The organism is Burkholderia sp. BCC1638, assembly GCF_902833195.1.
Classification (GTDB): Bacteria; Pseudomonadota; Gammaproteobacteria; order Burkholderiales; family Burkholderiaceae; genus Burkholderia; species Burkholderia diffusa.
In genome coordinates, this window is record NZ_CADFEC010000025.1 from 1 (window position 1) to 57671 (window position 57671).

At 65.1% G+C, this 57671-nt stretch carries 54 protein-coding genes and 1 pseudogene (1 of these 55 running past the window's edge); 24 read left to right on the top strand and 31 right to left on the bottom strand.

The window, feature by feature from the left end; translation table 11 throughout:
* Positions 1-216: hypothetical protein (locus tag HWX22_RS31805; protein WP_208456628.1), on the top strand; the 216-nt coding region annotated here is incomplete at its 5' end.
* 37 nt (positions 217-253) lie between these two features.
* Positions 254-1774 carry a TniQ family protein gene (locus tag HWX22_RS24055; protein ID WP_175916543.1) on the top strand — a complete coding sequence of 507 codons (1521 nt, stop codon included), beginning with the start codon at positions 254-256 and terminating at the stop codon, positions 1772-1774.
* 53 nt (positions 1775-1827) lie between these two features.
* Here HWX22_RS24055 and HWX22_RS24060 read toward each other — a convergent pair whose 3' ends face one another.
* The 10 genes from HWX22_RS24060 to HWX22_RS24105 all read right to left on the bottom strand — a co-directional run bounded on the left by HWX22_RS24060 (position 1828) and on the right by HWX22_RS24105 (position 10153).
* Positions 1828-2352 carry a 3'-5' exoribonuclease gene (locus tag HWX22_RS24060; RefSeq protein WP_175916544.1) on the bottom strand — a complete coding sequence of 175 codons (525 nt, stop codon included), beginning with the start codon at positions 2350-2352 and terminating at the stop codon, positions 1828-1830.
* A gap of 679 nt (positions 2353-3031) precedes the next feature.
* Positions 3032-4072: a YncE family protein gene (locus HWX22_RS24065; RefSeq protein WP_175916545.1), complete on the bottom strand. Its 1041-nt coding sequence runs from the start codon at positions 4070-4072 to the stop codon at positions 3032-3034.
* 232 nt (positions 4073-4304) lie between these two features.
* Complete coding sequence (locus HWX22_RS24070; protein ID WP_175908120.1) at positions 4305-5561, bottom strand: MFS transporter; 1257 nt, start codon at positions 5559-5561, stop codon at positions 4305-4307.
* Positions 5548-5976: a chromate resistance protein ChrB domain-containing protein gene (locus tag HWX22_RS24075; RefSeq protein WP_175908118.1), complete on the bottom strand. Its 429-nt coding sequence runs from the start codon at positions 5974-5976 to the stop codon at positions 5548-5550. Before HWX22_RS24075 ends, HWX22_RS24070 begins: the two co-directional genes overlap by 14 nt.
* 57 nt (positions 5977-6033) lie before the next feature.
* Positions 6034-6348, bottom strand: coding sequence for a hypothetical protein (locus tag HWX22_RS24080; protein ID WP_175908116.1), 315 nt, complete (start codon positions 6346-6348; stop codon positions 6034-6036).
* Positions 6349-6386: 38 nt separating this feature from the next.
* Positions 6387-6977, bottom strand: a complete 591-nt coding sequence (locus HWX22_RS24085; RefSeq protein ID WP_175908114.1) for a Fe-Mn family superoxide dismutase — start codon at positions 6975-6977, stop codon at positions 6387-6389.
* Positions 6978-7019: 42 nt separating this feature from the next.
* A complete protein-coding gene (locus HWX22_RS24090) occupies positions 7020-7166 on the bottom strand; it encodes a hypothetical protein (protein WP_175908112.1) in 147 nt (48 codons plus the stop codon).
* Between the two features lie 53 nt (positions 7167-7219).
* Positions 7220-7954 (bottom strand): superoxide dismutase, encoded by a 735-nt coding sequence (locus HWX22_RS24095; RefSeq protein ID WP_175908110.1) that lies wholly within the window; start codon positions 7952-7954, stop codon positions 7220-7222.
* Between the two features lie 37 nt (positions 7955-7991).
* Positions 7992-9176, bottom strand: coding sequence for a chromate transporter (locus tag HWX22_RS24100; protein WP_175908107.1), 1185 nt, complete (start codon positions 9174-9176; stop codon positions 7992-7994).
* Complete coding sequence (locus tag HWX22_RS24105) at positions 9173-10153, bottom strand: chromate resistance protein ChrB domain-containing protein (RefSeq protein ID WP_175908105.1); 981 nt, start codon at positions 10151-10153, stop codon at positions 9173-9175. The genes HWX22_RS24100 and HWX22_RS24105 overlap by 4 nt, the downstream gene beginning before the upstream one ends.
* Positions 10154-11066: 913 nt before the next feature.
* Here HWX22_RS24105 and HWX22_RS24110 point away from each other — a divergent pair.
* The 6 genes from HWX22_RS24110 to HWX22_RS24135 all read left to right on the top strand — a co-directional run bounded on the left by HWX22_RS24110 (position 11067) and on the right by HWX22_RS24135 (position 15973).
* On the top strand, positions 11067-11804 hold the full coding sequence (locus tag HWX22_RS24110) for a DUF4198 domain-containing protein (RefSeq protein WP_208456488.1): 738 nt from the start codon (positions 11067-11069) through the stop codon (positions 11802-11804).
* Between the two features lie 9 nt (positions 11805-11813).
* Positions 11814-12191 carry a hypothetical protein gene (locus HWX22_RS24115; RefSeq protein ID WP_175916546.1) on the top strand — a complete coding sequence of 126 codons (378 nt, stop codon included), beginning with the start codon at positions 11814-11816 and terminating at the stop codon, positions 12189-12191.
* A 70-nt stretch (positions 12192-12261) separates the two neighbouring features.
* Entirely contained in the window at positions 12262-12942 is a 681-nt protein-coding gene (locus HWX22_RS24120) for a HupE/UreJ family protein (protein WP_175908141.1), read from the top strand.
* Position 12943: 1 nt separating this feature from the next.
* A complete protein-coding gene (locus HWX22_RS24125; RefSeq protein ID WP_175908098.1) occupies positions 12944-13519 on the top strand; it encodes a hypothetical protein in 576 nt (191 codons plus the stop codon).
* Positions 13520-13602: 83 nt separating this feature from the next.
* Positions 13603-14811, top strand: coding sequence for a DUF1624 domain-containing protein (locus tag HWX22_RS24130; protein ID WP_175908096.1), 1209 nt, complete (start codon positions 13603-13605; stop codon positions 14809-14811).
* A gap of 31 nt (positions 14812-14842) precedes the next feature.
* Positions 14843-15973 carry a porin gene (locus HWX22_RS24135; RefSeq protein WP_175908139.1) on the top strand — a complete coding sequence of 377 codons (1131 nt, stop codon included), beginning with the start codon at positions 14843-14845 and terminating at the stop codon, positions 15971-15973.
* Positions 15974-16044: 71 nt separating this feature from the next.
* On the opposite strand, the gene HWX22_RS24140 is transcribed toward HWX22_RS24135, so the two are convergent.
* Together HWX22_RS24140 and HWX22_RS24145 are read right to left on the bottom strand one after the other, a co-directional pair.
* Positions 16045-17385, bottom strand: coding sequence for an MFS transporter (locus tag HWX22_RS24140; protein WP_175908094.1), 1341 nt, complete (start codon positions 17383-17385; stop codon positions 16045-16047).
* Between the two features lie 70 nt (positions 17386-17455).
* Positions 17456-18397: an SAM-dependent methyltransferase gene (locus tag HWX22_RS24145; protein ID WP_175908091.1), complete on the bottom strand. Its 942-nt coding sequence runs from the start codon at positions 18395-18397 to the stop codon at positions 17456-17458.
* 197 nt (positions 18398-18594) lie between these two features.
* Between HWX22_RS24145 and HWX22_RS24150 the strand changes: the two genes are divergently transcribed.
* The 3 genes and pseudogenes from HWX22_RS24150 to HWX22_RS24160 all read left to right on the top strand — a co-directional run bounded on the left by HWX22_RS24150 (position 18595) and on the right by HWX22_RS24160 (position 19492).
* Positions 18595-18861, top strand: coding sequence for a metal-sensing transcriptional repressor (locus HWX22_RS24150; RefSeq protein ID WP_175908088.1), 267 nt, complete (start codon positions 18595-18597; stop codon positions 18859-18861).
* Between the two features lie 9 nt (positions 18862-18870).
* Positions 18871-19155, top strand: a pseudogene (locus HWX22_RS24155) (nickel/cobalt efflux protein RcnA); the annotation flags it as partial.
* Between the two features lie 49 nt (positions 19156-19204).
* Positions 19205-19492, top strand: a complete 288-nt coding sequence (locus HWX22_RS24160; protein ID WP_111016273.1) for a PAAR domain-containing protein — start codon at positions 19205-19207, stop codon at positions 19490-19492.
* Between the two features lie 432 nt (positions 19493-19924).
* On the opposite strand, the gene chrA is transcribed toward HWX22_RS24160, so the two are convergent.
* Entirely contained in the window at positions 19925-21136 is a 1212-nt protein-coding gene (chrA, locus tag HWX22_RS24165; RefSeq protein ID WP_175916547.1) for a chromate efflux transporter, read from the bottom strand.
* A gap of 100 nt (positions 21137-21236) precedes the next feature.
* A complete protein-coding gene (locus tag HWX22_RS24170; RefSeq protein WP_175916569.1) occupies positions 21237-21944 on the bottom strand; it encodes a Crp/Fnr family transcriptional regulator in 708 nt (235 codons plus the stop codon).
* An 81-nt stretch (positions 21945-22025) separates the two neighbouring features.
* Here HWX22_RS24170 and HWX22_RS24175 point away from each other — a divergent pair, with 81 nt between their 5' ends.
* Both HWX22_RS24175 and HWX22_RS24180 read left to right on the top strand, forming a co-directional pair.
* Positions 22026-22550: an Mpo1-like protein gene (locus HWX22_RS24175; protein ID WP_059820858.1), complete on the top strand. Its 525-nt coding sequence runs from the start codon at positions 22026-22028 to the stop codon at positions 22548-22550.
* Positions 22551-22723: 173 nt separating this feature from the next.
* Positions 22724-23338 carry a methyltransferase domain-containing protein gene (locus HWX22_RS24180; protein WP_059690566.1) on the top strand — a complete coding sequence of 205 codons (615 nt, stop codon included), beginning with the start codon at positions 22724-22726 and terminating at the stop codon, positions 23336-23338.
* 15 nt (positions 23339-23353) lie between these two features.
* Here HWX22_RS24180 and HWX22_RS24185 read toward each other — a convergent pair whose 3' ends face one another.
* Positions 23354-24628: an EAL domain-containing protein gene (locus HWX22_RS24185; RefSeq protein ID WP_059527773.1), complete on the bottom strand. Its 1275-nt coding sequence runs from the start codon at positions 24626-24628 to the stop codon at positions 23354-23356.
* Positions 24629-24811: 183 nt separating this feature from the next.
* On the bottom strand, positions 24812-26251 hold the full coding sequence (gene mdtD, locus HWX22_RS24190; protein ID WP_175908078.1) for a multidrug transporter subunit MdtD: 1440 nt from the start codon (positions 26249-26251) through the stop codon (positions 24812-24814).
* A 201-nt stretch (positions 26252-26452) separates the two neighbouring features.
* On the opposite strand from mdtD, the gene HWX22_RS24195 reads away from it, so the two are divergent.
* A complete protein-coding gene (locus HWX22_RS24195) occupies positions 26453-26779 on the top strand; it encodes a DUF2917 domain-containing protein (RefSeq protein ID WP_059527766.1) in 327 nt (108 codons plus the stop codon).
* Here the strand turns inward: HWX22_RS24195 and HWX22_RS24200 are convergent.
* On the bottom strand, positions 26752-27984 hold the full coding sequence (locus HWX22_RS24200; protein ID WP_175916548.1) for a citrate/2-methylcitrate synthase: 1233 nt from the start codon (positions 27982-27984) through the stop codon (positions 26752-26754). The genes HWX22_RS24195 and HWX22_RS24200 overlap by 28 nt on opposite strands.
* A 139-nt stretch (positions 27985-28123) precedes the next feature.
* On the opposite strand from HWX22_RS24200, the gene HWX22_RS24205 reads away from it, so the two are divergent.
* Complete coding sequence (locus HWX22_RS24205; protein ID WP_175916549.1) at positions 28124-29512, top strand: CoA transferase; 1389 nt, start codon at positions 28124-28126, stop codon at positions 29510-29512.
* Between the two features lie 21 nt (positions 29513-29533).
* Here the strand turns inward: HWX22_RS24205 and HWX22_RS24210 are convergent, their stop codons facing one another.
* Entirely contained in the window at positions 29534-30280 is a 747-nt protein-coding gene (locus tag HWX22_RS24210) for a GntR family transcriptional regulator (protein ID WP_059528318.1), read from the bottom strand.
* 168 nt (positions 30281-30448) lie between these two features.
* Here HWX22_RS24210 and HWX22_RS24215 point away from each other — a divergent pair, with 168 nt between their 5' ends.
* Positions 30449-31294 carry an aldo/keto reductase gene (locus tag HWX22_RS24215; protein WP_175908071.1) on the top strand — a complete coding sequence of 282 codons (846 nt, stop codon included), beginning with the start codon at positions 30449-30451 and terminating at the stop codon, positions 31292-31294.
* Positions 31295-31320: 26 nt separating this feature from the next.
* Here HWX22_RS24215 and HWX22_RS32050 read toward each other — a convergent pair whose 3' ends face one another.
* From HWX22_RS32050 to HWX22_RS24245, 6 genes are all read right to left on the bottom strand, one after another.
* Positions 31321-32829 carry a hypothetical protein gene (locus HWX22_RS32050; RefSeq protein WP_244135276.1) on the bottom strand — a complete coding sequence of 503 codons (1509 nt, stop codon included), beginning with the start codon at positions 32827-32829 and terminating at the stop codon, positions 31321-31323.
* Positions 32830-33119: 290 nt separating this feature from the next.
* Entirely contained in the window at positions 33120-34130 is a 1011-nt protein-coding gene (locus HWX22_RS24225; protein ID WP_175916551.1) for a HoxN/HupN/NixA family nickel/cobalt transporter, read from the bottom strand.
* Between the two features lie 184 nt (positions 34131-34314).
* The gene (fusA, locus tag HWX22_RS24230) at positions 34315-36426 is read right to left on the bottom strand and encodes an elongation factor G (RefSeq protein ID WP_175908065.1); all 2112 of its coding nucleotides are present in this window, start codon (positions 36424-36426) and stop codon (positions 34315-34317) included.
* Positions 36427-36653: 227 nt separating this feature from the next.
* Positions 36654-37154 (bottom strand): DUF192 domain-containing protein, encoded by a 501-nt coding sequence (locus HWX22_RS24235; RefSeq protein WP_175916552.1) that lies wholly within the window; start codon positions 37152-37154, stop codon positions 36654-36656.
* Between the two features lie 160 nt (positions 37155-37314).
* Complete coding sequence (locus HWX22_RS24240; RefSeq protein WP_072444916.1) at positions 37315-37533, bottom strand: hypothetical protein; 219 nt, start codon at positions 37531-37533, stop codon at positions 37315-37317.
* Positions 37534-37814: 281 nt separating this feature from the next.
* A complete protein-coding gene (locus tag HWX22_RS24245) occupies positions 37815-38393 on the bottom strand; it encodes a pseudouridine synthase (RefSeq protein WP_059527744.1) in 579 nt (192 codons plus the stop codon).
* Between the two features lie 273 nt (positions 38394-38666).
* On the opposite strand from HWX22_RS24245, the gene icd reads away from it, so the two are divergent.
* Together icd and HWX22_RS24255 are read left to right on the top strand one after the other, a co-directional pair.
* Positions 38667-39923: an NADP-dependent isocitrate dehydrogenase gene (icd, locus tag HWX22_RS24250; RefSeq protein WP_044845581.1), complete on the top strand. Its 1257-nt coding sequence runs from the start codon at positions 38667-38669 to the stop codon at positions 39921-39923.
* Between the two features lie 280 nt (positions 39924-40203).
* Positions 40204-42432 carry an NADP-dependent isocitrate dehydrogenase gene (locus HWX22_RS24255; protein ID WP_175916553.1) on the top strand — a complete coding sequence of 743 codons (2229 nt, stop codon included), beginning with the start codon at positions 40204-40206 and terminating at the stop codon, positions 42430-42432.
* 129 nt (positions 42433-42561) lie between these two features.
* On the opposite strand, the gene HWX22_RS24260 is transcribed toward HWX22_RS24255, so the two are convergent.
* Positions 42562-42786, bottom strand: coding sequence for a hypothetical protein (locus HWX22_RS24260; protein WP_006490888.1), 225 nt, complete (start codon positions 42784-42786; stop codon positions 42562-42564).
* 675 nt (positions 42787-43461) lie between these two features.
* Between HWX22_RS24260 and HWX22_RS24265 the strand changes: the two genes are divergently transcribed.
* Complete coding sequence (locus tag HWX22_RS24265; protein WP_175916554.1) at positions 43462-45069, top strand: multicopper oxidase family protein; 1608 nt, start codon at positions 43462-43464, stop codon at positions 45067-45069.
* Positions 45070-45248: 179 nt separating this feature from the next.
* Here the strand turns inward: HWX22_RS24265 and HWX22_RS24270 are convergent, their stop codons facing one another.
* Positions 45249-45452, bottom strand: a complete 204-nt coding sequence (locus HWX22_RS24270) for a cold-shock protein (protein ID WP_004196460.1) — start codon at positions 45450-45452, stop codon at positions 45249-45251.
* Between the two features lie 549 nt (positions 45453-46001).
* Between HWX22_RS24270 and clpS the strand changes: the two genes are divergently transcribed.
* The 4 genes from clpS to HWX22_RS24290 all read left to right on the top strand — a co-directional run bounded on the left by clpS (position 46002) and on the right by HWX22_RS24290 (position 51008).
* On the top strand, positions 46002-46316 hold the full coding sequence (clpS, locus tag HWX22_RS24275) for an ATP-dependent Clp protease adapter ClpS (RefSeq protein WP_006398529.1): 315 nt from the start codon (positions 46002-46004) through the stop codon (positions 46314-46316).
* Positions 46313-48613, top strand: a complete 2301-nt coding sequence (gene clpA / locus HWX22_RS24280) for an ATP-dependent Clp protease ATP-binding subunit ClpA (protein WP_059527738.1) — start codon at positions 46313-46315, stop codon at positions 48611-48613. The genes clpS and clpA overlap by 4 nt, the downstream gene beginning before the upstream one ends.
* Before the next feature lie 103 nt (positions 48614-48716).
* The gene (locus HWX22_RS24285; RefSeq protein WP_175916555.1) at positions 48717-50096 is read left to right on the top strand and encodes an amino acid permease; all 1380 of its coding nucleotides are present in this window, start codon (positions 48717-48719) and stop codon (positions 50094-50096) included.
* A gap of 141 nt (positions 50097-50237) precedes the next feature.
* Entirely contained in the window at positions 50238-51008 is a 771-nt protein-coding gene (locus HWX22_RS24290; RefSeq protein ID WP_175916556.1) for a hypothetical protein, read from the top strand.
* Between the two features lie 54 nt (positions 51009-51062).
* On the opposite strand, the gene dut is transcribed toward HWX22_RS24290, so the two are convergent.
* The 5 genes from dut to HWX22_RS24315 all read right to left on the bottom strand — a co-directional run bounded on the left by dut (position 51063) and on the right by HWX22_RS24315 (position 57279).
* A complete protein-coding gene (gene dut / locus HWX22_RS24295; RefSeq protein ID WP_175916557.1) occupies positions 51063-51509 on the bottom strand; it encodes a dUTP diphosphatase in 447 nt (148 codons plus the stop codon).
* A 55-nt stretch (positions 51510-51564) separates the two neighbouring features.
* On the bottom strand, positions 51565-52776 hold the full coding sequence (gene coaBC, locus HWX22_RS24300) for a bifunctional phosphopantothenoylcysteine decarboxylase/phosphopantothenate--cysteine ligase CoaBC (RefSeq protein WP_059820926.1): 1212 nt from the start codon (positions 52774-52776) through the stop codon (positions 51565-51567).
* A 67-nt stretch (positions 52777-52843) separates the two neighbouring features.
* Positions 52844-53344, bottom strand: coding sequence for a signal peptidase II (gene lspA / locus HWX22_RS24305; RefSeq protein WP_059527727.1), 501 nt, complete (start codon positions 53342-53344; stop codon positions 52844-52846).
* A gap of 2 nt (positions 53345-53346) precedes the next feature.
* Positions 53347-56184: an isoleucine--tRNA ligase gene (gene ileS / locus HWX22_RS24310; RefSeq protein ID WP_175916558.1), complete on the bottom strand. Its 2838-nt coding sequence runs from the start codon at positions 56182-56184 to the stop codon at positions 53347-53349.
* Positions 56185-56286: 102 nt separating this feature from the next.
* Positions 56287-57279: a bifunctional riboflavin kinase/FAD synthetase gene (locus HWX22_RS24315; RefSeq protein WP_059527721.1), complete on the bottom strand. Its 993-nt coding sequence runs from the start codon at positions 57277-57279 to the stop codon at positions 56287-56289.
* A gap of 123 nt (positions 57280-57402) precedes the next feature.
* On the opposite strand from HWX22_RS24315, the gene purN reads away from it, so the two are divergent.
* Positions 57403-57671, top strand: the 5' end (the start) of a protein-coding gene (purN, locus tag HWX22_RS24320; RefSeq protein WP_059527718.1) for a phosphoribosylglycinamide formyltransferase. Its footprint extends 394 nt past the window's final position; 269 of the gene's 663 nt are visible here — the first part of the coding sequence; the start codon lies at positions 57403-57405; its stop codon lies off the right edge, out of view.

The window sequence follows — 57671 nt, forward strand, 5'->3', positions numbered from 1 at the left end:
AATATGCCCACCGTGATCACCTTTGTATCCCCTGCTCAAAGATTGAGCAGGGCATTCAATCACGTGGGTCAAAATTCGATGAAAATTTTCAGCTCTAGTGGGTCAGTTCTGTGCGGACATCAACACGCCGAGGAGCAGCGCGCGATTGCCGAATTGCTGGCTCAGCTTGTCGTCGCCCGGAATGCGTCGCGACGAAGGAGGAAAAGTGAAGCATAGCGCGGTCTGCATCCCTGCCAGCCCACGAGGCGCGACATTGTTCTCAATTGTTGTCGCGGCACACAGGATCTCGGGTAACGGTCTGAAGAAAGCGACGCTTAGGCAGTTGTTTGGTCGCGCCGACGCAAACATTGTTAGTAGCTTCTCCGCGAGTGCAATTCTTGCCGAGGAAATGGGGCTCGTCGAAGACGGTTCCGATTTGCTTTGGCATGCAGGACTATTTGGCTTTTATTCATCTGCAATGTCCAAGGTGCGAGCCGAAGGCTGGCTCTCGGCTTTGCGATGTAAAGCCTCCGGCCGCCACCGTCCGCAGCAGTTCATCACAGGTATGGCGCAGCAAAAGTTAGTCAAAAGAGCCATGTATTGCTGCCCACGGTGCGTGAGCGATGACGAAGAGAAATACGGTTTAGCCTGGTGGCACACAATTCATCAAATCCCGGGCGTCCACCATTGCCCTATCCATCGCGTACCGCTACTCGGCGCTTGTCTTGGCTGCGGACGCAGTCAAGGATCAGAACACGAATGGAATCTTCCTGCGTCTAGCTGCCCTCACTGTGGAGCCTCCGCATTTTCTACTTCGACGGCGGCAGGATCACATGGTTATGAGCGTCACCTTTCGCTCGTCCAGCAGGTATGCTTGGGGCAGGGCGAATTCCTCCGGCCGCAAGCGAGGAGCAAGCTGTTCAAGATGGCGTTCGGCGGGCGAGGTCGTCCGGACGTCCAATTGATTATCCGAAGAATGCTCGAGATGTGGGGGTGTACGACTCTGTCCGAATTGTCCTCGGTATTAGGCTCGAAGATCACGCCGCAATTCGTAGATAAGGCGATTCGCGGCGCGGATGCGGGCGTCAACCCGAGTGCTCATCTCGCTCTTGTATCCGTTGCGCAGTCAACTTTGCGGTCTCGATCACGAAAGAGTAGGGATCCGCTTGGACCGAATGACGAACTGTCTCGGACCCGATATCCGCCTACACTCACGCGCCTCCAGGCTGCACTGGACAGCGTTGGATTGCCAACGGGAATAGCCGCGCATCTCGGTAGCGGCTTCAGTCTTACAAAGATTGGCGCAATTGAGGCCATCCCTTATCCTCGACTGAGGCGGCAAGTAGGGCGTGTGCTTGAGAGAAACATTGACGAGCTCTGTTGCTTTGACGATGGCTCAGTCGACCAAACAAGCAAGCGAATGCTGGAGACATTGGCGGAGAAGCTCCGTGGACCGCTTCGCCGCAGCAACCGATTCATTCCGCAGGCTAGCGTTCGCGGATTTGAGGAGCTTAGAACTCTGAACCGCGCCAAGGTTGATCGCTACCTCCAGCAGGGCATCCGCACACGTAAACAGTTGCACTACAAGAATTCTGATCTGGGTGACTGGTGCCGCAAGTTTGATACAGAGTGGTTCGAGTCGGTGTTACCGATAGTTCCGCAATCGGAAAGAAGGGGTGTAGGACGACGAAAAGGCGGTCGAAATTCGAAAGTTCGGGACGCTATCGGGCACACGGCGTGCGCGGATCGTCTGGATGGAGAGGCGCTGACAATAGAAGCTTCCGAGCAACGTTAAATGGTGTATCCGTCTGGTCGGCTAAGCTCGCAGTGGATCGCAGAGTAGACGATTCAAAAGGAGTCGCGGTGTCGGTTTTGATGGCCGCCGACTGCAACTTTGCGAGCGTCCATCCAAGCCAGCCAGCCTCGACGATATGCGCGTGCATCGACAAGAGCGTGATGTATTCGGTTGTCTTTCCGATAGCAATTGGATACTGCCTGGTCGTAGACTGTCGTGTCGATTAGCGGCCGCAAGTCGTAATACGTACTGGCCAGATTGGTCGGAAGCGGAGTGCCCAACAATTCCAGCAGGAAAGCGAAGTCTGTGCTGGAATCGCATGCAATCTGAACAGTTCTCGGAGCGGTGAGAAACCATTCGCGCAGGCGGCTTCTTCCTTGCTCGAACGTGATAGGTGTGCCTTCGAGCAAAGGCAGCACTTCTCTTCTCACGAAAGCCGTGCAATCATCGACTTTCCATGTGTCCGCGAGTTCCATATACAATTCTCGGCGACCGTCTTCCGAGACAATTCCCAGGCTGACTAGTCGGGGAGTTTGTTGCTTGAGACCGGTGTACTCGGTATCGAGGAACAGTAGCATGACAGATGGCCTCCGCACGCCAGCGCTGGTAGTGTCCCGTCATCCGGGGACGGTTCGCGAAGGCTTCATGAGGAAGAGAGTATGGGACGCACGTGAAGTTGCTTTGGCTGCCCGATTTTACCCGTGGCACCATGCCCCAATGCAATATTCGGCTTCGCCATGAACCGACAGTCGACGGCCGATCAAATATTGTCGACAATTGCGTAAAATCTCTTGACGAGACTGCCAATCTCGATTGATCCAATCGCTTCCTTTCGCGTCAGATGACCACGGATTTTACGCCGTCGAACTCCGATAAACTGGTGATGGACGATCATCAATGATGGTTAGCACTACAAGAGCGAGGAAACCAGAGATGACCTACATGATCCGGCGCTAGGAGGCCCGTGCATGAGCCTAGATCGCATCCAATTGCTTCGGAATGTAGGCCTCCCCTTGATTTCAGTGCTTTTTACCGGGCTGGCCTGACCTAGGCGCGACAAGGGCTACCGGTCCGCCCCTCAAATAATATCCAGTAAAATCAAATGCTTTCTGTCTGGTGTTTCACCATCGCGTAGTCGCAAGGCCGCAAGCCCGGCGATTCGTTACGGGACATCGACACCCTGATGGTTGAAGTCGGTGCCCGTGCCCTGGTGTTTTGGATCGTGAGCACCGTTGGTAGCGTCCGTGAGCCACCGCCTTATTTGGGTTCCGCCACACGCAGCACCGGACGGCCGCCAACGTCCTTCAGTGGGAAGTACGACCGATGTGTGGCCAAATCGACTGCCACGACATGCGCATTCGGCCCGAGCCGACCCTCGCCGATCTTGTCACCCGTACCCGCCTTGAATCGAAATAATGAAACGACGCCATCCTCGCCTGCCACGTAGAGCGTTGATAGCGTCGGGTCAAATGCCAACACGTCAGGATCACCACCGACAGCGAACGACTGGATGACCTGCTTCGAGCGCATATCGAAGACGAGCAACTTATCGTTGCCTTCGCACGCGATAAAGGCGAGACGCTCGCGCGGATCGATCAACAAGCCGTGATTGCCTTTGGCGCCCGGCAAATCGAAGCGGCCAACGACTCGGTCCGTCGCCGGATCGATTTCAACGAGCTGACGCCGCGTCTGGACGTTCACGAAGATGTGTCGGGACGCCGGGTCGTATTGCGTGTTGCCGGCCTCGCCGTCGAGCGGGGTCGTCGCGACGCGCTGGTTGCTCTGGACATCGATGACCGTTTCCGTTTTCCCGTATTCATCGGAAACGTACAGCTTGTGCATGGCGGGCGCGTAGGCCATCCCGTCCGGGTAATGTCCTCCGGGCATGCGCGCAACGATTTTCAGCGTCGCCGCGTCGATCGCGACGATCTCATCCGTACCAGTTGCGGATGCGTACACGCGTGACAGCTCCGGAACGGCAAGGACGCCGTGCACCGACGAGACATCCGCAATCCGCGCGGCCACGCGTGACGCTTGCGTATCGAACACAATCACTTCGCCATCGCCGAGATGGGCGATAAATAGGAGGTTGCGGCCTTTATCCAGGCTCGCATAGTCGAGCCGCGTCGCGCGCCCGGGCAGTGGAATGTCCGCGACATGCTTCAACGGCAGGCTGCCGAGGGAGAGATCGTCCGCCGCGGCGTCGACCCTTTGGACAACAATGCCCGTCACCACCAGCGCGATAGACATTGCGACAAGCACGAGAAGGCGGAAACGCCCGTTTCGGATGTGTTTCATGGTTTCATCCAGCGACAACTGCCACCGCCGCACCCGCTGCGAGCCGAGTGCAGCGGCGACGCGATGTCGCAATCGTCAGTGACCAACGGCCGCCTAGGTACCTGGATGAGTTTGCTTGGACGTGACATGGGTCATGCCTCCATTGACACTAGGTAAGTGAAAAGTGCGCATTCTTGTCATGCGGTGATGCTTCGCTTCGTGTTGGCTTCCTTGCGGCGGATCGTGGATCCCGCTATGGCTTGCCCCCTTCGTCGAGTTTGATGTGGCGGAAAGCGGCAAGCAACGAAAGGTCATAGGCGATCTTCAGCGCGCCGCATGCGACCAGCGGCGCGCCGAGCCAACCAAGGCTGAACAGGCCGCCCGCCAGCGTCGGCGCGACCGCGGCCGCGAGGCTGCGGGGCGCGGACGTGAAGCTGGCCGCAGCCGCGCGCTCCGCGGGCGTAACCACTGCCATCACATAAGCGGTTCGCGTCGGCACGTCCATTTGCGACAGGGCGCTTCGCATCAGCAGCAGCGTCAATGTCAGCGGCAGTGAGGGTGCGAAGGCCGCGCCGATCAGGCAGACGCTCGACGGGATATGCGTGAACACCATCGTGTTCAGCAGGCCGATCCTGTGCGACAGCGGCGCGGCCGCTAGTTGGGAGCCGGCCGACAGCAATCCCGCCCAGAAGAAGAACTGGCCGGCAGCAGCGATCGAGAGTCCGAAACGCTGCATCAGCCACAGTGACAACAGCGAATTGACGACGAGGCCGCCGGCGAACGCGTCAACGCTGAACAGCATCGCGAGCCGGACGACAATGGGCCGTGACGGTCCGAGCGGCGGCGCCGGCCTGGACGCGTGCGCTTCCGGGCGCGGCAATCTTCGATACAACATGCAGACGGCGGCGCCAGTGATTGCATAGACGACAAACATGCCGCGCATCGCATCCGGCGCCGGAATACCGGTGCGCGCGGTAATCCACAGCGGCAGACCCGCCACCAGGGAACCGCATGCGGCCGATACGGCGCCGACCAGACTGTAACGCGCGAACAGCGCGGTGCGCGCATCGCCGGAGGCGGCTTCCGCCAGGCGTGATTGCTCGAGCGGCAGAAACAGGCTGACGTCGCCCGAACTCGGATTGAGCGTGCCGACGAAGGCGATGACGAGCAGCGGCCACAATGCGGACAGACTCGCGAAGCCGATGCCCGTTGCCGCCATCAGTCCCGCCGCGAGCGTCAGCATCCGCCGGTGCGTGAAGCGGCTGGTCAGCATGCCGACCGCAATCGTCGCGATCGCGGAGCCCATCAGCGTCGTGGTGCTGATCAAGCCGACGTGCAGTTGCGAAAACCCGAGCGAGAGCAGATAGGCAGGCAGCAGCACGGCAATGAATCCGTCGCAGAAGCCGCGCATGCCGCGGCTCGCCAGGATCAGCCATGCGGAATTGTCAACGCCGGCCGGCAGCAGCCGGCCGGCGAGCGCGGCTGCGAAGCGGCTGCTAGGGACGTGCATCGCGCCGGCACCAAGCGTAGAGCGCGTCGTACATCACCATGCCATGACGCAACTGTTCGTGATCGTCCTGGAAGTCGTCGGACAGTCCCACCGAAATTGCATACAGACCGCTTGCTTCCGGCGCGAGATCGAGCCGCCCCGTGTCGGCGCCCCGCACGATGCCGGCAAGCTTGAGCAACGCAGGATCGCGTAGCGCGTATTTCGCGAGAAATGCGTCGAAGCTGCACGACTCGCCGTGATGCCCGAGTTCCACGTTCGGCACGTCGTAGGGCGTCGCGCCGGTTTCCGCCGCGATCCGCAACACGTCTGCGCCGCGCACGTAGAGAAACTCGGGGGTCTTGTCGATGAATCGGGCAATCAGCCACGGGCAGGCGATTCGATCGATCTTCGGCCGTTCACGCGTGATCCATTTCATGAAGCACCTCCTGCTGTCGGTGTGGAAGCGGGTTGTCGTTGAGTTTCGGAGCGGGACTCAATCGATGTATGTGTCCGTTGCGGTGCTGACGATCCGTCCACTGGGATCGATGAGCAACTGCTCCTTCTGGCGCCACGAGCCAAGCGTGACCCCGAAGCTGACGGTGTTCCCGTTCGTTTTTCGTACGATGTCGCTCACGCTCCGCCCCATGGCCCGCTGAACGATGGCGGCTATCACGGGACCGGGCAATTGCGACATATCGGCGACCGCTTCACTCGCCCCACCGACAGGACGATCGTCACATGCCCTGAGCAGCACGCCTATGGACAAGACGAGTGTCGCTATGCCCATCAACCGGTCGGAATTCGCCATGTCGCGCTCCAGAGGGTCGGTCAGACTACGGCGTCGGTTCAGACGTTCAGCGCATGGAAGCGTGCCTCCGCGCTGCGCCAGTTCACGTTCTGCATGAATGCGTCGACATAGGCGCCGGCCTTGGCGCCGAAATCGATGTGATACGCGTGCTCGTACATGTCGAGTGCGAGAAGCGGTACACCGTCGGCGAGCGTGTGTGCGTGGTCCGATGCCCACTGGTTCGTCAGTCGTCCGAGTCGCGGCGACCAGGTCAACAGCACCCACCCGGAGCCGCCACCGAGCGCCTTGCCCATCGACACGAATTCGGCACGCCACCGATCGACGCTGCCGAAGTCGCGTTCTATCGCGCGGCCCAGCGCACCGCCGAGCGAATCTCCAGTTCCGAGGGAGTCGAAATAGATCTCGTGCAGGATCATCGAGTTCGCGGCAACGAGCTCCTCGCGCTTCAGACCGTTCAGCACGAACACGGGCGCGCTCGCCGGGTCGATCGCGGCCAACTGGTCGGTGATCGCGTTCAGACGTTTGACGGCGCCGCCATAGTTGTTTTCGTAATGGCTGACAATGAGCTTTTCCGACAGGCCTGCCAACTGGGCAGGATTGCAAGCGAGGGGTTTCATTTCGAAGGTCATGTGCGTCTCCTGGAGGAAAGGAACAGCCTTGTTGGCGCGTTCTCAACGCGTGACGTTCTTGAGTTTTCGCGCAAGCCAGTAGTCGATCGACCATCGGCCGCTGCCGGTATTCAGCAGCACGCCGAGCTCGAGTCGCATTGGCACGACCCATTGCGCCCGATTCGTGTTGACCGTGGAGAGCATTCGCATGATGATGCCTCGCGCCTGTCGTCAATCAGCTACCCTCTGCGCGCAGCAGCCGTTTACGTCGCTTTCCGCGCCGGCATGGCCGCCTGGAGTCTCAGCGCAGCGTTGTCCCAGTTGATGATGCTGAAAAGCTGGTTGACGTATTCGCTGCGCCGATTCTGGTATCTCAGGTAGTAGGCGTGCTCGAACACGTCGAGGACGAGGATCGGCTGGATGCCCCAGGCGGTCAGCTTCTGGTGGTTCTCGCACTGAAGGATCATCAGCCGGCCCGTGACAGGGTGGTAGCCGACGATGCCCCAACCGGACGCCTCGATGGCGACCGTCGCCGCGACCAGTTGCGCCTTGAACTTCGCGTAGGAGCCAAAATTCCGGTCGATCGCCTTCGCCAGTTCGCCCTTCGGTTCACCACCTTTGCCTGACACGCTTGTCCAGTAGACGGTATGCAGAATGTGGCTGGATAGCTGAAAGGCGAGCTCTTTCTCGTAGTGCTTCACCAGCGCGAAGTCGTTCGAGTCTCGCGCCTTCGCCAGCGCCTCTTCCGCCTTGTTGGCGGCGGCCGCAGCGGGCTTGTGGTGAAAGTTGTAGTGCAGCTCGACCGTGCGGGCGTCGATGACCGGTTCCAGCGCACCGTACGCAAACGGCAAGGGCGCTGCCGCATATTTGCCGTCCGCGTCGGTCAGCTTGTCGACGTAGCCGGGATTCTCGGCAGCATGCGCGGATCGCGCCTGGGCAAGTAGAACGCCTGCGCCAACCGCAGCGCTGTTGTGCAGGAAGGTGCGACGTGTTTCCATGGATCTTCTCCTCGCAAGTGTGCGCACGTGTGCGACGTCAGATGCCGTGCGAATGGATGAGCGGATAAACAGCGAGGCCGATGAGGGCTGCAGCAATGACGATGATCGGCTCTTGCAGCTTCTTGAAACGCCACAGCAGCAAGACCGTAGCGAGCGCAAGCAGAACCGTCGGCCAGTCGACGATCGAACGCCGTGCGATGACGATCACCGAGCCGGTAATCGCGCCGACGGCCGCGGCAGTGATGCCGTCGACGAATGCCTTGACGGCGGGCAACTTGCCATACTTCTTGAAGTACGGCGCGGGCAGCACCGTGAAGAGATAGCAGGGCAGGAATGTGCCGAGCGCGGCCACGCAAGCGCCGGCGAATCCCGCCACGAGATAGCCGATGAAGCCGACGGTGATCACGACGGGACCCGGCGTGATCATCGCGACCGCGACTGCGTCGACGAACTGCTTGTCGTTGAGCCAGTGGTGCTCGGTGACGACACCGCCATAGAGGAACGGCACGATCGCAAGGCCCGAGCCGAACACGAAGGCGCCCGCCTTGGTGAAGAACAGGCCGATCTGGCCGAGTAGCGGCCAGTCGAAACCGCTGAGGATGCCGCTCACCGCCGGGGCTGGTGCAGCGACAAGCGCATTCAGTCCGGTTTTGTTGAGCCATTTCGGCGGAGCGCACCAGAACCAGTTGATGAGTCCGCCTGCAATGAAGAGCCATGCGATTTCGGATTCGGTCACCACGGTGACCCCTGCGACCGTCAGATAGATCGCCCACAGCAGCCGGTTTTTGCCGATGGTCTTCGTGGTGAGCTTGTACGCGCTCATCGCGATGATGCCAACCACGGCGGCGCCCACGCCATAGAAGGCCGCCTGCATCCAGGACAGTCCGCCGAAGTGCGCGTAGGCCCAGCCGAGAGCGGCCACCATCAGGAACGACGGCAATACGAACGCGATGCCGGCCAGCGTTGCACCCACGATGTGATAGTGGACATAGCCCATGTAGATGCCGAGCTGCGCGGCGAGCGGGCCGGGCATCATCTGGGCCAGCGCGAGCCCTTCGCGGTAATCCGACTCGCTGATCCACCCACGCCGTTCAACCAGATCACGGTGCATGTAACCGACCAGCGCGACGGGGCCGCCAAACCCGAGCGTGCCGAGCCGCAGCATGTACAGGATCAATTGCCCGAGGGTATAGCCCTGCGCGGTTGCTGTTGTGTTGTTCATGAACGCCCCTCTGCATTGCCATTCTTTGCGGTCGACGCGAAGTGCGCGTACAGCGCATCGAGAACCGCGCCCATCTGCTCCAGCAATTGATCGTCGTTTTCTGCGCGTTGACGCGTGCCGGCCATCACCGCCTCGAAACCGACCGCTTCGGGCGCGGCCGGGCCGCCCACGTCGAGCGCATGCACGATCTCGCCGAGCCTCATCAGCGCCGGGTCCTTGTCGAGCTCGAAACTCGCGAGCAATACCTCGAACGTCACGCGCTCGCCGACGTGCGTGAACGCGGCGCCGTCGAAATCGAAGCCGAGTACGTCAGGCGGGCAATCCGCCGGCGACTCGAGCCAGATGAAGCGGGCTCGCGGGTCGATGAAGCGGCGGATCAGCCATGCGCTGGCCACGCGATCGACCCACATGCGCTGCCGCGTCGCCCAGGTGCGGCCTTGGTACTCGCCGATCGCCAGCGGGCGAATGGCGCGATCCGCGGCATGCGGCTCGCCCGGCGACAGCACGGTGTCGACCAGTGCGACGAAATCCTGCAGCGCGACTTCGGCGCGGGTGGCCGAATCGCCCGGGAAGTAGTCGATCGCCCGAACGGCGTCGAAATCCTTGCGCATGCGGCGCAGCAGGCGCGTCAGTTCCGTGGCCGACTGCCCCGCAAGTGTCTTGCGCGCGTCGGCAAGCGTCTTCGTGAACGTCGCGTAATCGTCGGCCCGGTCGAACAGCGCCCGGAATTCCTCCTCCTGGGACGCAGTCAGGCTAGGCGCGCGCAACAGGTGGGCTGCGCCCCCGCTCTCGGCAATTGCGTCCGCGAGCTCGCGCAGCGTCTCTTCATGCTCTTCGGTGTAGGGCAGCAAGTAAACGCCGTCGCGCAGCACCGCACAACCCTTTGCCTTGAGCGCGCGCCAGAACCGCATGCGAGCTGTCGCGTTTTCCGTCGGAAGGGTCAGAACAAGGATTGACCAAGTAGATATCGTGTTCATGTAGTATATGCTACTCATGTGTAATAATTTCTACAAGTTAACTTTTTGACGCGCTTGTCGCAGCGATGCTGCGACCAAGGCTCGAATAACTGGGTTGGTTGAAAAAGCCGAGAACGGGCCGTATCCAACAAGACGACAACTGCGACCGGCTCTCCACATCTCGAGGCACGTCGCGCCCCGAGAAGGAGGGCATTCCCTTGCCAAAAGACCTTGCTCATGCTTGAGTGCCCTGCACGCCCTTAGCGACGATCATCATCGCCCGTCCACGCACCCCAGACCACATTGCGAGCGGTACGCACAGCCCCCCGCTATTCATCACTGTCACCAGCTTCAGGTATTCGGTTATCGCCGAAGTGATATTCGTATTCCCAATGCCGAGGCGATCACCGGCGTGCAACTCATGAGAAATTTCTCGTTGTTCGAAGGAAACGTCCTATAGGAATATATTTTGTTATGGCTGTCGTACCGCGATTCGGTTTGCCGCTCATTGGTGCTTGGCGCCCAGCTCCAGTGCGAGCAGCGATGAGTCGCGAGTGAAGTCAGTGCACGTAGCACGAATTGCTGTTTCAGCCATATAAAACCGCACGACCGCATCGTCTTGGCGCCGCAATTGATTCCTTTCAGGTTTCGGCTATTGCTTTAATCCATTCGACGTCTGCGAGCAAGCGAACCGCAAGGCTAGCGACAGTCAGACCGGCGCGATCGACTCTTCAACGACGTCTACCATCCAGAACCGCCGTTTCATCATAGATGTACTGTCTTGCCGACTTCAGAATCGGTATCCCTCGCACCTGAACGTACGGATCACGGCATGTTTTTCAGGTGATTTCATGGATCATTTGATATGGACTGCATAGCAATGAACTCGAAAAGGAAAGCAACTCGCATCCGCTCGCTGGCAATCAGTATCGGCTTGGCTGTCGCAACAGGTGGGGCTTTTGCCCATCAGATCTGGTTCGAACCGACTGCCGGCAATGCATTCAAGCTCTACTACGGCGAGTACGACAAGAACATGCTCGAAGTGACGCCAGGCGGCATGGACCGTTTCCGCGCGCTCAAGGGCAAGCTGGTCACCAAGGACGGCGAGAAGCCGCTCGACATGACCTTGCATCGCGACTTCTTCGATGTCGCGCAGAAAGTCGGCAAGGACGACACGCTGATCGCGGTCGATCAGAAGTATCCGATCTTCAAGTTGCACGACGAAGGCGCTGTGGTCGACACCTACTGGACAGTTGCGACGCGCTGGGTCGGCGATCTGCGCCCGCGTGCGCCTGAACTGGATCTCGACATCGTGCCGACCGGCGTGGTCGACGGTGGTCGCGCACAGTTCCAGGTGTTCTATCAGAAAGAGCCGCTCACCAACAAGCCGGTGACGATGTCGTCGGCGTCGGGCTGGGATTACCTCGGCACGACCGACGGCGAGGGCAAGGTGTCGTTCCCGCTGCCATGGAAAGGCATCTATGTGGTGGGCGTCGAGTTTCGCGACCGCACGCCCGGCGAGCGGATCAACACGGAAAACGTGACCGAGAAGTACGCGATCAAAAGTTTCAGCTCGACGCTGGCATTCAACCAGTCGAGCGGTGCGACGCCGTTGCCGCGCCCGCCGTCGACGCTGCCCGCGTCCGAAATCGCGCGCCTGAACAAGAAATAAGGGGACGACATGAATGCACTCTTCAAGACGGCCGCCTGGCTCGGCTGCATGTTGCTTGCGACCCACGCGTGGGCACATGGCGTGCCGATGCCCCAGCACGGCGGCCTGGTCGACGATGCGGGGCTCGTGGCAGTCGAGATGGTTTCCGGCAACGGCACCGTGGACCTGTATCTGACTGATGACGATGCCCCCGTGGACGCACACAACGTGAAAGGCGTACTAACCGTGACGAATCCAGACGGCAAGCAGGAAGCGTCGATCGCGTCCGTATCGGGCAACCAGTTGCACGCGAAAGGTGTGACGGTCAAGCCCGGCGCCAAGGTCACCACGCTGCTCACGATGGCGGACGGCACGACCAAGGTCAGCGCCCGATTCAAAGTCAAATAGACGCCGGGAGGACGACGTGACGAGCACGACACTCGATGCAACTGCGCGACGCGATACATGCGTCGCATGGATGAAATGGTTCGTCGTCGCCGGCCTCGCGTGCGCGGCGGTTCTTGCACGCGCGCACGGCGTCTCCGACGACGACAAGGCATTCATTGAGGGCAGCGCCGGCATCAATCTGGTTCCGTACATCTATCTCGGCGCGAAGCACATGGTCACTGGTTACGACCATCTGCTGTTTCTGGTCGGCGTGATCTTTTTCCTGTACCGCCTGAAGGACGTCGGCCAGTACGTGACGCTGTTCGCGATCGGACACAGCACGACGCTACTCGTGGGCGTGATCGCGAACATCCATGCGAATCCGTATCTGGTGGACGCGATCATCGGTCTGTCTGTCGCCTACAAGGCGCTCGACAACCTGGGCGCATTTCGCGCGGTACTCGGGTTTCAGCCGAACACGAAAGCGGCGGTGCTGATCTTCGGCTTTTGTCACGGCTTCGGTCTGGCGACCAAGCTGCAGGAACTCGCACTGTCGCAGGACGGCCGGGTGCCGAACATCATCGCGTTCAACGTTGGTGTCGAGACCGGCCAACTGCTCGCGCTGAGCCTGATCCTGCTCGCAATGAATGCGTGGCGGCGTTCGCCGTCGTTCACCCGCACGGCAGTCGCCGCGAATACGGCACTGATGACCGCTGGATTCGTGCTGACCGGTTTCCAGTTGATGCAGTTCCTCCTTCCCAGTGGGGTATGACATGAGCAGCATCGAAGTATCGAATCAGACTCTCGCGAAAGCGACCGTGACGGCGCTCGTGACGGCAGCCGCCATTCTTACGCTCTTCGTGCTGCCCGCCGAGCGCGGCGTCGATGTGACCGGAGTCGGCGGGTTGCTCGGTCTGACGAAAATGGCCGGCACCAGCGCTAGGTCACCCGTGCCGGAGTCGACGATCGCCGCCGACGAGTTTCCCGTCCCCAACCGGCAGACGATCAGCAAGACGACGGCTTACCGGAGCGACGACATGGAGCTCGTGTTGCCGCCCAACGCCGGTGCGGAGATCAAAGCGCAGATGGTTAAAGGCGATCACTTCGTGTTTCGCTGGGAGGCCGTCGGCGGCCCGGTGAACGTCGATATGCACGGCGAGCGTCCGAATGCCGGCAAGGCATTCACCAGCTACTGGAAAGCAGCCGATCAGACGGGTGCGCAAGGGGCATTCACGGCGCCGTTCGACGGCACGCACGGATGGTACTGGCGCAATCGGGGTGATCAGGACGTCGTCATCAAGGTGCATGCAGACGGCTTCTACACGCGCCTGTTCCGTCCGCACGGCTGATCTCGCGGCAAGCTTTGCCGTTCGCCCGTCCCGGCGAGCGTTTCCCAACCGATGTCCGACCTTGTCCTTTGTGCGAGGCACACATGAATATCTTATCCGGATTTTCCACGCGCGGCGACACGATCGCCACGCAATCCGCCGCCGTACCGACTGTGCAGACACGAACACGCCTTCTCGCGATCGACGCACTGCGTGGCTTCGTGATGCTGTGCATGCTCGTCGACCACGTCCGCGAGACGTTTTTCCTGCATCGGCAGGTAACGGACCCGATGGATGCGTTGACCATCTCGCCCGATCTGTTCCTGACGCGCATGGTCAGCGAAATTTGTGCACCGGTGTTCATTCTGCTTACCGGGCTGTCCGCCTATCTGTACGGGCAATCTCACAGCCCGCGCGAAACTTCCACGTTCCTGCTCAAGCGCGGATTGTTCCTCGTGTTTCTCGAACTGACGTTCGTCTGTTTCGCGTGGACTGCCGAATTCCCGCCGAAGACGCTCTGGCTCCAGGTGATCTGGTGCATCGGGATCTGCATGATGGCGCTCGCGGTGCTGCTTCATCTGCCGCGACCGTGGCAGATCGTGATCGGCGCAGCGATCGTGTTCGGTCATAACCTGACCGACGGCATCGTGCTCGGCCCTGATTCGCCATTGTTCGTGCCGTGGTCGATCCTGCACCAGCGCGTCTTCATCGACCTCGGCGGGATCACACGGGCGCGGACAACTTATCCGGTGCTGCCCTGGATCGGCGTGATCCTGCTCGGCTACGCGATGGGGCCATGGTTCGCCAAGACCGTCGACACGAAAACACGTACCGATCGCCTGATGAAATGGGGCGTTGGCCTGATCGCCGCGTTCTTCGTGATCCGCTACCTGAACTTTTACGGCGATAAGCCCTGGGTGCACACGGGCGATACCGTGCGCACGCTGATGAGCTTCTTCAGCGCGCGCAAGTATCCGCCGTCGCTGATGTTCCTGCTGCCCACCCTCGGTCTGGGCCTCGTATTGCTCGCGTGGTTCGAGAAAATCCAGGACACGCGCGCGATGCCGATGCTTGCGACGCTGGGCGGTGCACCGATGTTCTTTTACCTGCTGCACCTGTACGTGCTGAAGGCGCTTTATCTGATCGCGTTTGCCGTCTGGGGCGCGAATCAGGGCAAGTACTACGGCTTCGACCATCTGTCGGGCATCTGGCTGTGGTGGCTGCTGCTTGTCGTTCCGCTCTACATCCCTGTTCGCTGGTTCGCGCGCCTCAAGCAGCGTCGTCGCGACATCTGGTGGCTGAAATATCTTTGAGGAACCTGTCGCGATGAAAATTCTTTTGCACATGAGCAGGCGCCTGCCGCCGAGCATCGCAACGATCGCGGCGCTGAGCGGTGCCGCGCACGCGCAAAGCACGGTCACGCTGTACGGGATCGTCGACAACGGCATCGTCTATACGCACAACAGCGGCGGAAAGTCGACACAGGTCGGTCTGAACAGCGGCAGCCTGTCCGGCTCGCGCTGGGGGTTGAAGGGCGCCGAGGATCTGGGCGGCGGCCTCAAGGCGATCTTTCAGGTCGAGAACGGGGTCAACCTGAATACCGGCAAGATGAATCAGGGTGGACGGCTGTTCGGGCGCCAGAGTTACGTCGGGCTCAAGTCGGGCACGTTCGGCACGCTGACCGCGGGCCGCGTGTACGACCCGCTGACGGATCTCGTTCAGCCGATCCAGGGTGACGGCTATCTCGGCCAGACGTTCACGTCGCCGGGCGACGTCGACAACGCCGATAGCAGCGCGCGCTTCAACAATGCTGTGAAATGGACGAGCCCGGCGCGAGCCGGTTTCACCGGCTCGCTGATGTACGGGTTCGGCGGAGTCGCCGGGTCGGTCGCTTCGGGGCAGTCCTACAGTGCGGCGCTAGCGTTCAGCGCGGCAAGCGCGACCGTCGCGGGTGGCTATCTGCATATCGACCGGGGCAATCCGTCCGTGTCGAGCCGAGGCACGTCGTCGGCCGATACACTGTTCAACAGCTCGGTGAACGCGGCGTACGCGTCGGCGAAGTCGATCGACATCTACCGGATCGCCGCGCAGTACGTGATCTCGACCGTCACGGTCGGCGCCTATTACAGCGATTCGCGTTACGCCTCCGATGCGATCTCGACGTTCAATCGCACCGAGGTGTACCGGAATGCGTCGGTGTTCGGCGTGTGGATGCCGGCCCCGACCGTGCAGACGGAAATCAGCTACAACTACCTGAAATCGTCGGGCGATTCGTCGGCCCGCTATCATCAGGTCAGTCTGGGTGCGGATTATCTGCTCAGCAAGCGTACGGACATCTACGCGATTCTCGGCTACACGCATGCGGCAGGTCGGAACGGAGCGGGCGAAGCACAGGCAGTGATCGGCGCGACCGACATCGACGCGGGACGCGCATCTCAGGTTCGCGTTAATCTGGGGATTCGCCACCGCTTCTGAAGATCGGCACCCGGAGTCGAGAGGTTCGATCCGGGATGCCTAACGATATGGCGGCTTGTCCGCACCAGGGATTATGTCCGCCGGCCCGGCCATTTCGAATGCTTGTCGTCGATCGTGAACGGATGCTGATGCGTATTGGGCCCGGTTTGCTCGCCCTCGGCGAAATGCGCGTCGTCTTCCGCTGCCGCGTGTTCATGCTCAACGACGTCGGGATCCACGCGAGGCCATACCCACCAGGCCAGCGCGACCCCAAGCACCGTCATCAGCCCGAGGACGCCGAAGGTCGAGGGCATGCCTGCCCTGGCGCCGAGAAACCCTGCCACGGGATAGGCGATCAGCCAGCACGCGTGCGACAGCGAGAATTGCGCGGCGAAGACTGCCGGACGATCCGCCGCGGAGGCCGAACGGCGGAGCAGGCGGCCGCTCGGCGTCAGCGTCATCGAATAGCCGAGACCGATCACGAACCAGGTCACGAGAAACGCGTGCCACTCATAGTGGCCGCCGAGTGTCGAGATGACCATGCCGGCGCCGAGCGCGATGGCCATGATGGACGACCCGAGCAGCATCGCCGGCCGGTCAGGGCGCCGGTCCAGGAGCTTGGGCAGGATCAGGGCCATCAGCATCGAGCCGAAGCCGAATGCGGCGAGCGCGAACGGAACATCCGAACTCGGGCGCCCAAGCTTGCCCTCGACATAGACAACCGAGTTCACGATGACCATCGAGCTTGCCGCCGCAGCCGCCAGATTCAAGCCGAGCAGGCCAAGCAGCCGCGGTGTGCGCAGGTAGATCGAAATGCCGCGGAAGGTCTTTGCATAGATGCTGCCGACCACCTGCACCGCGCGCGACTGGGGCAGCCGGACCGACACCACGAGCGCGGCCGAGCAGAGGAAGCCGATTACGGTGCCGCCGAACAGCCAGTGAAACCCGATGACGGTGAGCAGGGCCGCCGCCAGCATCGGGCTGACGAGGCTTTCCATGTCGTACGCGAGGCGCGAAAGCGACAGCGCGCGCGTGTAGTCTTTCTCATCCGGCAGCACGTCCGGGATGGTGGCCTGAAACGTCGGCGTGAAGGCGGCGGACGCCGATTGCAGCAGGAAGATCAGCACATAGATCTGCCATGCCTGCGTGACGAACGGCAGCGACAGTGCGACGAACGCACGCACGAGATCCATCGCGACGAGGAACGCGCGTCGCGGCAGGCGGTTGGCGAATGCACCGACGACCGGTGCGATCAGAACGTACGCGACCATCTTGATCGCGAGGGCCGTGCCGAGAACACTGCCCGCGTTCGCGCCAGCGAGGTTATAGGCGAGCAGCCCGAGCGCCACGGTCGCGAGCCCCGTACCGACGAGCGCGATGACCTGAGCCAGGAACAGGTGTCGATAGGTTCGATTGGATAAGACGTCCAGCACGTTGAACTCCAGAAGATTTCGTTCCGAGATTGCGGGTGGCCCGCACAAACCCGCGCGGCGGGCGATCCGGTCACGCGGCCGCAGCGGGCCGGCGCGTGAACAGCAGCACGTCGCAGCCGAGTTCGGGCGGCAGTAACAACCGTGCGAGATCCGGCCGCCGCTCCAGCGCGAAACGGGTCTGCTGTTCGTAGTCGTGCCAGTTACCGCTCGCCGCGCGATGGACGCTGACGATCGCCAGATAGATGTCGACGTCGTCGCTCCGTAGGATCTCGCGCTCGAAGTCGTTGCCGGCCGGCGGCCACGAGCAGATCACGACGGCCGACGGGTATTCGTGCAGAGCCATATGCGCGTCCATCCGGATCACGGAATCCGGGTACGTGATCCGGTGTGCCCAGCTATGGTCGTCGGTGGCCGTTGCGCGCACGCCGGCCTCCCGCAGAAACCGCGTCAGGGTTCCATCTCCCGCGCCGACCTCGAGGCAGCCGCGTCCCCCGATGATTTCCTTCAATTGGCGGACGAACTGCTTCGAATAGAAGCAGTAGATTCCCTTGGGCTCGACGAGCGGCATCAGATAGCGCTTTTGCCAGACTAGTGGCCAGAGGAGCCGGAACCAGGTCATTGAAACCGGCTTCCGCTCGAGGCCGCGCCGGAACAGCAGGCGCTGCGTGAGCCAACCGTTGAACAGGTTGAATCGGATCTTGCCCGACGTACGGCCAGTGGCAAGCGCTGTCGCATAGCGCTGGAGGGCAACGCGCGCCATCTGCTGGCGAACCGCGGCGCGAGCGAGCGCCTGCTTCTCCTTGCGGCCGGGGGTACCGCGTACGCGGCGCCTGGCCGACGGCGCCTCCGCGTTCAGCAGGCGATGCAGGCGGCTCGGGTCGCGCGTCTGCAGCGCGCCTTCCAGTTCGCGTTCCATGCTGTCCCATTCGGCGGGAAAGGCCGAGTGCAGTTCGCTGGCCGAAGGGCGGCGCTGCGGCCACGCGAGTACCTTCACCGGATCGTCGAGAGTCATCCTTGGGTAACCGAGCGGGTTTGACTATTCAATGACGCAACCGGCGGCGGTTAGGTATGGGCCTGCCGGATAACGCGGCGACAGTGTATCATCCTATCCAGGGGGATAGGTATGTAGCCAGCGTGGTGACCCGACCTCGTGAACAACTCGTTCCCTCCCGAATTTCGATCCAACATGCATCCGACAGGGGGGACCTTATGACGATCCACGAATCGCATCCAGACATCATCAAGCGGCTGAAACGTGCCGAAGGGCACCTGAAAAGCGTGATCGCCATGCTCGAAGAAGGCCGTCCGTGCATTGACGTCGCTCAGCAGCTTCAGGCGGTCGAGAGTGCGGTTGGGAATGCAAAGCAGGTACTCGTTCACGATCACATCGATCACTGCATCAATCACGCCATTCACGAAGGCGGTTCGGCGGACGCCGCGCTGACCGAGTTGAAGGCAATTACCAAATACCTGTAAGAGTCCGCCATGACGGAATTTTCTACACTTCTTCAGCAAGGTGCGTCCAACGCCTGGCTGTTCATCCCCAGTGCGATCCTGTTGGGCGCCTTGCACGGCCTCGAGCCGGGCCATTCGAAAACGATGATGGCCGCCTTCATCGTCGCGATCCGCGGGACGGTCGGGCAGGCAGTGCTGCTCGGGTTGTCCGCGACGATTTCACATACAGCCGTCGTGTGGGCTGTCGCGCTGGCCGGGATGTACTTCGGACGCAACTGGAACGCGGAGACCAGCGAACCGTATTTTCAGGTGGCTGAACAGCTTCCACTATCGTGGTGCCGCGAAGTAAGGAGGAGGTGGAGGAATGCCGCGCTATGACATTGTGAAGGGCGATCTGACAACCGTTGGCGGAGTGGTGCAGGGTGGGGATGGGGCTGACCTGATAAACGGTCGCGAGCAAGCCTACGAAGATGATCCCGTCTTTTGTCCAGTCTGCAAAACCGTCGGGAAAATCGCGTGCGATGGCCCGCGGATTTCCACCACCGGTCCCGATGGCCGGCAGGCAGCGCTCAGTGACGATCTTTGCATCTGTCTTTGTTCTCCGCCACCACGTCTGGTCGCCTCGCAGACGACGTCGTGTAGCGACACTTAACGAACGGCTGACCTCGCGGTGGATCTCGTCGACAACCCAGAGCTTTCCGCAAACATAACGCTAGCGGTGTGATCGTCTTTACCCGCCCACTGCGATTGCGCAGATGAACAAAAAAGTCAGGAAATTTGCTTTCAATGAGATTTCATGTCAGGCTGAAAACGCAGATGGCACAGGGGAAATACGCGACTGCTTATGGGTCGCGAGAATTTCATGTGAAATTTGATATAAGAGGCCGATGATTTCCTGTTCCAACTGCGCATGTGCGAGGTTGGTGCGTTCCAAACTTAATTGCGAAACGTTCCAGACTTTATTGTCACGGGACAGGCATCCTGCGCGCCTCCGCGGCGCGCGGCACACCCCCCAAAAAAAGCCCTCGTCACGAGGGCTTTTTTGCTTTCGGCGGGCGTGAGTCGACGCGCGGCATTCGCCCGATCAGACGATCATCCCCGACAACCAGCCGAGCGCCGCGCTCGCGATCACGACGGCCCACGGCGGCACGCGCCAGAACACGAGCGCGACGAACGCGACGAGCGCGGCCGCGAAGTCGCGCGGCGACACGATCGTGTCGCTCCACACCGGGTGATAGAGCGCGGCGAGCAGCAGCCCGACGACCGCTGCGTTCACGCCCGCGAGCGCGGCCTGCATGTGCGTGCTGCGGCGCAGGCGTTCCCAGAACGGCGCCGTGCCCGCGACGAGCAGGAACGACGGCGCGAAGATCGACACCAGCGCGATCGTCCCGCCGAGCCAGCCGTTCGGGGCGTCGCGCAGCGATGCACCGAGGAAGGCCGAGAACGTGAAGAGCGGCCCCGGCACGGCCTGCGCGACGCCATAGCCGGCCAGGAATGCCGACTCGCCAACCCAGCCCGGCGCGACGACGGCCGCTTGCAGCAGCGGCAGCACCACGTGGCCGCCGCCGAACACCAGCGCGCCGGTGCGGAAGAATGCGTCGACGACGGCGAGCGTGTTCGAGTGGAGCGCGCTCGCCGCGACCGGCAGCACGACGATCAGCGCGGCGAACAGTACGAGCCACAGCACGCCCGCGCGGTGCGACACGTGCAGCGGCAACGGATCGTGGGCGCCGCGCTCGGGCTGCGGCAACAGCATGAGACCGGCGGCGCCTGCCGCGACGATCACGACCACCTGCAGCCACGCGGCCGGGACGAGCAGCGCGATGCAGGCCGCGATCGCCATCAGCGTGACGCGGCGCGCATCCGGGCACAGCGTGCGCGCCATGCCCCACACCGCCTGCGCGATCACCGCGACCGACACGATGCGCAACCCGTGCAGCGCGCCTGCCGCGACCGGCATGCCCGTCGCGTGGACGCCGAGCGCGAACAGCATCATCAGCAGCGCGGACGGCAGCGTGAAGCCGAGCCATGCGGCGAACATCCCCGCATAGCCCGCGCGCGACAGGCCGATCGCCATCCCGACCTGGCTGCTCGCCGGCCCCGGCAGGAACTGGCACAGGCCGACGAGATCCGCATAGGCGCGCTCGGTCAGCCAGCCGCGCCGCGTGACGAACGCGTCGCGGAAGTAGCCGAGATGCGCGACGGGGCCGCCGAACGACGTGAGGCCGAGCCGCAGGAACGCGACGAATACGGGCCACGCATGGCGGGACGGAGTGGTGACGGTGGACGTGTTCAAGAGCGGATGCGGGGAGGGCGAACGAGCCGCCACGATAGCGCAATGCGATGACGGCGGGAATGCGGCGTGGCGGTGATTGTGCGGCGTCGTCGGGGGGCGGTCAGCGCGTACCGTCGGACAGGCCGCTCGCGCGGCGCAGCGCGTCGACGTCGACGAGTTCGATTTCGCCGACATGCAGCCGCACGACGCCGTCGGCCTGCAGCGCCTTCAGCAGCTGGTTGGTGGTTTGCCGCGTGAGCGACAGCATCGCCGCGAGCTTTTCCTGCGACAGCCGGATGCGCGTGCGGCCGGCGCTGATCCCGCCGTAGCCGTCGGCGATCATCAGCAGCCGCGCGGCAAGCCGCTGCGCGGCCGGCATCACGCTCATCGATTCGACGGTCAGGAAGCTCAGCCGGAGCTTTTGCGCCATCAACAGCGCGAACTGCCGCCAGTATTGCGGCGTCGCGTCGAGCATCGCGAGCAGCGCGGCCTGCGGGACGTGCAGCAGCAGCGTGTCGTCGAGCGCGATCGCGTCGTGCGTGCGCGGCTGGCCGTCGAACAGCGCGATCTCGCCGAACCATGTGACGGGTTCGGCGACCGTCAGCAGCGCTTCCTTGCCCTGCGGATCGACCGCGCCTATGGTGAGGGAACCGGCCAGCACCGCATACAGCCCGCACGGCGGGTCGCCGCGGCGGAACAGCGTCTGGCCGGCCGGCAAGTGCCGCAACGCGGCGCGGGCGAGCAATGCCTCGCGCAACGCGGGCGGCAGCGCGGCGAACCACGGGTGCGCTTCGAGCTGCGGCAGGTACGGGGCGAGCGGCGAGGGCATGGACACGCGATGTCGGGTAGCTGACAGAGGTTGTCGGGCGTGACGCGCATCATAGCGCCCAATGATCGTTCAGGAGACACCATGAAGACGCTCGAGGATCATCTTTCCCAATATGCGGCCTACCATCGCGACGCGCGCAACATCGCGACGCATCTGGTCGGCATTCCGATGATCGTGTTCGCGGTCGAGGTGCTGCTGTCTCGGCCGGCGATCGGCGTGCTGGCGGGCGTCGCGCTGTCGCCGGCGCTGCTGCTTGCGGTGGCGTTCGCGGTGTTCTACCTGCGTCTCGACCTGCGCTTCGGCTTGGTGATGACCGCGCTGTTCGCGCTCGGCTTATGGGCCGCGCAGACGCTCGCGGTGCTGCCGACCGCGCAATGGCTCGGGATCGGCGTCGGCGCGTTCGTGGTCGGCTGGATCGTGCAGTTCGTCGGACACTGGTTCGAGGGGCGCAAGCCCGCGTTCGTCGACGACCTGGTCGGCCTGATGGTCGGGCCGCTGTTCGTCGTCGCCGAAGTCGCGTTCTTCGCGGGCCTGCGCGGCGACGTGCGCCGCGAAGTCGAGCGGCGCGCGGGCCCGGTTCACGGCGGCGTGCACTCGCACGTCTGACACGCCGGCCGCGCCGGTCTGCGAGTTCGGCGCATGCTCGACCGGTCCGGCCGCCACGGCCGCCGCGCGGCTCGTGCTCGCCGCATAGGACCCCGCGCCGCACCACGCGCGATGCGCAACGGCTAAGATGCGGGATGCGTCGCACGACAGGACGCGTACGCGGAGCAATCGCCATGGTGGATCGCCCGACTCTCGATGCCTACGAAGCCCATGCCGCGCAATACGCGCAGGACTGGCTCGACCAGGCCGCCCCCGACGACATGTATGCGCTGCTCGAGCAGTATTTCTCGCCGGGACCGACCGCCGACGTCGGCTGCGGCGCGGGGCGCGACACTGCGTGGCTCGCGTCGCAAGGATTCGACGTGCGCGGCTACGATGCAAGCGCGGCGCTGCTCGCCGAGGCACGCTTGCGTCACCCGTCGCTGACGTTCGAACTGGCCGCGCTGCCGGCGCTCGCGGGTGTGCCGTCCGGCGCGTTTCGAAACGTGTTGTGCGAGACGGTCGTCATGCATCTCGAGCAGGCCGATGCCGCCGCGGCGGCCGCGCGGCTGGCCGCGCTGCTGATGCCCGGCGGCACGTTGTACCTGAGCTGGCGGGTGGCCGGCAACGGCGCGTTGCGCGACGAGCGCGGCCGCTTGTACACACCGCTCGATTCGGCGCGCATGCACGCGGCGCTCGGCCCCGGCATGCACGTGATCGACGAGCACGAGGTGGTCAGCGCGTCGTCCGGCAAGCGCGTGCATCGGCTGATCGCGCGCCGGGACGACGCCATCGATGGCGCCGCATGAGCGCGGCGCGCGAACTCATTCGCGGTTGAGCGCCGCTTCCCAGTTGATGTCGACGCACAGCACCTGCATGCCGGTCGCGGCGGGCGCGGCGATCGATGCGGTCACGCACAGGTGCGCTTCGTTGATCGACAGGTACGGCGGCGTCAGATGCACGCGGCCCGGCGCGCGCATCGCGTGGATGAAGTAGGGGCGGCGCTCCCAGCTCGCGCCTTCCGAATGCAGCAGCGGCCGGAAGCGTTTCGCCCGCTGCGATACGCTGCCGCGCGCGAGCACGTTGTCGCCGATCTGGCGGCCCGATGCGTCGAGCAGGAAGCAGCGCGCGGTTTCCGGCAATCCCAGCACGGCGCCGGCGGCGTCGATCAGCGATTCGCCCGCGACGAGCTTCCGGCTTGCTTCCTCCAGCGCGGCGACATACGGCGCGAGGCGTTCGGCCTGCGTGCGCTCGCGTTGCGCGACGCGCAGCCGCAACGCGGCCGACAGCGTATCCATGCAGCCCGCGGCGGCCTGCGGCTGCACGGGGTCGACGCTCGGCCCCGCGAAGTACTGCCCTTGCACGAAGTCGACATCGCATTCGAGCGCGATCAGTGCGTCGCGCTCGGTCGAGAGCCCGCCCATCAGCACGAGCTGGCCGGATTCGTGCAGCAGCGATACGAGCCCCGGCAGCACGCGCTCGAGATGCGAGTGTTCGCTCGCTTGGGCGAGGATCCCGCGGTCGAGCGTGACGATGTCGGGATGCAGGTGCCACACGCGGTCGATGTTCGAATGTTTCGCGCCGAAGCCGCCGAGCGCGATCAGGAAGCCGGCCTTGCGCAGGCCGTCGACGATCGCCGCATAGCGCGGCGTCTCGCCACCCGCCTGCTCGGGCACTTCGAGCACCACGCGATGCGGCGGCAGGCCGAGCGCCTTCAGGTTCGCGAGCAGCGCGTCGCCGTAGACGGTGTCCATCAGCGCGGCCGGATGCAGGCTCAGGAAGAGCCATTCGTCGTGACTGTCGAACGCGTGGAAGTTGCCGAGATGCAGCGATTCGGCGAGCCGGCCGAGCTCGAGCAGGTCGCCGCGCCGCGCCGCCTGCGTGAACACCTCGTGCGACGCGACCTGGCGGCTGTCCTCGTCGTGCGCGCGCAGCGACGCGTGGTAGCCGATCGCGCGGCGGTGCGACACCGAGAAAACGGGCTGGAACACGCTGAACACGGTGTACGCACCGTACAGCACGGTGCGCCGCTTCCCGTCGTCGCCGGCGACGGGGCGGGGCGGCTGAAAGCCGGGTGGATCGATGTCGATCATGCTCATGATGTCGGCCGAAGGAAGACTGCCAGTTTACCTACAGAATAGGCGAGCAAGAAGCATGCACGGCATCGGGCCCCGTGCGGATGCCCCGTCGCGGTCGCCGGGCGCCGCGCTGCGCAGCCATGCTGCACCGACATGGTGCGCGGCGCGCCGTCGTGGGGTTTCCGGCACGGCGCGCGTCGTGCGTCACGCGCGCTCGGACGGATCGGTCTTGTGCTGCGCGCGGCCGCGGATCTCGGGTGCGAGCTGCGCGAAGATCCACGCCGACGCGGCCGTGATGATCCCGACGCAGATGAAGGTCGCGTGGAACGCCGGCAGCGTGTTGCTCGGCGTCACCGTGCGCAGCATTCCGGTGAAGGTGGCGAGCAGCGCGCCCGCGACCGTGACGCCGAGGCTCATCGACAGCATCTGCACGAGCGAGAACAGGCTGTTGCCGCTGCTCGCGCCGCCGGTGCCGAGATCCTTCAGCGTCAGCGTGTTCATCGCGGTGAACTGCATCGAGTTGAAACCGCCGAACAGCGCGAGATGGACGACCTTCACCCACACGGGCACCGTGTCGCGCATCAGCGCGAAGCTCGCCATCATCACGCCGACCATGATCGTGTTCACGAGCAGTACCTTGCGGTAGCCGTGCTGCGTGATCAGGCGCGTGATGATCCGCTTCGAGAACATCCCGGCCGCCGCGACCGGCAGCATCATCAGCCCGGCCTCGAATGCCGAATAGCCGAGGCTCACCTGCAGCAGCAGCGGGATCAGGTACGGCATCGCGCCGCTGCCGATTCGCGCGAACAGGTTGCCGAGCAGGCCGACGCTGAACGTGTGGATCTTGAACAGTTCGAGCGAGAAGATCGGCTGCGGCGCGCGCACCGCGTACAGCCCGTACGCGACGAAGCACGCGAGGCTCAGGATCAGCAGCACGAGCACGGCCGCGTGCTGCATGCCGAGATCGGCGAGCCCGTCGAGCGACAGCGAGATCGCGACCATCCCGATCGTCAGCAGCAGATAGCCCTTCAGGTCGAAGCGGCCCACGGCCGGGTTGCGCGCGTCGGGCATCGAGTAGAAGGTCGCGACGCAGCCGGCGATGCCGACCGGCACGTTGATCAGGAAGATCCAGTGCCACGACGCGATCTTCACGAGCCAGCCGCCGAGCGTTGGCCCGATCAGCGGACCGATCAGCCCGGGGACCGCGACGAACGACAGCGCGGCCAGGTAGCGTTCGGCCGGGAACGTGCGCAGCACGGCGAGCCGCCCGACCGGCAACAGCATCGCGCCGCCCACCCCCTGCACGACGCGGAACACGACGAGCTGTGACAGCGTATGCGCGTTCGCGCACAGCAACGAACCGAGCGAGAACACCAGGATCGCGCTGAAGAACACGCGCCGCGTGCCGAAGGTGTCGGCGAGCCAGCCCGAGACGGGAATCATCACCGCCATCGTCAGCGAGTATGCGATCACGACCGACTGCATCCGCAATGGCGATTCGCCGAGGCTCGCGGCCATCGACGGCAGCGCCGTGTTGACGATCGTCGCATCGAGCGTCTGCATGAAGAAGCCCGTCGCAACGAGCCAGAGCATCACGGTGAGGTTCTTTTCGCCGGGAGCGGCGGCGGGCGGGCGTTGGAACATGGGGACGGACCGAGGGCGCGGGACAGCCGCCATTGTAGGCAAAGCCGCCGTTCCACGCAGGATCGGCAGCGGGCGCGCCGGACGCCTGTCCGTCAGCCGACCGGTACAGTTCAGCCGAAAGTGTCTGCAGGCGTATCTGTCCGTGTGTTGCCGCTGTCCGAAATACTGGTGTCATCGAACCCACGCGATCCGGAGGCGGCCATGCGAGAACTGCGACTCTACGAGATGGACGGCAACGAGCCGGCCGCGCGGTGGCGGATCGTCGATCGCACCGCGCTGCAGGTCGCGGACGGCGATCTGTGGGTGACGATCGAGGGCCGGCCCGACGATCACTGGCTGCGCGCCGGCGAGACGCTGGCCCTGCTGCCCGGCATGCGCGTATGGATCAGCGCGGCGGCGGGCGGCGCGGTGTTCGCGTTTGGCCCGCAGGCGGCGCCGGCCCCGCAGGCCGCGCCGATCGCGTGGCGACGGTTCGCCGCCGCATGGCGCGGCGGCCGTGGTCAGGCAGCCGCGTCGCTGCCGATGTAGCGCGCGCGGGGCCGGATCAGCTTGCCGTCCGCATATTGTTCGAGCGCGTGTGCGATCCAGCCCGCGGTGCGGCCGGCCGCGAACAGCGTGAACGCGGCGCCGTCGGGTAGCGCAAGCGTGCGTTCCAGCACCGCGAGCGCGAAATCGATCGACGGTCGCAGGCCGGTCGCCGCCTCGACGCGCGCGGCGAGCGCACGGGCCATGCATAGCGGCGTCCGGTCGGGCAGCATCGCGTGCAGCGCATCGAGCAACGCGCGGGCGCGCGGATCGCCGTCGGGATAGAGCGGGTGCGCGAAACCGGACAGCGCGGTGCGCGCACCGTCGGCCCGTTCGTCGTGCGCGACGCGCAGCGCGAGGTAGCGGTCGAGGTCGGCGGCGCGCGCCGCTTCGTCGAGCAGCGCGCCCGCGCGGAACGTCTCGCCGCCGTGGCGTGGGCCCGACAGCGCCGCGAGCCCGCCCGCGATCGCACCGAACAGGTGAGTGCCGGTCGACGCGATGCAGCGCACCGCAAAGGTCGACGGGTTCAGTTCATGATCGGCGCACAGCACGAGCGCGCGGCGCAGCAGGTCGGCTTCGTCGCGTCGCCGCAGCCGCCATGCCGCGGCGAGCTGCCGATGCACGGGGGCGTCGCCCGGCGCGATGCCAGCCAGCGCGGCCGTCGTCACGCGCAGCAGAACCGTGGCCGCGTCGAACTGCGCGTCGCGCCCCTGGGCCCACAGGCGCGGCAGCGACGCGGCCGCAGCGGGGAGCAGCACCAGCGTGCGCTCGAGCGGCGCGAGATGTGCCCAGCGGCGAGCCCAGTCGTCCCACTGCGCGGTGTCGAATCCGGTCGACGCGAGCGATGTCGCGTCAAGCCGCGCGGGCGGACAATCCCACAGCAGTGCGGCCGTTTCCTCGAGCGTCGCGTCGTTCGCGAGTGCGATCGCATCGGCGCCGCGATAGTGCAGGCGCCCGTCGGCGATCTGCGTGATCCGCGATTCGAGTACGGGCACGCCCCAGTCGAGCGAGCGTTCGGCGACGCCGCCCGCACGTTTCGCGTCGGCGCGACGGCGTGCGAGCAGGCGCACCTCGTCCGCGTCGTAGCGGCGGCGCTTGCTCGCGCCGTCGGGCAGCGAGCACAGCAGGCCGCGGCTCACATACGCGTAAAGGGTGCTCACGCTGACACCGAGGATGCCGGCGGCTTCCGGCGCGCTGAGGGACGTCATGCCGATCGCTCCTGTCGGGGCGCATGAAGCGCGGCCCGGCTACAACTATTCGTTATGCATTGATTCGCGCAATCAAGATTGATCGCGCCCGTCGCGAATTCTAGACTCGAATCCGTCTCCTCAACGGTTCGCTTCCACCATGACACCCGAACTCGCATTGACCCGCTTGTGGCAACTCGCGCACGGCGAACCCGGCGCGCTGGCCCGCGCGGCCGTGACGGGGCAGGACCCGACGCTGCCGTCGACGTTCCACGTCGGCACGCTCGCCGCGGCGACGATCGCGGCAGCCGGGCTCGCGGCGGCGGAATGCCACCGGCTGCGCACGGGCATCGCGCAGCGCGTCGACGTATCGATGCGCGACGCGCTCGTCGCATTCCGGAGCGAACGCTACCTGCGCGTGGACGACGGCCTGCCGCCCGAGCCGCGCCATCCGGTGACGGGCTTCTACGACACGCGCGACGGACGCTGGATCCAGCTGCATGCGAACTTTCCGCATCACCTGCACGGGATTCTCGACGTGCTCGGCTGCGGCCCGCAGCGTGACGACGTTGCGGCCGCGATCCGCACGTGGGACGGCGCGGCGCTCGATACCGCGCTGGCCGAGGCCGGCCTGTGCGCGGCATTGATCAGAACCCCTGAAGAATGGGCGGCGCACAACCAGGCACGCGCGCTCGCGTCGCTGCCGTTGTTCGAGATCGAGCGGATCGGCGACGCGCCCGTCGAGGCCATCGGCCGCGGGCACGACCAGCCGCTCGCGGGCGTGCGCGTGCTCGATCTCACGCGCATCATCGCGGGGCCGGTCGCGGGCCGCACGCTGGCATCGCACGGTGCGCAGACGCTGCTCGTCAACGGTCCGCACCTGCCGAACATCGCATCGCTCGTGATCGACAACGGGCGCGGCAAGCGTTCGACGTGGATCGACCTGCGCGAGGCGGCCGGCGTTGCCACGCTGCGCGAACTCGCACGCGATGCCGATGTATTCCTGCAGGCCTATCGCCCCGGCGCGCTCGCGGCGCGCGGGTTCTCGCCGCAGGCGCTGGCGGAATTGCGGCCCGGCATCGTGTGCGTGTCGGTATCCGCGTACGGGCATGCGGGGCCGTGGTCGATGCGGCGCGGCTTCGACAGCCTCGTGCAGTCGGCGAGCGGTATCGCCTGGCACGAACAGCATGCCGCGCACGCGGACCGCCCGCGCCATCTGCCGTGCCAGGCGCTCGATCATGCGACGGGTTATCTCGCGGCGTTCGGCGCGATGATCGCGCTCGCGCGCCGTGCGACGGAAGGAGGGAGCTGGCACGTGCGGCTGTCGCTCGCGCAGACGGGGCGCTGGCTGCAATCGTTCGGCACGGTGCCGGACGGCCTGCATGCACCGGATTTCACGTTCGACGACGTGCGCGACCGGATCGACCGGACCGCTTCGCCGTTCGGCGTGATCGATGCCGTGCGTCCGGCCGAACGCCTGTCGGCGACACCGCCGCGATTCACGCGGCCGCCCGTGCCGCTCGGCACGGACGAAGCGCGCTGGCGATGAGCGCCGGCGGCGCCGCGCGCATTACTTGCGCAGCTCGACGACGAAGTCGTAGTAGTCGTTGCGGCAGTACGTATCGGTGAGCTCGATCGCGCGCTGGTCGGCCGTATAGCCGATTCGTGTGATCAGCAGCAGCGCGTCGTGCGGCGCGATGCCCATCTGCTGCGCGATCTCGTCGGTCGCGTTGACCGCGCGGAAATGCTGCAGCGCGCGCACGATCGGCGTGCCGCGTGCTTCGAGATAGCTGTACAGCGAACCGCCGATCGCTTGCGGATCGGGAATCAGCGTGGCGGGGAACGTCGAGTTCTCGACGGCCATCACGATGCCGTCGGCGAGACGCAGGCGTTTCAGCCGTGTAACCGACGCGGCCGGCGACAGGCCGAGCTGGATGACTTCGTCGCGGTTCGCCGGCTGAATCTCGCGTTCGAGCCACTGCGAGCTCGGCTTGAAGCCACGGCGCTCGAGCATCTCGCTGAAGCTCGACAGCCGCGACAGCGGATCCTCGTAGCGCGGCTGGATGAAGTTGCCGGCGCCTTGCGTGCGGCGGATCAAGCCCTGCTCGACGAGCAGCGCGATCGCCTTGCGCGCGGTGATGCGCGACACGCCGAGCGCTTCGGACAGCACGCGTTCGGACGGCAGCGCCTCGCCGGCCGCCCAGCGATTGTCGTGGATCGCGTCGCCGAGCTTGCGGGCGAGCTGCAGGTAGAGCGGCGTATCGTTCTCGGGGTCGGGGCGCAGGTCCTGCCAGCGGTCGTCCGTGGGTGCCTTCATGGAATGGGTATCGATCAGATTGCCGGCCATTCTAAGTCATCATGCGGCGCCGTTATATCCGGTTTTTGCCGTGCAGCAGGTGGACGCCGCACCAATTGACTACACTGATGCGTCGTATTCGATGCTACGGCCGCGGGTGCGCGGCCACCAATCCGCAGCGAGGAGCGCATGACAGACACGATCGCCACGGTCGTCCTGCCGGACGGCGAGACCATTCCGAAGCTCGGCCTGGGCACGTGGGAAATGGGCGAGCGGCCCGCGCGTCGCGCGGACGAGATCACAGCATTGCGCGAAGGAATCGCGCTCGGGATGACGCTGGTCGACACCGCGGAGATGTACGGCGACGGCGCGACCGAGGTGCTCGTCGGCGAGGCGCTGACCGGATTGCGCGACGGCGTGTTCCTTGTCAGCAAGGTGTATCCGCATCATGCGAGCCGGCGTGGCGTCGTCGCCGCGTGCGAAGCGAGCCTCAAGCGTTTGCGTACCGACCGTCTCGACCTGTACCTGCTGCACTGGCGTGGTTCGGTGCCGCTCGAGGAGACGGTCGAGGGATTCGAGGCGCTGCGGCGCGCGGGCAAGATTCGCCATTGGGGTGTCAGCAACTTCGATACGGCCGACATGGCAGAACTCGTCGACGAGGCGGGCGGCGGCGCGTGCGCGACCAACCAGATCCTCTACAACATCGCGCGGCGCGGCGCGGAATTCGACCTGCTGCCATGGCTCGCCGAGCACCGGATGCCGGCGATGGCGTACAGCCCGGTCGATCACGGGCGGCTGCCGAAGCGTTCGCCGCTCGACGAGATCGCGCGGCAACGCGGTGTGTCGGTGATGCGCGTCGCGCTTGCCTGGGTGCTCGCGCGGCCGGGTGTATTCGCGATCCCGAAGGCGTCGCGGATCGAACACGTTCGCGACAATCGCGCGGCGCTCGATTTCGTGTTGAGCGATGACGAGCGCGCGCAACTCGACGGCTATTTCCGTCCGCCGCGCAGCAAGCGCGCGCTCGAAATGCTCTGATCGTACCGGGTCAGGCGATGCGTCGGTCAGTGGCCATGGCCACCGGCCGATCCGCCGTTGCCGCCGGCGCCGCCATTGCCGTTCCCGACACCGTTGGCACCGCCGTTGCCGGCGCCGCCGCTCCCGTTGCCATTACCGTTGCCACCGCCGTTGCCGTGGCCACCGTTGCCGCTGCCGCCACCATTACCGTGACCGCCGTTGCCACCGCCGGTACCGCCGCTGCCGCCGCCACCGTTGCCGCTGCCGGTACCGCCGCTGCCGCCGCCACCGTTGCCACCGCCGGTACCGCCACCGCTGCCGCCGCCGCCGCCGTTGCCGCTGCCGCTGCCGTTGCCGCCACCATTACCGTGACCGCCGTTGCCACCGCCGGTACCGCCACCGCTGCCGCCGCCGCTACCGCCGCCGCCGCCGTTGCCGCTGCCGTTGCCGCCACCATTACCGTGACCGCCGTTGCCACCGCCGGTACCGCCACCGCTGCCGCCGCCGGTACCGCCACCATTACCGTGACCGCCGTTGCCACCGCCGGTACCGCCACCATTACCGTGACCGCCGTTGCCGCCGCCGGTACCGCCGCCGCTGCCGCCACCATTACCGTGACCACCACCGCCGCCGCCGTTACCGCCGCCGTTACCACCGCCCCCATGCCCACCCGAGGAGCCGCCGCCCGAGGAGCCACCACCCGAGGAGCCACCACCCGAGGAGCCACCACCCGAGGAGCCACCACCCGAGGAGCCACCACCCGAGGAGCCACCACCCGAGGAGCCACCACCCGAGGAGCCACCACCCGAGGAGCCGCCGCCCGAGGAGCCACCACCCGAGGAGCCACCACCCGAGGAGCCACCACCCGAGGAGCCACCACCCGAGGAGCCGCCGCCCGAGGAGCCACCACCCGAAGAGCCACCACCCGAGGAACCACCACCCGAGGAACCACCACCCGAGGAGCCACCACCCGAGGAACCACCACCCGAGGAACCACCACCCGAGGAGCCGCCACCCGAGGAACCACCACCCGAGGAGCCGCCACCCGACGAGCCACCGCCCGAGGAACCGCCACCCGAGGTACCACCACCCGAGGTACCACCACCCGAGGTACCACCACCCGAAGTGCCGTTACCCGAGGTCCCGCCACCTTTACCCCCATTGCCAGATGCCCCGCCGCTACGACCTGTTCCGCTCGTACCACCGGATGTCGCCCCGATCGATCCACCGACGCCCGCAGGCCCGACGGCGCCGCTTCCGCCATTCCCGCTGTTCCCCGGGCTGCTACTGCCGGAGGTGCTTCCTGCGCCGCTGCCCACAGCGCCGCGGCCGGCATATATGTGTACCGCGCAAGCAGCCGGACCTGCGGCGCAGGACGCCGAGTCCTCGGCGAGCATCATGACGGGGTCTGCGCTGGCGGTCGGGTCGGACGCGACGTCGGGCACCGAGTCCTGAGCAATCGCGTAAGAACAGCAGCACGCAAACGCGGCTGCGGCCAGCAGGGTCGTGCGATAGCACCGTCCCGCCGCGCGGGACCGTTGATTCGTTCTGCTCATTATTGATCTCCCCGATGCGCGCGATGCCTCGTCACGCGCGACCATCAACGTGTGATGCAGGGGACCAGCAACGATGCATTGTCGTATCGGCGGCCGATGCGTGTCGGACTGGCGTCGGAGGCCAGCCGGGAACACGAATCGGCCCGCGGGCCCGCCGTGCGAATCCCTAACTGCGAGATTCGTGCCAACGGCCGGCCGTGTCCGTGGCGCAAGGCGCGCACGTATCGCGTGACAGCGCGTGATACGCCGTCGTGAGCTTTTTGTTTCCGAAATGAAACGTCTGACTACGTCTATCGCGCCGTCGTGTCGGCAGCGCGCGGCCAGCGATGGCAGAGGATCGACGCGATCCAGGCGACGAGAAACAGCGCGACGATGCCGTAACCGATCGCGCCGAAGCGCGCGCCAAGCGCGTCGAGCACATCGCGTACGGGGCCCGTCAGCGACAGCTTGTCGGCGAGCAGGCCGGCGGCCTCGATCCCGCCGACCGCCAGTGCGACGGCCGCCGACAGCAGCGTGATGCTCGCGTTATAGAGCAGCTTGCGCCGCGGATCGTCCATCGCCCAGCCGTACGCATGGATCATCAGCACATTGTCGGTCGAGTCGATCAGCGTCATGCCGGCCGCGAACAGCGCGGGAAACAGCATGACCGAATGGATCGGCAGCGCGTGGCTCGCCTGCGTGGCCGCGATCGCGAGCAACGCGATTTCTGTTGCAGTATCGAAACCGAGGCCGAACAGCACGCCGACCGGATACATGTGCCAGCTTTTCGACACGAACCGGAACAGCGGGCGCAGCAGCCGCGATACGAGGCCGCTCGCGCGATGCGTGTGCGCAGCGCCGTGAGCCGCGTCCGGTGCGCCGCGATAGCGGCGCCACACGTCGCGCAGGATCGCCAGGTTCATGCACGCGAGCACGAGCAGGAAGGTCGCGGACACCGCCGTGCCGATCGTGCCGCCGATCTCGCGGAATGCGTCGAAGCTGTCGCGCAGCGCGAACGCGCTCAGCGCGATGCCGAGCGTCGCGACGACCACGATCGTCGAGTGGCCGAGCGAGAAGAACAGGCCGACCGTAACCGGACGCTGGCCGTCCTGCATCAGCTTGCGCGTCGCGACGTCGATCGCGGCGATGTGATCGGCGTCGACCGCATGACGCAGCCCGAGGCCGTACGCGATCGCCGCGGTGCCCAGCAGCAGCGGATGGTCGTGCAGCACCGCGAGCGCCCACAGCCAGACGGCGACATTTGCGGCGATCAGGCCGGCATACAGCATCAGCAGGCGGCGCAGGGCAGGAGTGGGCGGCATCGGGGTGGTTCCATCGGACGAATCGCGATGCATTGTGGCATGCGCAAAAATGGCCTGGCGTGCCGATCAAAAACGGCGTCGGGGCGTCGGCTACCGGCCGTGCCGCGTTGGACGGATGAAAAAAAGGCCCGTCCGGAACCGGACGGGCCTGAGGTCTGCGCGCAGCAGGGCGCGCGCCCCGCGCTTACTTCACTTTCGCGTTGATCACGCCTTCCGACACGTTCGCCGGCGTTTCCGCGTACTGCTTGAACTCCATCGTGTACGTCGCACGACCTTGCGTCGCCGAGCGCAGCGACGTCGAATAGCCGAACATCTCGGCAAGCGGCACCTCGGCGCGCACCAGCTTGCCGCCGCCGCCCGCGATGTCCTCCATCCCCTGCACGATGCCGCGCCGGCTCGACAGGTCGCCCATCACGTTGCCCATGAAGTCCTCGGGCGTCTCGACCTCGACCGCCATCATCGGCTCGAGCAGCACCGGCTTCGCACGGCGCATCGCTTCCTTGAACGCCATCGAGCCGGCCATCCGGAACGCGTTTTCGTTCGAGTCGACGTCGTGGTACGAGCCGAACGTCAGGTGCACCTTCACGTCGACGACCGGGTAGCCCGCGAGCACGCCGCTCTTCAGCGTTTCGATGATGCCCTTGTCGACGGCCGGGATGAATTCGCGCGGAATCACGCCGCCCTTGATCTCGTCGAGGAACTCGTAGCCCTTGCCGGGGTTCGGCTCCAGCGTGATCACCGCATGCCCGTACTGGCCGCGCCCGCCCGACTGCTTGACGAACTTGCCCTCGACATCGGTCGCCGTCGTGCGCACCGTTTCGCGATACGCGACCTGCGGCTTACCGACCGTCGCCTCGACGCCGAACTCGCGCTTCATCCGGTCGACCAGGATTTCGAGGTGCAGCTCGCCCATCCCCGAGATGATCGTCTGGCCGGATTCCTCGTCGGTCTGCACGCGGAACGACGGATCTTCCTGCGCGAGACGGTTCAGCGCGAGGCCCATCTTTTCCTGGTCGGCCTTCGTCTTCGGCTCGACGGCCTGCGAGATCACCGGCTCCGGGAATTCCATCTTCTCGAGGATGATCGGCTTGGTCGGATCGCATAGCGTGTCGCCCGTCGTCGCTTCCTTCAGGCCGACCGCCGCCGCGATGTCGCCCGCGCGCACTTCCTTGATTTCCTTGCGCTCGTTCGCATGCATCTGCAGGATCCGGCCGAGCCGCTCCTTCTTGTCCTTCGTCGCGTTCAGGACCGTGTCGCCCGATTCGACGACGCCCGAATACACGCGGAAGAAGATCAGCTGGCCGACGAACGGGTCGGTCATGATCTTGAACGCGAGCGACGAGAACGGCTCGTCGTCGCTCGGATGACGTTCCGCCGGCTTCTCCGGATCGTGGAAGTCGTGGCCGAGGATCGCGGGCACGTCGACCGGCGACGGCAGGTAGTCGATCACCGCGTCGAGCATCGCCTGCACGCCCTTGTTCTTGAACGCGCTGCCGCACAGCATCGGCACGATCTCGTTCGCGATCGTGCGCTGGCGCAGCGCGGCCTTGATCTCGTCCTCGGTCAGCGATTCATGGTCGTGCAGGTACTTCTCGAGCAGTTCCTCGCTGGCTTCCGCGGCGGCTTCGACCATCTTCTCGCGCCATTCGTGCGCCAGCTCGACGAGATTCGCCGGGATGTCCTCGTACGTGAATTTCACGCCCTGGCTTTCGTCGTCCCAGACGATGGCCTTCATCTTCACGAGATCGACGACGCCCTGGAAATGATCTTCCGCGCCGATCGGAATCTGGATCGGCACGGCGACGCCCTTCAGACGCTCGCCGATCTGGCGCTGCACGCGGAAGAAGTCCGCGCCGATGCGGTCCATCTTGTTGACGAACGCGATGCGCGGCACCTTGTACTTGTTCGCCTGGCGCCACACGGTTTCGGATTGCGGCTGCACGCCGCCGACCGAGTCGTAGACCATGCACGCACCGTCGAGCACGCGCATCGAGCGCTCGACCTCGATCGTGAAGTCGACGTGCCCGGGGGTGTCGATGATGTTGATCCGGTGTTCCGGATAGTTGCCGGCCATGCCCTTCCAGAAGGCCGTGGTCGCGGCCGACGTGATCGTGATGCCGCGTTCCTGCTCCTGCTCCATCCAGTCCATCGTGGCCGCGCCGTCGTGCACTTCACCGATCTTGTGGCTCACGCCGGTGTAAAACAGGATGCGCTCGGTCGTCGTGGTCTTGCCGGCATCGATGTGAGCGCTGATCCCGATATTGCGATAGCGCTCGATGGGGGTTTTGCGGGGCACGTGAACCTCCTGGTGGTTCGGATCGTAAGCGGGCCGGTTGCATCGGCCCGGGCTGGAACTAGCGAGATTTAAAGGATAGCGCTTGTCCGTGGCTTTTGCAGATGCGGGCAGCATTGGCCGAATCAAGGCGCGCGTCGCCGTCGGCCGGCGAAAAAAAATACCGGCGCCCAACACAAGAATGGGCGGCCGGCTTCGGTCGACGTGCGGCGGCGCCGCGGCAATGGCCGTTACTGGGCCTTGGGCAGGCCTTCGAGCTTCATGCCAGGCTTGATGCCCTTCGCCGCGAACCAGCCCTTGCTCATTTCGAGCGCATAGACGCCGTTGTTGCGCGGGCAGTGGTTGTCGGTCGTTTCGGCCTTCATCTCGTCGATGTCGGTGATCGTGCCGTCCGCGCGGATGAACGCGATCGACAGCGGGATCAGCGTGTTCTTCATCCAGAAGCAGTGCACGGCGTTCTCGTTGAACACGAACAGCATGCCTTCGTTCGGCGCGAGCTGCGACCGGTACATCAGTCCCTGTTCGCGGTCGGCGTCGTTCGCGGCGACGGCCGCGTCGATCACGTACATGCCGGCGCGCAGCTTCGCACGCGGGAACTCGCTCGGCTGCTTGGCGCCGGGCGGCATCTGCGCGTGGGCGGTCTGCATGCCGAGCGCGAGGACGGCGAGCGCGGCGGGAAACACGGCGGCGCGCGCAAGGCGGCCGAGCGACGGGCGCAGGGAGAATCGCACAGCAGGGCTCCTATCGGGAAAACGAGACCCGCATGGTACGCGAAGCGCGCCGGCGGGCACAAAAAAGAAAAAGGCAGATCGCCTCGCGGTGATCTGCCTTTCAACGCCGTAAGAACGGCAAGACTGCGTGTTCTTGACTGCGTTATTACAGCTTGCTTACTTAGTTCGAAGCAGCTGCCGGTGCTTCGGCTTCGCTAGCTGCCTTCTTAGCTGCGTGGTGCTTCTTAGCAGCGTGGTGCTTCTTGTGCGTTGCCTTCTTAGCCGGTGCCGAAGCAGCTTCTGCCGGAGCAGCAGCAGCCGGAGCGGCCGGAGCCGAAGCTTGTGCGAAAGCAGCCGTTGCGAAGAGGCCAGCGACCAGAGCAGCGATCAGTTTGTTCATGTTGTGTTCCTCAGCTTTAGTTAATTAACCAAATGACCCGGCAATAGGAGTCATGTCGTCTAACGGTGCCATCCACCTTTCGGTTGACAGACGCTTCGAGAAATTTCTCATTGCGCTGCGGGCGCCGAATCGTATTCGATGAAAACGTCGCTTTCGTGACGCAAACACGGATTCGGCTGCCAATGCCGGATAGCTAAGGTTGGCATCTGCGTGGTTTAACGCGCGATCTTCGCAGGCGGTTGACGAAAAAGATGACGAAAAATTCGCGCGGCCGGAATGCGTCATTCAGCGCGCGCGAAACCATCCCACGGGGCGCGCGGTGGCAGCGCGATTGTTTCGCCCGGTGCAATGCCGAGCGCGAATATGTCGAGCGCGCCGATGCCGACGCGCACGAGACGCAACGTCGGGAAACCGATCGCGGCCGTCATGCGCCGCACCTGCCGATTCTTGCCTTCGGTGATCGCGAGTTCGATCCACGTGGTCGGGATCGCGGCGCGATAGCGGATCGGCGGATTGCGCGGCCACAGCGTATCGGGCGGCTCGATGAATTCGGCGCGGCACGGACGCGTCACGTAGTCGCCGAGATCGACACCGCGCGCGAGCGCCTTCAGGTCGGCCGGGCCCGGCGCGCCGTCGACCTGCGCCCAGTAGCGCTTGACGAGCTTGTGGCGCGGCTCGGCGATGCGCGCCTGCAGCGCGCCGTCGTCGGTGAGCAGCAGCAGGCCCTCGCTGTCCGCGTCGAGCCGGCCGGCCGGGTAGACGCCGGGTGCTTTCACCCAGTCGCCGAGCGACGGCCGCGTCTCGTGCGCGGAAAACTGGCAAATCGTGCCGAACGGCTTGTTGAGGGCGATCAGGGTCATGTCGAGGCGCCCGCCCGACGTGCCGCGGGAAGCGGGACGGGCGGTCTATGGCAAATGGCGGAATCTTAATGCATAATACGGAACGGCAAGTCCTCTGTCTTATATAAGACATAAGGGAAGACTTGATACGCAGCGTCGCGCTTCGTGCCGCCGGCCCCGGTTGGGGCGCTAGAATAGCGCTCGCTGTTGCCGTCACGAGGGTGGCAGGGCCACCTCGCCGCGCGCGCAGTTTCGACCAGCATCACCTGCTCAGCCACGTCACTGGAGTCGATCATGCCGTATCAGCACATCAAGGTTCCGGAGGGCGGTGACAAGATCACCGTCAACAAGGACTTCTCGCTCAACGTTTCCGATCAGCCGATCATTCCCTATATCGAAGGCGACGGTACGGGCTTCGACATCACGCCGGTGATGATCAAGGTCGTCGACGCGGCGGTCGCGCATGCCTACAAGGGCAAGCGCAAGATCCACTGGATGGAGATCTTCGCGGGTGAGAAGGCGACGAAGGTGTACGGTCCGGACGTGTGGCTGCCGGACGAAACGCTGCAGGTGCTGAAGGAATACGTGGTGTCGATCAAGGGGCCGCTCACGACCCCGGTCGGCGGCGGCATCCGTTCGCTGAACGTCGCGCTGCGCCAGGAGCTCGACCTCTACGTATGCCTGCGCCCGGTCCAGTATTTCAAGGGCGTGCCGTCGCCGGTGCGCGAGCCGCAAAAGATCGACATGGTGATCTTCCGCGAGAACTCGGAAGACATCTACGCGGGCATCGAATGGGCCGCGGGCTCCGAGCAGGCGAAGAAGGTCATCAAGTTCCTGCAGGAAGAAATGGGCGTGAAGAAGATCCGCTTCCCGGAAACCTCGGGGATCGGCGTCAAGCCCGTGTCGACGGAAGGCACCGAGCGTCTCGTGCGCAAGGCGATCCAGTATGCGATCGACAACGATCGCAAGTCGGTCACGCTGGTGCACAAGGGCAACATCATGAAGTTCACGGAAGGCCTGTTCCGTGACGCCGGCTACGCGCTCGCGCAGAAGGAGTTCGGCGGCGAGCTGATCGACGGCGGCCCGTGGATGCGCGTGAAGAACCCGAAGACGGGCAACGAGATCGTCATCAAGGATTCGATCGCCGACGCGTTCCTGCAGCAGATCCTGCTGCGCCCGGCCGAATACGACGTGATCGCGACGCTGAACCTGAACGGCGACTACATCTCCGACGCGCTGGCCGCTCAGGTCGGCGGCATCGGGATCGCGCCGGGCGCGAACTTGTCGGATTCGGTCGCGATGTTCGAGGCGACCCACGGCACGGCGCCGAAGTACGCGGGCAAGGATTACGTGAACCCCGGTTCCGAGATCCTGTCGGCGGAAATGATGCTGCGCCACCTCGGCTGGACGGAAGCGGCCGATACGATCATCGCCGCGATGGAGAAGTCGATCCTGCAGAAGCGCGTCACGTACGACTTCGCGCGCCTGATGGAAGGCGCGACGCAGGTGTCGTGCTCCGGCTTCGGCGAAGTGCTGATCGAGAACATGTAAGTCCCGTTCCGGGGCAGGCCGGCGGACCGCCGGCAGCCCCGGCGCCTACTGCCGGCGCCGGGGCATTTCATGAACGGCAGGTTTGTTGGCAGGGCGGTCCGGCATGCGGGCCGCGGCGCCGCGATGCGGCTCGCACGCCCTGCAAGGTAGAACATGACGGCCCTCGCAACACCACCGTCCGGCTAGCCGGCACGCCCCTTTCGCGATCGACCCGGTCGCTCCCCGCCGATTACCGTCGGCGCTCCTCAGTCCCAAATTTTCACGTAGCAACGCATCGACCATGTCCACTTCGCCCAAGATCATCTATACCCTCACCGACGAAGCGCCGGCGCTCGCGACCTATTCGCTGCTGCCGATCGTCAAGGCCTTCACGCGCTCGTCGGGCGTCGCCGTCGAAACGCGCGACATCTCGCTCGCCGGCCGCATCATCGCGGCATTCGCCGACGTCCTGCCGCCGGAGCAGAAGGGTTCCGACGATCTGGCCGAACTGGGCCAGCTCACGCTGAAGCCGGAAGCGAACATCATCAAGCTGCCGAACATCAGCGCGTCGGTGCCGCAGCTCAAGGCCGCGATCGCCGAATTGCAGACGCAGGGCTACAAGCTGCCGGCGTACCCGGAAGAGCCGTCGACCGACGAAGAGAAGGCCGTCAAGGCCCGCTACGACAAGATCAAGGGCAGCGCGGTGAACCCGGTGCTGCGCGAAGGCAACTCCGACCGTCGCGCGCCGCTGTCGGTCAAGAACTACGCACGCAAGCACCCGCACAAGATGGGCGCATGGAAGGCGACGTCGAAGGCGCACGTCGCGCACATGAGCGAAGGCGACTTCTACGGCAGCGAGAAGTCGGCGCTGATCGCCGATGCCGGCAGCGTGAAGATCGAACTCACGACGGCCGACGGCGTGAAGAAGGTGCTGAAGGAAAAGACGGCCGTGAAGGCCGGTGAAGTTATCGATGCATCGGTGATGAGCCGCAAGGCGCTGCGCAGCTTCATCGAAGCGCAGATCGCCGACGCGAAGGCGCAGGACGTGCTGTTCTCGGTGCACCTGAAGGCGACCATGATGAAGGTCTCGGACCCGATCCTGTTCGGTCACTTCGTGTCGGTGTTCTACCGCGACGCGCTCGCGAAGCACGCGGACGTGCTGGCGCAGGCCGGCTTCAACCCGAACAACGGCATCGGCGACCTGTACGCGCGCCTGAAGGACCTGCCGGCCGACACGCGCGAAGCGATCGAAGCCGACGTCAAGGCCGAATACGCAGCACGTCCGCGCCTCGCGATGGTCAACTCGGACAAGGGCATCACGAACCTGCACGTGCCGAGCGACGTGATCGTCGACGCATCGATGCCGGCGATGATCCGTGAGTCGGGCTGCATGTGGGGCCCGGACGGCGAACTGTACGACGCGAAGGCCGTGATTCCGGATCGCTGCTACGCGGGTGTCTATCAGGCCGTGATCGAGGACTGCAAGCAGCACGGCGCATTCGACCCGGTCACGATGGGCAGCGTGCCGAACGTCGGCCTGATGGCGCAGGCGGCCGAGGAATACGGTTCGCACGACAAGACGTTCCAGATCCCGGCCGACGGCGTCGTGCGCGTCACGGACGAAGCCGGCAACGTGCTGCTCGAGCACGCGGTCGAGTCGGGCGACATCTGGCGCATGTGCCAGACGAAGGACGCGCCGGTGCAGGACTGGGTCAAGCTCGCGGTGAACCGCGCCCGCGCGACCGGCGCGCCGGCCGTGTTCTGGCTCGATCCGGCACGTGCGCACGACGCGCAGATCATCGCGAAGGTCGAACGCTACCTGAAGGATCACGACACGAACGGCCTCGACATCCGCGTCATGACGCCGGAAGACGCCACGCGCTTCTCGCTCGAGCGCATCCGCGCGGGCAAGGACACGATCTCGGTCACGGGCAACGTGCTGCGCGACTACCTGACCGACCTGTTCCCGATCATGGAACTCGGCACCAGCGCGAAGATGCTGTCGATCGTGCCGCTGATGGCCGGCGGCGGGATGTTCGAAACGGGCGCGGGCGGCTCGGCGCCGAAGCACGTGCAGCAGTTCGTCGAGGAAGGCTTCCTGCGCTGGGATTCGCTCGGCGAATTCCTCGCGCTGGCCGCGTCGCTCGAACATCTCGGCAACGCGTATCAGAACCCGAAGGCGCTCGTGCTCGCGAAGACGCTCGACCAGGCGACCGGCAAGTTCCTGGACGAGAACAAATCGCCGGCGCGCAAGGTCGGTGGCCTCGACAACCGCGGCAGTCACTTCTATCTGTGCCTCTACTGGGCGCAGGCGCTGGCCGAGCAGACCGAGGACGCTGCGCTGAAGGCGCAGTTCGAAGGCGTCGCGAAGTCGCTGTCCGACAACGAGACGCGCATCCTCGAAGAACTGTCGGCGGCGCAGGGCAGCGCGCAGGCGATCGGCGGCTACTACCGACCGAACGTCGAGCTGACGAGCCGGGCGATGCGCCCGAGCGCAACGCTGAACGGCATCGTCGACGCAGTCGCCTGACGCAGGCCGCGCTCCCGCGCGCGCCACGGCAGCGGCACCAGCCGATGCGGCGGGCCTGGCGGCTCGCCGTTCCGCCGAACATGAAAACGCCCCGGTCACCCGGGGCGTTTTTCGTTGCCGGCGTGCCATTCAGACGTGCACGATTTCCCACTCGGCGATTTCGTGCGGCACTTCGAGCGTGGCCGTATCCAGTTCGGACAGTTGCTCGCAGTCGCCGCGGGAGATGTGGTCGGCCGCCACTTCCGGGCACGAGAACGCGCCGAGCAGGGCGTTGCCGAACGTCGCTTCCCAGCCGCCATTACCCGGCAGGATGTAGAACGACCCGAGCGCTGAACCAAAGCGAAATCCCTTCATTTCCGTTCTCCCTTTCTGATCACAAGCGATTCTGTTGTGCCGCCCGCCGGTTCGTCCGGCCGTGGCCCGACTGGCTGCTTGCGCCGGATTCCGTATCGACCGTCGTGGCGAAGCGTCAGTGCATGGAACAAAGTCTACGTCCAGGGCCGCGCCCGATGGTGCACGTAGAGTGCTTTCTCGAAACAAAAAATATCTCGTAAAAACAATTGTTTATCTCGCTCGTTTTGTATTGCGGAACGTTTTTTGGCATCGCGAAACAACGAATTTTTGCCGTGCACCACGAATTTTTATAACGCAGGGACTTGTTCCGCATCGTGAAAAATTGGCGGGTTCGTGCATGGGTGGTGTCCGGCACGCCGATCGCGGGATGAGCGGCAGGGGCGAATTGTCTCGACGTGACGTGGCGACAGCGGGCGGCGGTGAATGCGGTGAGGCGCCGCAGCACCCGGCGACGATCGAAAACGCTCGACGATCCCGGTCTCCGGTCCGTTCGTCCGACCGGCCGCGCGCTGCGTCGTATCGACGCTCGCTCGCAGTCGCCGCGCCTCCGCCGGGGGCTGCGGTTATGATGACGCGGGCATCAGGATTCGCGTCGCGCACGAGCGCTTCTCCGTGCCGGCCGGCGCGAGTGTCGCGACGGCCGCGCGACGCAGCACGAATAACGAGGAACGATTGATGATACGGAGAACCTTCCTGTCGCACGCCATTGGCGTCGCGGCGGCATCGCTGTTTGCGCGCACCGCCTGGGCGCAGCATGCCGGTCATACGGGCATGGCCGGCATGGATCAGATGGACGACATGCCGGGGATGTCGGGCATGTCAGGGATGGCGGACCACGCGCAGCACGCGATACCGGCGCCAGCCGCGCTCGCGGCGGCCGATGCGCTGCCGTCCGGCGCGCCGCTCGCATCGCTGCGCACGCTCGCGAACGAAAGCCGCGAGCCGGGCACGTTCCGCGCGACGCTGGTCGCCCAGCCGGTCGCGCGTCCGATGTTGCACGGTGCGCGTCCGACGACGTTCTGGCAGTTCGGCGCGGGCACGCAAGGGCCGGTGGTCGGGCCGCTGATCGACGTGCGCGAGGGCGACACGGTCGAAATCCGCTTCGTGAACAAGCTGCCGCAGCCGTCGACGATCCACTGGCACGGCCTGCCGGTGCCGCCCGACCAGGACGGCAACCCGTCCGATCCCGTCGCGCCGGGCGCGTCGCGCGTGTATCGCTTCACGCTGCCGAAGGGGAGCGCCGGCACCTACTGGTATCACCCGCATCCGCACATGATGACCGCCGAGCAGGTGTTCCGCGGGCTGGCGGGCCCGTTCGTCGTGCGTGCCGCCGACGATCCGCTCGCCGGCTGGCCCGAGCGCAACCTGTTCGTGTCCGACCTGAAACTCGCGCGCGACGGCACGATTCCGCCGAACGACATGATGGACTGGATGAACGGCCGCGAAGGCCAGTTCGTGCTGGTCAACGGTGCGCGCCGGCCGCGGATCGACGTCGCGGGCGACGAGCGCTGGCGCGTGTGGAACGCGTGCAGCGCGCGCTACCTGCGCGTTGCGTTCGACGACGGCCGAGCGTTCGAGCAGGTCGGCACCGACGGCGGGTTGTTCGATGCGCCGCGCCGCGTGACGTCGCTGCTGCTCGCGCCGGGCGAACGCGCGGAACTGCTGGTGCGCGCGGGCGATCGCGCGTCACGCGCGGTGCTGCAGGCGGCCGAATACGACCGCCGCAAGATGGCGATGTCGCACGACGGCGGCCACGGCAGTCTGCCGCCCGATCCGACACTGCCACTCGCCGACGTCACGTTCGCACCGGCCGCCGCCCGTGCGCTGCCGGCCACGCTGCGCGCGGTGCCTGCCCTCGGCGAACCGGTTGCGCACAAGGAGGTCGCGTTCGGCGAGGAGATGGACATGGACGCGATGATGCACAGCCCGGCGCATGGCCGCCCGGCCGGGATGCGCTTCACGATCAACGGCGCGACCTACGCGCCGCACCGTGCGACGCTGACGAGCCGCTGCGGCGACGTCGAACGCTGGGCGATTCGCAATGCCACCGACATGGATCATCCGTTCCATTTGCACGGCACGCAATTCCAGGTGATCGAGCGCGCATCGGACGGCACGCGCTCGAGCGAACCGTTCCGCGCGTGGCGCGACACCGTGAACGTGCGCAGCGGCGAGACCGTGACGATGCTCGTCAGGCAGGACATGCCCGGCGAGCGCATGTTTCACTGCCATATTCTCGAACACGAGGATCTCGGCATGATGGGCACGCTGAAGGTCGTGTAACGAGTATTGAATATGTTTCACGCGTATGACGGCATTCGATCTGCGCGTGCGACAAGACAATACATGTTCAATTATCGGGATTGAACGAAAAGGCCGGCCAATCGAATTAACGCGTGGCCGGCCTGAAAAAAAAGAAACCCGGCGCAATGCCGGGTTTCTTCGTCTGATATCCGGTGCCTTTACGCGGCCTGGATGTTCGACGCTTGCTTGCCCTTCGGCCCTTGAACGACCTCGAAGCTAACCTTCTGGCCTTCCTTCAGGGTCTTGAAGCCCTGCATGTTGATGGCCGAGAAGTGCGCAAACAGATCTTCACCGCCCTCGTCGGGAGTGATGAAACCGAAGCCCTTCGCGTCGTTGAACCACTTAACGATACCAGTTGCCATTTTCCTACTTCCCCTGTCACACAGTCGCTGCTACTTACCACGAGCACGCTCGAAAAGCTAAACGACCGGAAAATACAGCCGTTCCCCCCTCACAAGCTCACCTTCGGCCTCTTTCATTTCGCCAACCGACGAGTTGAAAAAAGTGCCAGCTTGATTGTTGGCGCTCTTTATTTGAGTGTCAAGCGGAATTTTTAGACGGTTAGAGGGCCGTTGTAAAGAACCCATTTTCAGGGTTTTTCCGGCTTTGCTTTGCAGCATGCCGCCGAGCGCGCGGACTTGAAAAGTCGCATAATCGGCTCATATACCAGGCTCGAGTGACACGCGATCGAGTCGTCCCGGCTTGTGGGATACTGGATGCGGATGCGACGGTCCGGTGCGGTTTCCCCCCTGACGGTTCGTGTTCCGCGCCACGCGTGAAAGCCGGCACCGCAGCCGGCTTTCGTATGGCACGAAGACGATCGCGAGTCGTCGGGAACCAGGGAGGGCGCCGGCCGGTCGGTCGGGTAATGGCAGGATTGCGGGCCTGTCCGAGTTGTTTAGAATGGGTGTATGGCGATTATCCCGGACAAGCAGGACAGCACCGTCCTGGAACGCAAGCAGCAGAAGCTCAAGCCGCCTTCGATGTACAAGGTGGTGCTGCTGAACGACGACTTCACGCCGATGGAGTTCGTCGTGATGGTCGTACAGGAGTATTTCAAGAAGGATCGCGAGACGGCCACGCAGATCATGCTGAAGGTCCATCGTGAAGGGCGAGGAGTTTGTGGGGTCTATACGCGGGACATCGCGTCGACCAAGGTTGAGCAAGTCGTTACCCATGCGCGGCAGGCCGGGCATCCGCTGCAGTGCGTGATGGAGGAAGCATGATTGCCCAGGAATTGGAAGTCAGCCTGCACATGGCGTTCATGGAAGCACGCCAGGCGCGCCATGAGTTCATTACGGTCGAGCATCTGCTGCTGGCCCTGCTGGATAATCCGACGGCAGCCGAGGTGTTGCGCGCGTGTGCGGCCAACATCGAGGACTTGCGTCAGAACCTGCGCAATTTCATCCACGACAACACACCTACCGTCCCGGGCACCGACGATGTCGATACCCAGCCGACGCTCGGTTTCCAGCGCGTGATCCAGCGCGCGATCATGCACGTCCAGTCGACGTCGAACGGCAAGAAGGAAGTCACCGGCGCGAACGTGCTGGTCGCGATCTTCGGCGAGAAGGATTCGCACGCGGTTTATTACCTGCAGCAGCAGGGCGTCACGCGCCTGGACGTGGTGAACTTCATTTCGCACGGCATCGCGAAGACGAACGGCGGCGAAGCCGCGAAGTCGGCCGACGCGAACGCGGAAAGCGAAGACGCGAACGCGCAAAAGGAAACCCCGCTCGCGCAGTTCACGCAGAACCTGAACCAGATGGCGAAGGATGGCCGCATCGATCCGCTGATCGGTCGCGAGCCGGAAGTCGAGCGCGTCGTGCAGGTGCTGTGCCGCCGCCGCAAGAACAATCCGCTGCTCGTCGGCGAAGCCGGCGTCGGCAAGACCGCGATCGCCGAAGGGCTCGCCTATCGCATCACGCGCGGCGAAGTGCCGGACATCCTCGCGAACGCACAGGTGTATTCGCTCGACATGGGCGCGCTGCTCGCGGGCACCAAGTATCGCGGCGACTTCGAGCAGCGTCTGAAGACGGTGCTGAAGGAGCTGAAGGAACGGCCGCACGCGATCCTGTTCATCGACGAAATTCACACGCTGATCGGCGCGGGCGCTGCTTCGGGCGGCACGCTCGACGCATCGAACCTGCTGAAGCCGGCGCTGTCGTCGGGCACGCTCAAGTGCATCGGCGCGACCACGTTCACCGAATATCGCGGCATCTTCGAAAAGGACGCGGCGCTGTCGCGGCGCTTCCAGAAGGTCGACGTGACGGAGCCGACCGTCGAGCAGACGGTCGCGATCCTGCGCGGGCTGAAGTCGCGCTTCGAGGAGCATCACGGCGTCAAGTATTCGTCGGGTGCGCTGTCGGCCGCGGCCGAGTTGTCGGCACGCTTCATCACCGACCGTCACCTGCCGGACAAGGCGATCGACGTGATCGACGAAGCGGGCGCCGCGCAGCGCATCCTGCCGAAGTCGAAGCAGAAGAAGACGATCGGCAAGAGCGAGATCGAGGAAATCATTTCGAAGATCGCGCGCGTGCCGGCGCAGAGCGTGTCGCAGGACGATCGCAGCAAGCTGCAGACGCTCGATCGCGACCTGAAGAGCGTCGTGTTCGGCCAGGATCCGGCGATCGACGCACTCGCGGCGTCGATCAAGATGGCGCGCGCGGGCCTCGGCAAGATGGACAAGCCGATCGGCGCGTTCCTGTTCTCCGGTCCGACGGGCGTCGGCAAGACCGAAGTGGCGCGTCAGCTCGCGTTCACGCTCGGCATCGAACTGATCCGCTTCGACATGTCGGAATACATGGAGCGTCACGCGGTGAGTCGCCTGATCGGCGCGCCGCCGGGCTACGTCGGGTTCGACCAGGGTGGCCTCCTGACCGAAGCCGTCACGAAGAAGCCGCACTGCGTGCTGCTGCTCGACGAAATCGAGAAGGCGCATCCGGACATCTTCAACGTGCTGCTGCAGGTGATGGACCACGGCACGCTGACGGACAACAACGGCCGCAAGGCGGATTTCCGCAACGTCATCATCATCATGACGACGAACGCGGGCGCCGAGTCGATGCAGAAGGCGACGATCGGCTTCACGACGCGCCGCGAGACGGGCGACGAGATGACCGACATCAAGCGCCTGTTCACGCCGGAGTTCCGCAACCGTCTGGACGCGATCATCAGCTTCCGCTCGCTCGATGAGGAAATCATCATGCGCGTGGTCGACAAGTTCCTGATCCAGCTCGAGGAGCAACTGCACGAGAAGAAGGTCGACGCGCTCTTCACCGACGCGTTGCGCAAGCATCTCGCGAAGCACGGCTTCGACCCGCTGATGGGCGCGCGGCCGATGCAGCGGCTGATCCAGGACACGATCCGTCGCGCGCTGGCCGATGAACTGCTGTTCGGCAAGCTCGTCAATGGCGGTCACGTGACGGTCGACGTCGACGAAAACGACAAGGTGCAGTTGTCGTTCGACAAGCTGGCGAATCCGCCGCACAAGCCGAACGAAGAGACGGTCGAAGTCGAGTAAGCGATAATTCGTTGTTCATGCGAACGGCGCGGGAAGTTTTCCGCGCCGTTTCGCTTTATCTGGCGCCGGCGGCGCGATGGTGGTGCAGGGGAGTGGTAACGCGGTGACACAACAACAACGGTCGTTCGACAACATCGTCGCGCGCGAACAAGGGTTGCGCCATGCGCTGACGTCGGGGCAGATGGCGATGATCGCGATCGGCGGCGCGATCGGCACGGGGCTGTTCCTCGGCAGCGGGTTCGCGATCGGGCTCGCGGGCCCGAGCGTGCTGGTTTCGTACGCGATCGGCGCGCTGATCGCGCTGCTGCTGATGGGCGCGCTCGCGGAAATGACGGTCGCGCATCCGACGGCCGGCTCGTTCGGTGCGTACGCCGAGCATTACGTCGGCCCGCTCGCGGGCTTTCTCGTGCGCTATGCGTACTGGTTCGCGGTCGTGTTCGCGATCGGGACCGAGATCAGCGCGATCGCCGTCTTCATGAAGTACTGGTTTCCCGCCGTGCCCGGCTGGTACTGGGTGATCGGCTTCTCCGCGCTGCTGATCGCGGTGAACCTCGCGAGCGTCACGCTGTACGGGTCGGTCGAATATGCGTTCTCGTTGCTGAAGATCGCGGCGATCGTCGTGTTCATCGCGCTCGGCGCGTATCTCGTGTGGTCTGCGCCGGCGGCTTCGGGCATCGGCTTCGCGAACTACACCGCGCACGACGGCTTCATGCCGAAAGGGCCATGGGGCACCTGGGTCGCGGTGATCGTCGCGATCTTCAGCTACATGAGCATCGAGGCGGTCGCGATCGCGGCCGGCGAGGCGCGCGATCCGCAGCATGCGGTCACGCGCGCGTTCCGCTCGACGGTGTTCCGGCTCGTGCTGTTCTACCTGCTCACGCTGTCGCTGATGCTCGCGATCGTGCCCTGGACGCAGGCCGGCACCGACGAAAGCCCGTTCGTGAAGGTGATGGCCGCGACGCACGTGCCGTACGCGGCCGGCGTGATCAACTTCGTGTTGCTGATCGCGGCGCTGTCGGCGATGAACAGCCAGCTCTACGTGACGACGCGGATGATGTTCAGCCTGTCGCGCGCGCAGCTCGCGCCGGCCGTGTTCGGCCGGCTCGGCAACAACGGCGTGCCGCGTGCGGCGCTGTGGATCTCGACCAGCGGCGTCGCGGTCGCGGCGGTGCTGGTCGCGCTGTCGCCGGATACCGCGTTCACCGTGATGATGGCGATCGCGATGTTCGGCGCACTGTTCACATGGCTGATGATCTTCGTCACGCACCTGCGTTTTCGCGCGCAATATCGCGGCCCGGCGCTCGCGTTCCGGATGTGGGGGCACCCGTTCGGCAGCCTGCTCGGTGCGGGGCTCGTCGGCGCGATCCTGCTGACGACCGCTTTCACGCGCGAATTCCGGATGACGATGGTGGTCGGCGTCGTGTTCGTCGTGCTGCTGACGCTCGCGTACGCACTGCACTACCGGCACCGGCACGCGCGTTGACGCGTGGCTGCGCGCGCCGCGGGCCGCGCGGCGCTGCCACACCGCTAAGGTTCCGTTAAGCCGGCGGCGACTACATTCGAACCTGTCCGCGATCCGGGCTGGCGCGCGCCAGTCCGTCGCCATCTGTAAAAAGGGGTTCGAATGAACAAACTTCCTGAAATCACGCTCGCGTTCTGGATCATGAAGATCTGCGCGACGACGCTCGGCGAGACCGGCGGCGACCTGCTGTCGATGACGCTGAACGTCGGCTATGCGGTGAGCTCGATCCTGCTGTTCGGTTTCTTTCTCGTGGCGCTGGGCGCCCAGCTCAGAACGACGCAGTATCGTCCGGCGATCTACTGGGCGGTGATCGTCGCGACGAGCACCGCCGGCACGACGATGTCCGATTTCATGGACCGGACGCTCGGCCTCGGCTATGCCGCCGGCTCGTCGATTCTCGTCGCGATCCTGCTGGCGATCTTCGCGGTATGGCGGCTGAGCGGCGAATCGCTGTCGGTCGACCTGATCCGCACGCGCAAGGTCGAACTGCTGTACTGGATCGCGATCCTGTTCTCGAACACGCTCGGCACCGCGCTCGGCGATTTTCTCGCGGACAGCTCGGGCCTCGGCTTCGGCGGCGGCGCGCTGCTGATCGGCGGGCTGCTCACACTGATCGTTCTGGCCCACTATTTCACGCGCATTTCGGGCGTGCTGCTGTTCTGGGCCGCATTCGTGCTCACGCGTCCGTTCGGGGCGACGGTCGGCGACCTGCTGACGAAACCGGTTGACAAGGGCGGGCTCGCGCTCGGCACCGTCGGATCGTCGGCGGTGCTGCTCGGCGTACTCGTCGCGATGGTGATCTACGCGATCATCGTGCAGGCGCGGCGACGCGAGCTAGTGCCCGCGCGGATTGCGCAGACGGCCGATCGGTGAACGGTCACGGAAAAAGGAAAGGGGCCGCGAGGCCCCTTTTTTGCATGGCGTCGTTCAGTGTCGGCCGGTGCTGCCGAAGCCGCCTTCGCCGCGATCGCTTTGCGCGAAGTCGTCGACGATGTTGAATTGCGCCTGCACGACCGGCACGATCACGAGCTGAGCGAGCCGCTCGAACGGGTTCAGCACGAACTCGGTCTGGCCGCGGTTCCATGTCGAGATCATCAGCTGGCCCTGGTAGTCGGAATCGATCAGGCCGACGAGGTTGCCGAGCACGATGCCGTGCTTGTGGCCGAGGCCCGAGCGCGGCAGGATCAGCGCCGCGTAGCCCGGATCCGCGAGGTGGATCGCGAGGCCGGTCGGCACGAGCGTCGTTTCGCCCGGCTGCAGCGTGACGGGCGCGTCGAGACACGCGCGCAGGTCGAGGCCCGCGCTGCCGGCGGTGGCGTAGGCGGGCAGGTAGTCGCGCATGCGCGCGTCGAGAATCTTCAGATCGAGTTTCATGCGGTCGTCGAATCGGTCGGGAAGGGCGCGGCGGCGCGGGCCGCCGCGCGGGTGATCAGATCAGGCGGTTGTCCGGCAGGCGCTTCGCGATTTCCGCGACGAGCACGTGCGCGAGTTCGTCCTTCGGGGCGCGCGGCAGGCGCGTGAGGCCGGCCGCCTCGAACAGCACGACTTCGTTGTCGTCGCGGCCGAACGTCAGCGGGCCGAGATTGCCGACCAGGAGCGGCACGTTCTTGCGCTTGCGCTTCTCGTCGCCGTGCACGTCGAGGTCGCCGCTTTCGGCCGCGAAACCGACGCAATACGGCGGATCGGGCAGCGCCGCGACCGACGCGAGGATGTCCGGGTTCTCGACGAACGCGAGCGCCGGCATCTTGCGGTCGGCCGTCTTCTTCATCTTGTGCTCGGCCGGACGATCGACGCGCCAGTCGGCGACCGCGGCCACCGCGATGAAGATGTCGGCGTCGGACACGGCTTGCATCACCGCGTCGTACATCTGCTGTGCCGTCTGCACGTCCTGGCGGTACACGCCCCACGGCGTGTCGAGCGCGACCGGCCCCGCGACGAGATGCACGTCGGCGCCGGCCTGCTGCGCGGCGCGCGCGAGCGCGAAGCCCATCTTGCCGCTCGAGCGGTTCGTGAGGCCGCGCACCGGATCGAGCGGCTCGAACGTCGGGCCGGCCGTGATCAGCACGCGACGGTGCGCGAGCACCTTCGGCGCGAAGTGCGCGACGATCGCTTCGTAGATCGCCTCGGGTTCGAGCATGCGTCCGTCGCCGACTTCGCCGCACGCCTGCGCGCCCGAATCGGGGCCGAGCACCGTCACGCCGTCGGCGCGCAGTTGCGCGGCGTTGCGTTGCGTGGCCGGGTTCTGCCACATCTGGCGGTTCATCGCAGGCACGACGAGCAGCGGGCAGTCGCGCGCGATGCACAGCGTCGACAGCAGGTCGTCAGCGAATCCGTGCGCGAGCTTCGCGAGGAAATCCGTCGACGCGGGCGCGATCACGATCGCGTCGGCTTCGCGCGACAGGTCGATGTGCGCCATGTTGTTGTCGATGCGCGCATCCCACTGGCTCGTGTAGACGGGCCGGCCGGACAGCGCCTGCATCGTCACGGGCGTGATGAACTGCGTGGCGGCTTCGGTCATCGCGACCTGCACGGTCGCGCCCGCCTTCGTCAGCAGCCGGGTGAGCTCGGCGATCTTGTAGCAGGCGATGCCGCCCGTCAGGCCGAGAACGAGGTGTTTTCCTGCGAGTTCTGCGTGTGCCAACTCAGGCCTCCAAGGGTCAAACGGAACGGCCGGCGCGAAGCCGGCCGTCGACACCGAGTATGCGCGCTCAGCGCGAGCCGCGCACGCGACGCAGTTCGTCGTAGATCAGCAGCACCGCACCGATCGTGATCGCGGAATCGGCGAGGTTGAACGCCGGGAAGTGCCAGGCGCCGAGGTGGAAATCGAGAAAGTCGATCACGTGGCCGTAGATCAGCCGGTCGATCACGTTGCCGAGCGCGCCGCCGAGGATCAGCGCGAGCGACAGGCTGAACAGCCGCTGCTGGCCGTGACGGCGCAGCAGGAAGCAGATCACGAGCGTCGCGCCGATGCCGAGCGCGGTGAACGCCCAGCGCTGCCAGCCGCTCGCAGTCGACAGGAAGCCGAACGCGGCGCCGCGGTTGTACACCAGCACGAGGTTGAAGAACGACGTCAGCGCATGCTGCGCGCCGTACGCGAACGTTTTCAGGATCGCGATCTTCGACAGCTGGTCGAACAGAATCACGATCAGCGAAATGCCGAGCCAGGGCGCGAGCGCGCCGCTGGCCGGTTTCGACACAGTCTTCGCCATATTCAAGCAGCGCTCCGGTTTTCGCCGTTTTCAAACAGGTTCGAGAAGCAGCGGCCGCACAGCGTCGGATGATCGGCGTGCGCGCCGACGTCCTCGCGGTAGTGCCAGCAGCGTTCGCACTTCTGGTACTTCGACGCCGCGACGTCGACGCTTTCCTGCGCTTCGTCGTCGACCTTCACGACCGTTGCCGCCGACGTGATCAGCACGAACTTCAGGTCTTCGCCGAGGCTCGCGAGGGCGTCGTAGCGCGCACCGCTCGCATGCACGGTCACTTCCGCCTGCAGCGACGAACCGATGCGGTTCGCGGTGCGTGCCTCCTCGAGCGCCTTCGTTACGTTGCCGCGCACGTCGCGCAGCAGCGCCCACTTCTCGATCAGCGCGGCCGCACCGGCGACTTCCGGATACGTGTAGTAGGTTTCCGTGAACACGGTGTCGCTGGCCGGCTGGAACACCTTCCACGCTTCTTCCGCGGTGAACGACAGGAACGGCGCGAGCACGCGCAGCAGCCCGTGCGTCAGGTGGTACAGCGCGGTCTGCGCGGAGCGACGGGCGCGCGAATCGGGCGCGCTCGTGTACAGGCGGTCCTTCAGCACGTCGAGGTAGAAGCCGCCAAGGTCTTCCGAGCAGTACGTCTGCAGCTTCGCGACGACCGGATGGAACTCGTACTTCTCGTAGTGGCCGAGCAGTTCCGTCTGCAGTTGCGCGGAGAACGCGACCGCGTAGCGGTCGATCTCGAGCCATTCGCCGACCGGCACCGCATGCTGCGCGAAGTCGAAGTCCGACAGGTTCGCGAGCAGGAAGCGCAGCGTGTTGCGGATGCGGCGATAGCCTTCCGTCACGCGCTTCAGGATTTCCTCGGAGATCGCGAGTTCGCCCGAATAGTCGGTCGACGCGATCCACAGGCGGATGATTTCCGCGCCGAGACGGTTCGCGACTTCATGCGGGTCGATGCCGTTGCCGAGCGACTTGCTCATCTTGCGGCCTTCGCCGTCGACCGTGAAGCCGTGCGTGAGCAGGCCCTTGTACGGCGCGCGGCCGTCGATCATCGACGCGGTCAGCAGCGACGAGTGGAACCAGCCGCGGTGCTGGTCCGAGCCTTCGAGGTACAGGTCGGCCGGGAATTGCAGCTGATCCTTGTGCGAGCCGCGCAGCACGTGCCAGTGCGTCGTGCCCGAGTCGAACCACACGTCGAGCGTGTCGCGGTTCTTTTCGTACAGGTTCGCGTCGTCGCCGATCAGCTCGCGCGGGTCGAGCGTCTGCCAGGCCTCGATGCCCGACTGCTCGACGCGTTTCGCGACTTCCTCGAGCAGCTCGAGCGTGCGCGGGTGCAGCTCGCCGGTTTCCTTGTGCACGAAGAACGCCATCGGCACGCCCCATTGGCGCTGGCGCGACAGCGTCCAGTCGGGACGGTTCGCGATCATGCTGAACAGGCGCTGCTTGCCCCACGACGGATAGAACGCGGTCGCCTCGACGCCTTCGAGCGCGGTTTCGCGCAGCGTCTTGCCGTCGTCGCGCGGCTTGACGTCCATGCCGGCGAACCACTGCGACGTCGCGCGATAGATGATCGGCGTCTTGTGGCGCCAGCAGTGCATGTAGCTGTGCGTGTACTTCTCGCTGCGCAGCAGCGAGCCGGCCGCGTTCAGCGCCTCGACGATCTTCGGGTTCGCGTCCCAGATCGACAGGCCGCCGAACAGCGGCAGCGATTCGATGTAGCGGCCGTCGCCCATCACCGGGTTGATGAAGTCCGAATCGGTCATCCCGTGCGCCTTGCACGACTGGAAGTCCTCGATGCCGTAGGCCGGCGACGAGTGCACGACGCCGGTACCCGTGTCGGTCGTCACGTAGTCGCCGAGGTAGACGGGCGCGGTGCGCTTGTAGCCGGGGTGGGCAGATGCGAGCGGGTGGTGGAAGCGCAGGTTCGCGAGCTTCACGCCGGGGGTGGTCGCGACGACGCGGCCCGTCAGCTTGAAGTCGGCCATGCAGGCCTCGACGCGTTCTTCCGCGATGATCAGCAGCCCGCGCTCGGTGTCGACCAGCGCGTAGACGATTTCCGGATGGAGGTTCAACGCCTGGTTGGCGGGGATCGTCCACGGCGTGGTGGTCCAGATCACGATGCCGCCCTCGGCGCGCGGCAGCGCCGGCAGGCCGAACGCCTGCGCGGTCTTTTCCGGTTCCGCGAACGCGAACATCACGTCGATCGTCGGGTCGGTGCGGTCCTTGTACTCGACTTCCGCCTCGGCGAGTGCCGAGCCGCAGTCGAAGCACCAGTTCACCGGCTTCAGCCCGCGATACACGTAGCCCTTCTCGATGATCTTGCCGAGCGCACGGATCTCTTCCGCCTCGTTGACGAAGTTCATCGTCTTGTACGGGTTCGACCAGTCGCCGAGCACGCCGAGGCGCTTGAAGCCGACCTTCTGCTTCTCGATCTGCTCGGTCGCGTACGCGCGCGCCTTGCTCATCACTTCGGCCGCCGGCAGCGACTTGCCGAACTGCTTCTCGATCTGGATCTCGATCGGCATCCCGTGGCAATCCCAACCCGGCACGTACGGCGCGTCGAAGCCGGCCATGTTGCGCGACTTCACGACGATGTCCTTCAGGATCTTGTTGACCGCGTGACCGAGGTGGATGTCGCCGTTCGCATACGGGGGGCCGTCGTGCAGGATGAACTTCGGCCGGCCCTGGCTGGCCGCGCGGATCTTCTCGTAGATGCCGCGCTCTTCCCATTCCTTGACCCACTGCGGTTCGCGCTTGGGCAGGTCGCCGCGCATCGGGAACGGCGTGTCGAGCAGGTTGACCGGATACTTGGCCTGCGGTTTCGAATCGGCTTTCTTGTTGCTCATGATGGGATCGCTATCTAAATCGGGGGACGCTCGTGCGTCGTGAATCGGGGATGCGCGCGTGTCGGCGGCGCGAGGGTGCGGCGCGGGGCGCCGCCGGCCGGATCAGCTAATTCGGTCGGTCGCCGATGTCGCGAAGCCGGTCGCGCGGCTGCCCGGCGCGCGGTCGCGCTCGATGAAGTACGCGCGCGCGTTCGCGACGTCCAGCGCGATCGCGCGCGACAGCGCCTCGAGATCGTCGAACTTCGCCTCGTCGCGCAGCTTCTTCAGGAATTCGACGCGGATGAGCTTGCCGTACGCGTCGCCGTGCCAGTCGAGCAGGTGGACTTCGAGCAGCACGCGGCCGGAATCGTCGACGGTCGGACGCAGCCCGAGGCTCGCGACGCCCGGCAGCGGGGCGGGGCCCAGGCCGTGCACCTGCACGACGAAGATGCCCGCGAGCGCCGGCCGCTTGTGCGCGATCGGCAGGTTCAGCGTCGGGAAGCCGAGGTCGCGGCCGAGCTTCAGCCCGTGCGCGACGTGGCCGCTGATCGCGTAGCCGTGGCCGAGCGCCTGCGCGGCCGCGTCGAGATCGCCCGCGGCGAGCGCGGCGCGCACGCCCGAGCTGGAGATGCGCGTGCCGTCGCTGCCGGCGACCGTGCCCATCTGCTCGACCTCGAAGCCGTACTGCTCGCCGGCCGCCTTCAGCGTGTCGAAGGTGCCCGCGCGCTTCGCGCCGTAGCAGAAATCGTCGCCGACCATCATCCAGCGCGTGTGCAGCCCGCCGACCAGCGTGCGTTCGACGAACGCCTGCGGCGACTGGCTCGCGAACGTATGGTTGAAGTGCTCGACGACGACGCGATCGACCCCGTGTTCGCGCAGCGCTTCCAGCTTGTCGCGCAGCATCGCGATGCGCGGCGGCGCGCCGGCCGGGTTGAAGAATTCGCGCGGATGCGGCTCGAAGGTCATCACGCACACGGGCAGGCCGCGCGCGTCCGCTGCCGCGCGCACGCGCGCGAGCAGGGCCTGGTGGCCGCGATGGACACCGTCGAAGTTGCCGATCGTCAGCGCGCACGGCGCGCGGCTCTCGGCGTTGGGCAGGCCGCGGAAGACTTTCACGATAGCGGATGCAGCGTCGGGGGAATGGGCGGTGGGATGCCGCAAAGCAGAAGATTATAAACGTTCGGGCGGCCCGGCGGCCGAGAAGGGGGGAAACGCGGGGGCGAATGGTAAAATTCGCGGATGAAAAAACTCGTGATCCTGATTTCCGGTCGCGGCAGCAACATGGAGGCCATCGTCCGCGCGTGCGCGCAGGAGCGCTGGCCGGCCGAGGTCGCTGCCGTGATCGCCAACCGGCCCGACGCGGCCGGCCTGGCTTTTGCCGCGTCGCACGGGGTGGCGACCGCGGTGGTCGACCACCGGTCGTTCGACAGCCGCGACAGCTTCGACGCGGCGCTCGCCGCCGAGATCGACCGCTTCGCGCCCGATCTCGTCGTGCTCGCCGGCTTCAT

Coding starts and splice junctions, on each gene's coding strand:
- HWX22_RS24130 (WP_175908096.1), top strand. CDS start 13,603: ATGAATATCTTATCCGGATTTTCCACGCGCGGCGACACGATCGCCACG.
- HWX22_RS24245 (WP_059527744.1), bottom strand. CDS start 38,393: ATGACCCTGATCGCCCTCAACAAGCCGTTCGGCACGATTTGCCAGTTT.
- HWX22_RS24180 (WP_059690566.1), top strand. CDS start 22,724: ATGGTGGATCGCCCGACTCTCGATGCCTACGAAGCCCATGCCGCGCAA.
- clpA (WP_059527738.1), top strand. CDS start 46,313: ATGATTGCCCAGGAATTGGAAGTCAGCCTGCACATGGCGTTCATGGAA.
- ileS (WP_175916558.1), bottom strand. CDS start 56,184: ATGAGCAACAAGAAAGCCGATTCGAAACCGCAGGCCAAGTATCCGGTC.
- HWX22_RS24215 (WP_175908071.1), top strand. CDS start 30,449: ATGACAGACACGATCGCCACGGTCGTCCTGCCGGACGGCGAGACCATT.
- HWX22_RS24175 (WP_059820858.1), top strand. CDS start 22,026: ATGAAGACGCTCGAGGATCATCTTTCCCAATATGCGGCCTACCATCGC.
- HWX22_RS24080 (WP_175908116.1), bottom strand. CDS start 6,348: ATGGCGAATTCCGACCGGTTGATGGGCATAGCGACACTCGTCTTGTCC.
- lspA (WP_059527727.1), bottom strand. CDS start 53,344: ATGGCGAAGACTGTGTCGAAACCGGCCAGCGGCGCGCTCGCGCCCTGG.
- HWX22_RS24205 (WP_175916549.1), top strand. CDS start 28,124: ATGACACCCGAACTCGCATTGACCCGCTTGTGGCAACTCGCGCACGGC.
- HWX22_RS24210 (WP_059528318.1), bottom strand. CDS start 30,280: ATGAAGGCACCCACGGACGACCGCTGGCAGGACCTGCGCCCCGACCCC.
- HWX22_RS24065 (WP_175916545.1), bottom strand. CDS start 4,072: ATGAAACACATCCGAAACGGGCGTTTCCGCCTTCTCGTGCTTGTCGCA.
- HWX22_RS24060 (WP_175916544.1), bottom strand. CDS start 2,352: ATGCTACTGTTCCTCGATACCGAGTACACCGGTCTCAAGCAACAAACT.
- mdtD (WP_175908078.1), bottom strand. CDS start 26,251: ATGTTCCAACGCCCGCCCGCCGCCGCTCCCGGCGAAAAGAACCTCACC.
- HWX22_RS32050 (WP_244135276.1), bottom strand. CDS start 32,829: ATGAGCAGAACGAATCAACGGTCCCGCGCGGCGGGACGGTGCTATCGC.
- HWX22_RS24270 (WP_004196460.1), bottom strand. CDS start 45,452: ATGGCAACTGGTATCGTTAAGTGGTTCAACGACGCGAAGGGCTTCGGT.
- HWX22_RS24170 (WP_175916569.1), bottom strand. CDS start 21,944: ATGCCCTCGCCGCTCGCCCCGTACCTGCCGCAGCTCGAAGCGCACCCG.
- HWX22_RS24095 (WP_175908110.1), bottom strand. CDS start 7,954: ATGGAAACACGTCGCACCTTCCTGCACAACAGCGCTGCGGTTGGCGCA.
- HWX22_RS24090 (WP_175908112.1), bottom strand. CDS start 7,166: ATGCGAATGCTCTCCACGGTCAACACGAATCGGGCGCAATGGGTCGTG.
- HWX22_RS24195 (WP_059527766.1), top strand. CDS start 26,453: ATGCGAGAACTGCGACTCTACGAGATGGACGGCAACGAGCCGGCCGCG.
- HWX22_RS24085 (WP_175908114.1), bottom strand. CDS start 6,977: ATGACCTTCGAAATGAAACCCCTCGCTTGCAATCCTGCCCAGTTGGCA.
- HWX22_RS24265 (WP_175916554.1), top strand. CDS start 43,462: ATGATACGGAGAACCTTCCTGTCGCACGCCATTGGCGTCGCGGCGGCA.
- HWX22_RS24240 (WP_072444916.1), bottom strand. CDS start 37,533: ATGAACAAACTGATCGCTGCTCTGGTCGCTGGCCTCTTCGCAACGGCT.
- HWX22_RS24200 (WP_175916548.1), bottom strand. CDS start 27,984: ATGACGTCCCTCAGCGCGCCGGAAGCCGCCGGCATCCTCGGTGTCAGC.
- HWX22_RS24290 (WP_175916556.1), top strand. CDS start 50,238: ATGAACAAACTTCCTGAAATCACGCTCGCGTTCTGGATCATGAAGATC.
- HWX22_RS24115 (WP_175916546.1), top strand. CDS start 11,814: ATGAATGCACTCTTCAAGACGGCCGCCTGGCTCGGCTGCATGTTGCTT.
- HWX22_RS24105 (WP_175908105.1), bottom strand. CDS start 10,153: ATGAACACGATATCTACTTGGTCAATCCTTGTTCTGACCCTTCCGACG.
- HWX22_RS24160 (WP_111016273.1), top strand. CDS start 19,205: ATGCCGCGCTATGACATTGTGAAGGGCGATCTGACAACCGTTGGCGGA.
- HWX22_RS24135 (WP_175908139.1), top strand. CDS start 14,843: ATGAGCAGGCGCCTGCCGCCGAGCATCGCAACGATCGCGGCGCTGAGC.
- HWX22_RS24120 (WP_175908141.1), top strand. CDS start 12,262: ATGAAATGGTTCGTCGTCGCCGGCCTCGCGTGCGCGGCGGTTCTTGCA.
- dut (WP_175916557.1), bottom strand. CDS start 51,509: ATGAAACTCGATCTGAAGATTCTCGACGCGCGCATGCGCGACTACCTG.
- HWX22_RS24255 (WP_175916553.1), top strand. CDS start 40,204: ATGTCCACTTCGCCCAAGATCATCTATACCCTCACCGACGAAGCGCCG.
- HWX22_RS24100 (WP_175908107.1), bottom strand. CDS start 9,176: ATGAACAACACAACAGCAACCGCGCAGGGCTATACCCTCGGGCAATTG.
- HWX22_RS24185 (WP_059527773.1), bottom strand. CDS start 24,628: ATGAGCATGATCGACATCGATCCACCCGGCTTTCAGCCGCCCCGCCCC.
- HWX22_RS24225 (WP_175916551.1), bottom strand. CDS start 34,130: ATGCCGCCCACTCCTGCCCTGCGCCGCCTGCTGATGCTGTATGCCGGC.
- HWX22_RS24075 (WP_175908118.1), bottom strand. CDS start 5,976: ATGAAATGGATCACGCGTGAACGGCCGAAGATCGATCGAATCGCCTGC.
- HWX22_RS24070 (WP_175908120.1), bottom strand. CDS start 5,561: ATGCACGTCCCTAGCAGCCGCTTCGCAGCCGCGCTCGCCGGCCGGCTG.
- icd (WP_044845581.1), top strand. CDS start 38,667: ATGCCGTATCAGCACATCAAGGTTCCGGAGGGCGGTGACAAGATCACC.
- HWX22_RS24150 (WP_175908088.1), top strand. CDS start 18,595: ATGACGATCCACGAATCGCATCCAGACATCATCAAGCGGCTGAAACGT.
- HWX22_RS24145 (WP_175908091.1), bottom strand. CDS start 18,397: ATGACTCTCGACGATCCGGTGAAGGTACTCGCGTGGCCGCAGCGCCGC.
- clpS (WP_006398529.1), top strand. CDS start 46,002: ATGGCGATTATCCCGGACAAGCAGGACAGCACCGTCCTGGAACGCAAG.
- HWX22_RS24125 (WP_175908098.1), top strand. CDS start 12,944: ATGAGCAGCATCGAAGTATCGAATCAGACTCTCGCGAAAGCGACCGTG.
- HWX22_RS24260 (WP_006490888.1), bottom strand. CDS start 42,786: ATGAAGGGATTTCGCTTTGGTTCAGCGCTCGGGTCGTTCTACATCCTG.